Genomic DNA, 53,457 nt, shown 5'->3' with positions numbered 1-53,457 from the left:
TAGCTCGTCAGGCTCATAACCTGAAGGTCGTTGGTTCAAATCCAACCCCCGCAACCACCGATACAAAACTCCCTCCAGACCTTCCCCAACGCGCCTCGTTGTCGTTGATCGCGAAGCCGACCAGCTTGCCGATCTCTGCCACCACCTCCGCTTCCGGCTCTGCGCCAGGATGGATGGTGACGCTATCGATCAACCGCGCGATCGTCTCGGCAGCCTGAGTGCGAACACTGTCATCGCTGAGCGCCGCCGCAAGGTCTGCCACCTTCTCCTGGTACAGCTTGAGCAACATTGGATGCGGCAGGATCTCGCCTGTCACCCGCGGCGCGTACTCGGGCAGGTTCTCCAGTTCTGCCTTCTCCCGCTCGAGGTTGCCAAGCAGGCGATGCAATGCCGGACTAGCAGCGCTCAACACCATGTTATGAGCAAGCGTCTCGATTTGCACGGTGACCTCAGAAAGGCGAACAGCAGCCTTGGCTGCGCGCTCATCAGCTCCATTGGATAGCCTGGCGACCTCCTTCCTGAACTCGTGAGCGAACAGCTCCGCCAACTCAGGAGTAAGCAGGTGATGTTGTAAGACGGACAGCACCGCATGTTCCAAGGGGCCGCGCCGGATCGACACGAGGTTCTGGCAGGTGCCACGTTCGCGGGCGCCGGCGCACCGATAGTAGTCCTTCCCCGCAGAGGTGAAGTTGGACCCGCAGCAGCCGCACTTGATGCTGCCGGAAAGCAGGTGCTTGCGTCGCCGCTGTGCCACTGGCGCTGCGTCCTTCGTGGCTTCACGGCTGCGCAGCGTTATCTCGCGTCGCACCTCGTCCCACGTCGCTTCGTCGATGATCCGCAGATCTGGGACCTCGTTGCGCAACCATTCCTCTTCGGGGCGAATACGGTAGAGCCGTTCGCGACGGTCAGAATCCGCGTTCTTGCGCCACTCGCGCCGGTTCCAGACCAGCTCGCCAGTGTAGAGCGGATTGTTGAGGATGCCGGTGAGCTTTTTCGGGTCGCCACGAATTGTGGATGGGTTCCAGGCTCCTCCGCGAGGTCCGGCTATTCCTTCCTCGTTCAGGCGTTTGGCAATCTGGATCGAGGACAGGCCATTGGCAAACAGGTCAAAGATACGCCGAACCACGCCGGCTTCCGAGGGTTCGATCTCGAGCAAGCCGGTCAGCGGTTGCCCGCGCTCATCGAATCCACTGACCTTCCGGTATCCATATGCACGACCGCCTGCAAACTTGCCCGCCAACACCGCCGCGCTGAGCCCCCGATGCACTTTCTGGCGCAGCTGACTAAGGAAAAGGGATCCCAGCAGAGCCGCGACCCCGAGTTTGACATCATCGACATGCCGCTCGGACACCGTCCAGAGCTGGACCCGATCGAATTGCAGTTTTTTGCCAAGCCACGAAATGTCCTCTGGATCACGCGCAAGGCGATCCAAGGACTCGCACACAACAATGTCGATCTTGCCATCACGTATATCGTACAACATGCGGCGCAGATCCCTGCGGTCGCGACGATAGCCGGATGTCTCTGGATCGAGGTAAGTGCCGACAACCTCACCATCAAGAAATTCGACGAGCTTCCCGCAGACTGCAACCTGATCTGCGCTGGAATTGGGGTTCTGCTTGTCCGTAGAATGGCGACCGTAAACGGCGATACGTGGCTTCTGAGAGCTCATTTTCTGCTCCGGGGCGAGGGCGACCTGTCCACGCAGGATGACTCCGATCCGACGAAGCGACAATGCTCGATTGCCGCCTGCCGCGCCAGCAGACGTACCAGTTGCCGGAGGTCAGCTTCGATCGTTTGGCTTGATGGCGTGACGGTAATCTGTGCTGGCAACGCCTCGGCGACGGGCGGAGATGACGCTACGCTTCTCACTGTGCGTCGACCCAGGCGAGTATTTCAGACAGGCGCCAGCCGGCGCACCGGACGCCGAGCTTACGATTTGACGGGAAAGTACCCGCGGCCATTTTGCGATAGATTGTTGCTTTTGAAACGCCAGCCAGAGTGACGCACTCGGGCATCCGAACAATGCGGTCGATAAGGTGCATGACAGATCATCCATGACGACCACGATTGTGTGGCCGTCAGTCGATCTGTCCGATTCGCAGGCTCAAGAACGCGAGGTCACCCCCAGGGGGGTCATTTTTCGAAGCGCCAATTAACGGCCGGAGTGAACGCAGGATCATAGGCACGATGGCGCTCCTCGTCGTCGCGCTTCATTGTCGCCCGCGCCTTTGCGAGCGAACTTCTCCCGTAGCCCGTTGAGATGCCGGGTACAGTGCCGTGAGGCGCAGTTAACGGTATCGCACCGAGGCGGTGGATCACGCTCGCACATTGCCCCATGACGTGCTGATATCTTGCTCTGCCAACGGCCGCCTTGCTCGCGAAAACGGAGCTTGCCTCCTTCAATTGCATCTCCCGCCTGGTTTCGCGGTTCAGCGAATTGACGTCCCGCAGGAAGATCAGCCGATAAGCCTCGAACATCCTTTCGAAGGTCACGACATCGTCCCGCGTCAGCTTACGAGGAAACAGGGTTGTTGAAGCGGCGGCGGGGTGAACCCCATCGATCCGCTCACGGAGTTTCCGTGGCAAAGTCTTTGCCACGTCGATAAAAACAAGCACTGCGTACGCCAGCGCGGCAGGCGCATCCAGTCCGTATCGGATCGCCGCCGGCGACAGATGCGAAACACGTTTTGGACCGGAGGCGTTGCCGACAGGAGCTCGGTCGTCCCAGCTCAGATCAAGGCTTTCATCGATCTCCTGCCCAGCGACCTTGGCAGCTTGGGTGAAACGCCGGAAAACTTTTGCAGCCTTCCTTGCTGTTTCTGAGCTCACAACCGCCGCGTCGTTCAGTTCATCGGCAGTGAACCCGAATTGCAATCCAAGCTGCAGCGCGACACTCTTGAAGTCTGTTCCAGTCATGAAGCCAATGAACTTCCTCTGCTCTGCTACCTCCTCAGGGGTGCGTAGCTGAGGGTCGCGGTTCAGCAGCCGCAGTGCGATCGCTGCCATCTCCCCCATTTTCTTCGGATCACGCATGACGGCCTGGAATGACTGGGAGCCTGCGTCGAGCCCTTCAAACAGACCGCTCGTCGGACGATAAATTGACTGATGCAGTTTGGCCGAAATGATCTGAAGGTCGTGGAGCGCCCACATGCGGGTCATATCCAACAGGAGACCTTCTGCTGTTTTTCGCCCCATACCGACAAGCTGATGACTTGCAATCATGTCTGCACAGGATCCCAAATGTCCGTGTAACAGAGCGTCCACGAAACGGCCGTTCGAAGCTTGAGCACTGAACAGCTGGTCTGCCAAGCGACGGACCGATATGATGTAGGGAACTCGTCGCCGTCTTCTGGCCACTTTTTCGTCAGTTACGTAAGAGACGGCGGCGAGGATTGCGCTGATCGCTTCCTTGTCGCGCGGGGCGTGCAGCATCCGCTCAAGGCGAGTTTGTATCTGGTCGTGTCTGACAGGCTGAAAGACTGCTGGCAGCAGTACCGCATGGCACTCAAGCCAACCCGGAGGAACCGCGCAGAAATCCGAGCACAGCGCCAACTCGAAGTCGAACGTTCGATTGTACAGGCGGAGAAGGCTGATGCGGTCACCCGCGTAGCGGCCATAGCGGGCTTTAGCCAGCGACCGGTAGAACGCACCCGTAACCCCTTGGAGGCTAAGTGTATGGAGCTGGTGGCTGATCTTGGCAGCGCTGATCATCGCCTTCACGTGACAGGCAATTGCTAACGGTTTCTCACCTTTGCAAAATATCTGGCATGAACGGCAGCGCAGGCACGATTGGAGGAAAGTGGTCGGTCCGCTTAGGAACCAGCAGATACGCCAAGTTGCAATTGGTGCGCTTCATGGCCCCGAAGCGGCCAGAAGCGGAGTTAGATTAGCTTCACGATTTATCCCACGTTCTGCCATTTTGAGTATTAGTGGGATAAACGGCGGTTTTTCGCCATCGGCAGTTGCAAGCAGGCGTTCTGCTACGGGTCAGTCGAAGGGATTGCTCGTACCCTGAACCGATGTCCGCTTACCGTGGGGTGAAATGGCCTCCTTGAATATCCATTTCGAAATACCCGATCCGGAGAAGAATTGGGCATATCCATAGCTACGGAAGTGTGACTCACCTTGCACCGGGTCGAGGGCAGCCGTGGTCGGCTGCCCTCTGCTACTCCACTTACCGACTGTAAGCCTTCCATTTCTGCTCGGCTTCCCAGTGAGCCCGAGCAGCAGCGAAAAACGCTGCTTCGTTCTCCGGTACTGCCGCCATGAACTGCCGGTTCGTCATCATAAGCCGTTCGTTGGCCCTTATCGCGTCGTTGCTGGCGTGCATAAACCGGTCAAGCCGGAAACGGAGGCTTGCAGGTGCGCCTGCAGACAGCGTCTGCAGGCATTCCATGGCGCCCCGCCCAACAACATCGATGACCGGTTCCTGCTTCGCGACAGCGAGCAGGCGTTTGGCCAGTAGCTCGGTCGCACGCTCGTACCCCGGCTCTGGCTGACGGAGTACCACGTCAAGCGGGAGGCGACGTCGAAGCCGCACTTCCTGCAAGCCCGTATCCAAATGCGGCAGAGCAATCACAGGCGTACCCATGGCGGAGAGTGACGAGGCGAACGAACCCGATCCGTCCCGATTGTTCTGGACGATAACGACCTCGGCGCCGCGACGAAAACGATTGTACATCAATTCAATCAGTTCGTCCGACCCGGGCTTCAGCGGACTGGTCACGCAATAGATGATCACTCGCGAGCCATTTTCACGTGCGACGCCGATCAGTCCGCCAATGAACTGGTTGATCGAATTTGCGGCCGCCAACATGTTCGCACCTGTGTCCAGGATGACCAGGTTCTGCCCTGCGAGGTGCTCCTCGTACCAACGGCCAGGATCAGCCGGCGCGGATCCGTCGATCTTCATGGGTGACCAGTCGAGCGGCACCGCTGAATCATCACCATTGCGATTTAGAAAGCCCCGGTTCCCCGGGTCGAGATCAACCGCGATGACCTTCTTCTCGGACAAACGAGCCATGCCGTTGAGCTGCTCTGCCCAGGTTGTCTTACCCACTCCGCCAGCATTGGTGATCACGATCGTGAGGATCAACTGCTCGTCCTTGTTCAGCTTGCTCATGATGCCGACCTCCTATTCGCCGCCCGTAGGCCGACCCTGAGTGTCGCGCGCATCGAACATCGGCCCGAACATGTCCGCGCAGTCGTCCATGGAAGCGGTCGGTTCGCTAAGCGGATTTACCGGCTCCGGCTTCGGCCGCGAAGTAGTACGTGTCCGCTTCTTAGTCTGGCGCTTGGCGGTGCCCATGGGCTCAGAGGCACGCCTGAACGCGATTCTTACGGTATTCGGGTCAGGTGCCTGCCCTGCGCTGTCCCTGAGGTCGTGACCGATTTCTTCCCACGTTTTTCCAGCTGCGCGTGCCGCCTGAACCTCTGGCAGCAAGACTGCGACCTTCGCTGCAGTCGAACCCAGCCGGTGTTTGCGTTCCTTCGCAGCCGCCAGCCGTGCCCGCACGCTTTTCATGTACTCATCATCTTCAGTCATGTTGTCCCTCCGTTGATCGGCAACATGAACAGTATGAGACCCCTGTTTTTGCTCGTCTACGCAGGGTGAGACGTCCTGAGGCGTCTTGAGACAGAATGTTTTTTGGTCCTCTCGATTACAGCCATTGCGCGTGTCACCGCTCTGTTGAGCACCCGTCGGTGCTCGATGGGATGAAGCGGAATTAATCATGCATCAGGCAACTTCATCAACAGCCCCGAGGCGTTCGACAACTTGCTCGGTTGTTGCTCGAAGATGGTCAGGGAGCTTGACCGTTCCTTGCCTGCCCGAGCGCACGTTGTGCGAACGGTCGATGTCCGCTTCCCCATCTCATGTTCGCTCGCTCACCGCTTGTATTGAAGGAAGAAACGGTAAGCAGGATGGGGCCTGTAACCAGGCCCGAAAGCGCTCGGCGGGGAACCTTCTCGCGGCTGGAGGTAGCAGGTGAGTAACAAGCTCTCCGCAGACACGCGTGTCTCTGTAACGATCCACGTCACGCCGGCAGAAGGCCGACACCTAGAGATCGAGGCGGCGTGTGCAGGTCTGACCCGCAGTGGTCTGGTTCGAACTCGAGCCCTCGGCAAAGCCGAGTCTCACGCACCGAACATGGCGGCACTCGCGCAGTTGCTCCGGATCGCCCATCGGTTGGATGATGCTGAGCAACTGGACGCACCATTGCGTGCCGAGCTTGTGGCTGCTGTCCGCCAGCTCGCCGAAGTCGCCCGACTGGAGACAGGGCGGTGATCGTCAAGCTGATCAAGGTCGCACGCTCAGTCGATCAGCCAGCCAAGTTGCGCGATGATGTCTACGCGCTCACCCGCTACGTGGCAGATGCCGACCCTTGGTCGCTGGTGATGAACGACACAGATCGTGTGCGATCGCTTGCCGAGTATCTTCGGCATGCTGCGGTCGCAGGCGTCGAGCCGGGCGAAAAAGCCGGCCATCTCGGAACGCGAAATCTTCTGACCGGCAGTCTGCGGGAGCAGCAACTCGAAATGCTTGCCACGGCTTCGGCAGCGCCGCGGGTCGAATTTCCGCTCGCGCACATCATAGTAAGTTGGCGTGAGGGTGAAGTGCCGACGCCGGTGCAGATCGACGAAGCAGTCGACATTCTGCTGAAGGCCACTGGACTAAGCCGCAGTCCAGCGCTCTATGCAGAACACACTAATACTGTCTGCCGGCACGTGCACATTGCAGTCGTGCGGGTCGACAAAACCACAGGAGGTGCAACGGGTAGCGAGTGGCTCATCGAGGATATGCACCAAGCCCTCGCCATCATTGAGGATCGCCAAGGCTGGTCTTCGGAACCGAACGCACTCTACTACTCCCGCGAAGGCGCGGTGTTCGACGCCAGAGTAGCGTCGGCGATCTCGCTTGCTGACCCTGACAATCAGATGCCAGTCACCGAGGTCATGGTTCGTGATGCTGCCGGTCACCATGTCCGAACTCGCGACCGAGACGCCGTTCCGGCCGACATGCGGGCTTGCACTCCCGTTATCCTGGCCGCGGCGACGGCGAGCCGGAACTGGCTGGACTTTCACGCACGCCTGCAAGGTGCCGGTATCGCCTATGAACGAAAGGGCAGCGGCGCCCGCGTCTTCGTGGCCGACAAGTCCGCCAAAGCCTCGTTGATATCGCGTCAGCTATCGCTCGCGACATTGGAGAAGGCGTGGGGTCGGTTCATACCGGATCCCAGTCGCGAGAACTCGGGCTTTGAGACATACCGAGCCGCCCACAAACTCCAGCTGGCGCGACTGCGCGAAGGGCGCACCGCAGCTGTGACTGAAATCTGCGAGTGGGCGGACCTGACGATTGCCGGCCTGCCGCCGCAATCGTCAGCTGCACTCGGCACTCTGATCCGCCGTGAACGCGACGCCGCAATCCGTTTGCTGGAGGCTGAGTACAAAACCGTCATCAAAGCGTGCACGGACAACCGGTTCACGGCTGCGGAGGCTTGGGCCAAAGCCGGGTCTCCAGCGCACCCGCCGCTCATCACTGCGCCGGCGTTGCTGCTACCTGTGACTGCCGAGCGCAAGGCACACCAGCCGTGGACGACGCCTCTGAGGTTCGAGCCTGATGGCTGGCAGGTCCGCTATTACGACGAAGACGATCGGCATCTGTTCACCGACTGCGGCAGCATCATCATCGTGCACCGCCCACAAGCAGCTGACGCCATCGACAACGCGCTTCTCCTGGCTGCCGCGCGCTGGGATGTCGTGCGGGTTCGTGGATCGGTGGAGTTCCAGCAGCGCTGCGCCGAGCGCGCGGCGGTAATGGGGGTCTCGCTGGTGGATCAGTCCGGCCGACCGCTGACGATACGTGCGCTTGAGCCAGCCCCCGGCGTTGCTCCGATCCAACAGCCTCAGCCGCCGCTGGCTGTACCGGATCACCGCGACGATCCGGCACGCCGAGTCACGATCGACCGACTGCTTGAAGATCTCCAAAAAATGAGGAGCATCCCGATGCATCGTGGCGCAAGCGATAGTTCAGCCGGAGGAGCCGGTCGTCTCACGATCAGCGCCGAACCTGATCCGTTCGATCCGCAGCCTGTGCTTAAGCTCGCCGCGCTGCTCGACGAGGACGAACGGGTGCAGGAATTTCTGCAACGCTATCAGGACAGCATGATCAGCAACATGGAGCGGGAGCTGGTGCAGTGGCAGGTGCCGTTGCTGCGAGACGATGTCGTGAAGTTTGCCGAGGAGATCCGGGAGGGTGGAGGCAAAGCCGTCTATCTCGCCTTCGACGATCCTCAGTTTCAGGCGATGCTCGCCCGAGTGGCAAACCTGCGTCGTAAGTGGAAGCAGCGCGACGCATTGGCTGAGAAGCAGAGGAGGCAGTCGGCACGTACGCGGGACGTGGAGCTCAGTCACGGGCATGCACCGGCAAACGCCGATGCAGAAATGCCAATGGCGCTACCCGAGCGCGGCGGCATCGGGGACTGACAAAGCAGGAGAACTACAGGGATGGGGAAGGGTCTCCGACGGTCTTTATGAAAAGGCTGCGGGGGCAACAACCCAGACCAAGGATTTGAAAGTGCCCGGAAGAAGAACTTGTACCGAACCGAGCTGCGAACAGCTGTGCGAGCATGCCGCAGGGCGAGCGCGGGAGCACGATCGGTGAGCCTCGATTATGCGCCCGAGCGGGAGAAGGTCGCTGGCGATGTCGTCTGCGGGACAATTTTCGCAGAGTTCGGCAATCGCACGAACAGCGTACGCGGAGCGATCGAACGCCGCCTTACGCTTGGCGGCGGGACCATGGCAGCGCATCGGCATGAGCTGCTGTTGCCGCCTGACGCGCCAGACTTGCTGCTCGATCGCGAAAACCTCGTCAGCCACTATGAGCGATCGTTGTTGCCCAACCAGCGCGAACTGCTCGTGATTTTCACCATGCGCTTTGAACGGGACGGCTCGCTCCACGCGCAATGGGAGCTTGCCCGTAGTTTTGTCCGGCAACACATCGTCGGACGTCGCCTCGGGACCGTGCTTGTCCAGCACTGCCCCGGCTTGGCCGGATACGCGGACGGCAAGCCGCATGTGCATGCCCTGGCCATCGCCCGTGAGCTGATCGGCTCCAACTTCGCGGCTTTCACGCCGCTGTCGCGGCCGGGTGCCAAAGCGATCCTCGCGGCGGAATGGCAGGCCTGGCAAGCGGCGCATTGCTGACCCGAACAGCAGCACCTGAAGGCAGGTGCGAAATCCATTTTCCAAGGGCGGTGACAAGGGCGTGCCTGTCCCAAGTGCAGCGTCAGCTGCCGGTCGCCGGTCCCAACCGCATCGCCGCAAGCCACAGCGATGCGAGCCTCGATACAAGCAGGATCTCACATGAAAACCGTTACTCTCGACATCGAAACCATCCCCGATCTGGACGCCTGTCAGCTGGCAGGTGTCGATCCGGCAGAAGGTTTTCCGGCATGGCCACTCCACCAGATGCTCTGCGTTTCGCTACTCACCTGCGAGCGCATCGGCTGGGATGAGCATCGGTTCGAGATCGAGACTTTCAGTCGCAGTGACCATGGCGAACGGGCCATAGTCGCTGAAGTTGAGCGCCGGCTGCAAGACGCCACCATGGTACAAACCTTCAATGGTCGAGCCTTCGATCTGCCGGTTCTGCTCGCGCGTGCAGCCGTGACAGGAGAAGAGACGCCAGCCCTGCAGCGCGCCGGATCGCGGTCGAGCGCGGGTTTCCACCATGATCTCATGGACACGGTAACCAACAGCGGCGCTGCCGTGCGGCCCAAGCTGGTGGAGCTATGCGCAGGTCTGGGCATTCCCGCAAAGCTTGAACTGGGCAGTTCGAGTGTCTCCAGGTTGGCAGCCGCACGCGAGTTTGCCCGCATCGGCCGGTACTGCGAACAGGATGTGGTTTCGACCTGGCTTGCAGCGCGGCGCTGGGAGGCCAGTCATGATCCTCAATCGGCATTGGCGATGTGGAGCAAGTTGGCAACATGGATTGGCGAGCACCAGCCGCGTCTGGCGCACCTGACCGCCTATACCAAGCTCCCTGATCTGCAGGGCGGCGGCCGAGCGCTTGATCCGGTGGCTGTAGCAGCGATCAGGTTCTGAGCCGTCGGACTGATTTACCGGCCGTATACAACATCAGGCTAGTCATGATTTAAGGAGTACATATGACAGTAAACACGAAGGTACCTGTGTCTGCACTGGACACGGACAGCATTGTTAATCTCAAAGGCGATAGCATAGCTGACCCTGAGGGGGACAATGCTCTGTTTGCAGAACCCTGCGTGGTTTTTGAAACGCATGCAGGTGATTACATGACGCGATGGGATGTCAAGTACGCCATCGGCCCGTCCGACAGCTTCTACGAGGAGAACCCTCATATGCTGCGCGATGAAGGCTTGACCGTCATATTCTGGGAGAATGATCTGAATTCTCCGTTGATCTCCATATTCTTCCCGAACCCGGATCATGAGGTTACCATCTGTCCGGATCTTGAGGTTGAGCGGAATATCAGGCTCGATCTGGGGTATGTTTGACCTCTGTTACTACACGAGATGGATCACAAGTGGTCGGGTTGCTCCTGCCGGACGGATCGTTCTGGATTACCCATCGGCGGCTTCGGCCGAGGGCTGAGCGAGATTCTCAGCTTCGTGGAACAGGGTTAAACCCGGCACGCGTACTTCCGGTGATCCGTTCTGCGAGAAGTCAGCGAATGACCTGAGTGCAACGTTCGCACCATGCGGGCCCTCGCGACAGGGCTGCAAGCCACGAGACGAGGATCTGCCGTTCGGGTAGCGGCTGGAATAGGCGCCTGAACTGCTTTGGTTGAAGTCAGGTTAGCCGTACATTGAAGCAGCCATGGGTGACCCAGACGGATTTAAGCGAACGATTGCGGTTCTTGACATCGAGGCATCTGCACTCGGCTACCGCAGCTACCCGATAGAGGTAGGGCTGGCTGTTATCGAGCAGATGCAGCCGATCCGCGTCTGGTCGGCTCTGATCCGGCCAACCCAGATGTGGGTCGATGGCGGTATCTGGTCGAGCGAATCTGCCCAGATCCATGGTGTCCCATTTGAACGGCTGCTGGAGGACGGCAAAGCTGTCGAACAGGTCTGCGATTATCTGAACGCGGTGCTCGCCAACACCATTGTGGTGACCGATGCTCCTGAGCATGATCAGAGTTGGTTGGCCACGTTGTTCCGGGCTGCAGAACGCAGCCAGATGTTCGCGCTGCACGACTATGATGCTTTGGCTGGAACCCTCACCTTCGATCAGCAGCGGCAACATGTGGGCATACTGGAGCGTGATCGTGTGCCCCACCGCGCTGGTGACGATGCACTGCGATTAGCAGCCGCTTACGTTGAAGCGCTGACCGACACACGACCGGTAGTCTCACGCCTTCCATGAACTCAGGTGAGCAGTTGATAATGCCAGCTGCTGACTGAACACATTCCAAAGTCGATGCATCAGTCAGCCCGCCGGATCCCGCCCGACTGAGGCACAGGCGAAATTTCCGCTTCGATTCAGGCCAGTCGCTTTGGGACCTAGGTACCCTGGCCATCCCAGACGTGGGTCGGCGTGCAAGCGAAGCTATCGCCGGCAGGAATGATCATGACGGTGGCAGCGAGAAGGATCGACATAGGCCTGCCGCTAGGGACTGAATGACGGGCAGGTCAACGAGCTACATGCTTTTTCACCTGCAACTACACTGTCGCTTCGCCGGGCGGCTGCCGGGTTGTCGTGCTGAGCCTGCTGGTTGACAGATAAGCAGCTCATCCGCAGCCTTTCGCCATGTGCAATCTTTATCGGCTGTCCACCACCCACGCCGAGGTCGCGCGGCTGTTTCGAGGTGCAACTGTCATGCCCGGCAATGCGGTCGAGGAAGTCTACCCGGGCTACCCCGGTCTGGTCCTCGCAGGCGGCACGCTTCGCAGCATGGCTTGGGGCTTTCCGCGATCGGAGACAAGCAAGCGAACAGGCAAGCCGCTGAAGCCACGCCCGGTGAACAATACCCGGTCTGAAAATCTCGGCAGTCCGATGTGGCGTGACAGCTTCGTTGCCCGACGTTGCCTCATTCCGCTGACCGAGTTCGCCGAAGCCGAAGGCGAGAAAGGTGCGATGACCCGCACCTGGTTTGCGCTTCCCGATCAGCCGATCTTCGCCGCGGCCGGGATCTGGCGCGACACCGATGAGTGGGGTCCGGCTTACAGCATGCTGATGACCGAAGCCTGCATCCATGTCGTCGGCATCCACGACCGCATGCCGGTGATCCTGCCACCAGCAGAGTGGGACTGCTGGACCGACGACGCGACGCACGAGGCGCTGCAGCTCTGCCGACCGTACGACGGCGAAATGACGATCAGGCGTACGGCTGACCGCTGGAGCGCGCGATAGCCAAACCTTGCCGACGGTGGAGGCGAGAGGACCAAGCCACCTGACCATTCGGGAGTCCAGGTCAGCCATATGAGAGAAGGCTGCAGCTGCACAGAACGATGAAGTTGGAGGAAAAAAATGACTGACGAGAACACGCCGTCTGGCTTGAAGAAGCTTCCGGTCTACTCGCGCGCAGAGCTGATGGAGGCGTTAGGCCTCCAGGCTGATGAGATCGATCGCTTGCTGCTTCATCCGTGGGATGTGGAGTACATGCTGGCAACGCTCTCCCGCATACTCGACTATTTGCGCTCCATCTATGACCTGGATGAGAGCCGCGTTCCCGGCTACCTGAAGCGCCACCACCTGACATTTGAGAGCTCTCCGCTCGCAATCATGCTCCGGGACGAAGATGGTGCCAGACGGATTGCAGGCTTTCTGGCGAGCGAGGTCTACTCGCTGTGGTGATGCCGCAACTCGCCTGCTTCAACCCTCCTTGATGCGACAATGTCGCCGTCCTGCAGTCCACACCTTGCGCGATGTTCCGCATATGTTCTAGCTGAGTGTTCCGCCTCTTTAGGCGAGTCACCACCGCTGGAGCGAACCGATGCAGCACGACCTGCAACTGCGCGCGGCTGCGCGCGCGATCTACGAAGCCTGCTACCCCGCCGAGGATCGGACCTCCTTGAGCTTCGGAGAAGCCGAGCGTTACGGCACCATCCACTATCGGCAGGCAGTCGAAGCGGCGCAGCTAGCTCGGGCAGTGCTGGCAAGTCAGGATGAGCAGCTGGTCCTGCCCGTCCTCGTCTGAAAGACGCTCAGGTGGTTGGGCCGCCCAAGAACCTGTCCGATCTCCGCCGCATCGAGGCTCAGGTGCAAATTACCTGCACAAGCTGCAATGCAACGGAGATCTGGGAGCTGGATGCACTGATCGCCGAGGTCCACAACAATGGCGGCAACTCGGACTGGCACACGGCCAAGTATGCGGTGAAGTGTCCGCGCCGTTGCGCATCGCCAATCATCTCATTGCTGCCGATTCCCTTCGGCAAGCAGCGCGCGCGGAGCCGGGCACATCGTCAGGCGCTGATCAACTTGTCGCTTCAGATCCTGCGGACGGCAACAGATCGGTCAGCGACACAGGCGGTAGGCACTATCGAAGTCCGGCTTGCACTTCACGTTCTACGACCGTTCGTTAAAAACCGGCATCTTCTAGTGGAATTCTGGCGGGCGGCCACAATCGAACCCCGCCATCCTTGGGCGAGCTGCCACCTGCCGTATCGACGCATTATTGGTCGGCTTATCGAACGCGGCATCTCGGTTGAAAGCCAAAACCTACCTTGACGGAACTCGTCAGCCTGCCCGCGCTCGTGCGCAGATCGCCACAGCCGGAAACAAGGCTGCTGGCCGTGACAAGGCGGAGGTCGCCCAGCACTGCGGCATGAGGATCGCCAAGCAGATCGAAGTCTAAAGCGTCTGCCGTCAACCGCAGAATGGGAGAATGTTAACGTTTTGTTCTGATGTTGCTTGAGAAGGGGCTAGTAGCAGGAGGAATGAAATGACCCACACCAGGAGACCGCGCACCCTTGGCACAAATGCGGGTGCGTGGCGCCCATGTTGAGGGATAGCGACGAGCCGCGCGAGGTGATGATGAAGGTGCTTCACGGAATCCTCGGTGGCGGCGAGGTGAAGCACATCAAACCTGACCGTCGCATTCCACGGTGCTATCGTTTGGCAGAACGACCGATCGCCTTCATCGCCGGCGATAACACCATGCCACTCGATCATCATCTGCTTCCGATCCTCGCCGAGCTCGAGGAGTGCGACGTGTTGGCGAGCTATATCGACCAGCATCGGGCTGGGCATCCATTCCTGTTCGACATAGTGTTGCAGCGAGCATCGGGGACCAAGCGCTATGCGAGCTATGTCTTCTGCCTGGGATCGGCCGATCGTTTCATGCTTGTGCCTCAGGACGGCCAGGGGCCTCAGCTATGGTTCGTCCAGGGCAGAATGGAAGAGGTCGCCACGGCCAAGCGACTGAACAATGCAGCTCGGACGTTTGGTGTCATTCGCGGCCAGGTTAGCCTGTGCGAATGGATCTATGGGGGCGGTCTTCCAATCAGTGATATGGATGAGCCCGCTGGATTGAAAGACCACCCGGATCGGCTTGGCGTCATCTTCCCGATCTACGACAGCAAGGATTACATAAAGGAGCTGGCAAGCATCGATGATGCCTTGATGGTGCACCGTGACAATGATGGTCGCTTCAGTTTCGCGCTGCGGCCGCTGCATCGCTTCAAGGCTCGCAATTACGGCGCTTGGTTGATCGATTTTGCCCGGGATCTGCGAGCTGAATATACGATGGTGGTGATAGATCGGGACATCTTCATCCCGGCGATCATCGATTGTGCGAGGCGCCATGCGGCGGCTTCGCAGCGTGCGGCGATCGAAGAAGCTGTGGAGATCATCGGGGAGCACCAAAGCTGCATCCTCGATCATCTCGACAGCGACGACAAAAGCTTCAGTGCAGGACGGGCGATCATTGCGGGTCGCGAGAGGCGAACGAAGGCAGACCCGGGGGAGTCCGATAGCTTCAGTTGTGTGGATGGCTTGCCAACGCCGCGTTCGGAGCAAATCTGGAATACGTTCGTCGCCGAGTGGTGTGATCCAAGGATGGCGCAGCACGGACAGGTTGCTTGGAAGGACTGGATCCACAACCATCGTCCGGACATGCTGGCCTTAGCTATGTCGCATTGACGCGAAGCTTTGATGCTCGGAATACCTGTCGCCGCGGGCCGCGGAGGCGATCCGCGCCTGGCGCACGGCGGCGGAGATCATGCCTAGTCCTTTGCTGCGGCGCGTCGAGTGCCACGGCGACGGCTCGGTGCGGCAGGTGAGGAGGGCGCGCTGCACGCCAACTTGATCACGGTGATATACCGCCGGCTGATCTGCATGCGTTTGTGGCGGTTAGGGTGGGAAGCGGAACGGCCGCTCTTGAGTGCGAGGCAGGCTAAGCGGCCCTTCGTTCAGGATCGGTCTGTCGGCAGCTTGTGCCACTTGCCTTTATTCAGGCCAAACTCAACGGAAGCCGCAAGCCCCGAATTTGTTCAGCCTGCGCGTTCACAATCGGCACTGCGAAATCCCGTATATGCAGCTCGGTCTGCTGCTTAGTTTCTGACCCGAGCCTCGGTTGACGTGCAGTAGGCGCCCGCTCGGCGGATCCGGCGCAATAGCTCGAGAGGACTACCGCCCAGCCTGACAAGGCTTGATTGCTATCCAGCTTCCGACCATTTTTCACTTTGTCGATGGACAACATCGTTTGGAAAAGGGACGGCTTCATTGCCTCAGCGCGAGATTAAGGATCGGTATGGGTTGCTACAGCGTGGCTTGTTTCCGGAAGTGCTGCCGCCCTGCTTCACATCAATTGACCTAAAACGAGCACTCTCTGGCCTGATTAGGACACTCCAGAGCCGCTCCTTCCACTCCAAGCGCCATAGCGAATATGTCCGCTACAGCGGCACGAAGCACGATGGCAGTCGCCGGTACTACGGCACGCCCAATCCGATCTCCTATTTTTATGTGGCAGAATTTGTCGCTAAACATTGGAGCGACTTTGCCCGCCGCTTTGAAGCTTCGCCGTTTTCTGTAAGCCACCCAAGAGTCGGTACGGACAACGATGACCGCCCGATCATCATGCAGTCGCTCTCGGAATTGACGACTGTCGCTTCCAAGAAGCTGAGATACGCCGGGCACATACTTAAGACTGATGTTTCTCAATTCTATCCGAGCATCTACACACACACGATCTCTTGGTCGGCACATACTATCGATCAGGCAAAGCAAGACACCACGGACAGGTCTTCCGTCAATTACTTCAACGGCCTCGATTTGTTTGTCCGCAATTGCCAAGCAAATGAATCTAGAGGGTTGCTCGTGGGCCCAGACGCCTTTCGGCTCATCGCCGAGTTCCTCATGTCCGGGCTCGACGTCGATCTTCAAGCCGCCTTCAGGACCAACGTTATCGGTGCGGCTCGGCATGTCGACGACTACTACATTGGCGTGCGCGGCGAGGCAGAGGCATTAGCTGCACTTTCTGTGCTTCGAGACACGCTGCAGCGGTACAGCCTGCATGTGAACGATAGTAAGACCTCAGTCATGAGGGGTGTTGAACCCCTGAACGACCTTTGGGCCCAGGAGCTGCGACAGATAGGCCGGAGCATGAACGATTGGCTCGGCGCCTCGGAGATCGATGATGTTGTGCTGTTCGTAAACAAGGCATTGTCAATCGGAAAGGAAATTCGATCCGACAGCCCTGTCAAGATTGCACTCCGGACTTTGGACCAGTTAAAGATTTATAGCGGAAGTAAGTGGGAGACGCTTGAGCCTTACCTGCAGCGCATAATTTTCCATCATCCGCATGCCATCGACTATGCATCGTTGTTGGTCGCAAAGAGAGTTGCCGAAGGGCAACCGGTCGACCGAGAGGGCTGGAAGCAGGCTGCTTACGATTTGATCCGGCGTCACCTCGCTCTTAATCATCATCACGAGATAGTATGGTTGCTCTGGTTGTTGCTGACGGTCGATCTCGGCGTGTCCGAACAGCTTGCGACCGAATGTTGCCGGAACCAGAATGCGCATATCCGCGCGATGCTCGCGGCCGCATACCAGAAGGGCATGCTTGAGCGCCGGCCCGACATCCGCTTCAAGAACAAACTAGCCTCGACCGACGACGAATGGCTCCTGAATCTCGTCTCGCGATCGACTGGCCTCACCAACGCCGCTTTCGGCGGTCCCTTGGCAGAGGAGTTCGAACATCTCGCCATTAAGAAGGTCCGATTGATCGACTTCAAGGCCCACCTGAAAGCCGTCAAGGGCACCAATACCGATGCAATTAGCCTGACCCGTTATGGGTACGACGCAGAGAAAAAGCTGAGGGGCGGTTCGGCCGACCTCGTAGATGATTTGGATGACGAGGAAAACCCTGACGATCTCGACGCGCAACTTGCCGCTGCGCTTGCACGAGATGGTAGCTAAATTCCCGGACGATCGATCTACGAACCTGATGATACTCGAGCCTAAAACCTTCTCGTAAGTGGTTGTAAGTGAGTCATATGAAAACGACACTATGCTTGACCAAGCGTCCGCTATTTACTTTACTTACCTGCAAGCGATCTTTCTTCTCGCCGCATAGGCGCGCTGAAGCAACGCATGGATGATCTCGATGTGGAAGCTGTCGAGCGCTGGAAGGGGAAGCTCCTATCCACGTGTCAGCTCGGAAAGATGATCGTACCGGACGCTAGGGCTAGGCTGCTCATCCCTGAGGGCTGCCTGATCGTCAGCAGGGTAGCAGGCGTCGTAGATCGCGCGCGCAGCCGCGGGCAGTTGCAGGTCATGCTCATCGGATCGCTCGAGCAATGTTGCGCCGCCTGAGCGAAGCTTATTTGCAGGGGTTGGCGCAACTACCGAGGGTGCATTTCACTTGACGTTCAAACCCATCCATGACGGCGATTTCTGGACCACATGATGACGTCGACGCCTTCGGCGAGCGCGTAGGCCGCAGCTAGGTAGACGGCGTGCTCGTGATAGATTCTCAAGTTCTCGGCGACGGGACGGATGAATGGATCCTCGGTCAAGCGGTCGCGGACTACAGCGATATCCGAGACGTCATTCGCCTTGTCCTGGCCGATCTCCTGAGTGACTGCCAGCACATAGGTGCTGGGCAGGATACCGCCCTGCATGCGCTCGCGCGCGGTGTCGATGATTGCCAGCATCCGCTCGTCGAACAGGTCGTGCGCAAAGCGGTTGAGCGCCTCCAGCGACGGCGCTCGCTTCTCCTCGACGCACCAGCGCAGCCAATTCTCAGCGTCCACCGTGATCGAAACTAGCGGCTTGATAACGAGCGCGGCGTCCCGGGCGCCTTCGATATGGCGCAGCCAATGCGTCCAGCTCGATAACGGACCGGTCTGCACACTTGTGATCTTGGCGATCATCTCAAGGTCGGACCGGATCAATTTCGGCACGATGAGCGCAACTGCGGGAATGCCGCCCGCGTCGGCGCTGTTCGCACGCGGACGGCCTCCTATGTAAAACTCCGATGGCGTTCCCATCACCGGCGCCGGGCGGACATATCGGACGCCGTCCACGTCGAAAACCAGGTCGCGCACCTCGCCCTTGCCGCCGCTCGGCTCGGTCTGTTGCATCAGTTTGGTCATGAACCGGTTGGCGAAGTCTTGGAATTTTTGCTGGAGCAGGTCGAACTCGGGAAAGGAATGGTCGATGCGGATCGGCACATAATTGCACGACCAAAGGATCACGCTATTGAACCCGTCGCTGTGATAATAGCAGCCCGACACGATCACGCCGTCGATATTACTGGTGTCCTGGCGGATGCGGTTGGCCGCCAGCTCCTCCAGCTTCTCATGGTCGAGCGCCGTATAGCCGTTGTTGAAGATCCAGAGCACTGAACCCGTCGTCTCCGACTTTTCGTCGCGAGTTTGGACAAGCTGCCGCTTCGCCTTCGCGACCACGCCCTTGATCGGTTGCTCGATCGCGTTGCGGTATTTGCGTAGTTCGGGTTGGGGCAGCAGCGCTTCGTCGAGCACCACCACCGGGCGGCCAGGCTGAGTGTCCTTGAATAGCGCCGCCAGCTTCGCCTGGCGTTCCGGCTTGCCGAACCCTTCCTCGTCGAGGAGCTTGAGTTCGATAACGGTCCCGCCAAGGACATAGTCGGCCCCGATCTCCTCGCGACGATCCTGGTCGGGATGGGCGCGAACGCCGCCGGCAGCCTCGACGATGCCGTCGATATCGGCCTCGGTCAGGGCGCGTATCGGGAATGCCTGCATTCACCAAGCATATGGTGAAGTGCAGGCGCTGGCGAGGTGCCGTTACTTGCCCGGCGCAATTTTGGGCGAAGTAGCCTCTTTTGTTGAGCTCGGCGAACAATGCATAAGCCATTTCAGCCGCTCGGCGGGCAAATTTCACACCCTTGGAGCAAACCGTCAGCGAACCGGCAGTTGTCGACGAAAACTGGTCGTTCAGATCAGCAACCGCGAACGTCTCCTCGCGACAGAAGCTGCCCATGGGGCGCCCCGAAGCGGATCGTCAGCAAGGCGCTCCAGCTTCGGTCATTTAGGCTGACCCGCTGCAAGTCCGAAATCTGCCGTTTGCTAATACTGTCTTCTACATCTCAAGAGCTTGACCAAAGGAACGCACCTAGTCGTTGTGCGACCAGTGTACATCCTTCTCCGTTTTGCCCTCAAACCAAAGCAATCCATTGTAGCGCACGCGGATGTCTGGGTGTCGCTTCTTCTTGAGCGTCGTCGCGCGGCGTTCGCCGATCACCGTCCAAATCGGCTCGAGGTCGTTCTTCCGTGCCAGTTCTAGGAACGGATCGCGGCGGACAAGGACGTAACTGCCCCGATCGCTACCCGTGGCACTCCCCGAGACGATCGTCGGTGCTCCTTTCTCATCGAGGAGGACGCCGAGATTATTCGTATCCGCCGTGAGTCCCAAGCCACGGATCAACCAGGGTATCGGCACGTGCCGGGAGAATCCATTTGGCAGGCTTCCGTCGAGATGGCTCTCCCAGAGGAAGTCTGCGGTGGGCCGTATGACCCTATAGCTGCGGGACTTTCCGATCACGCGAGCGTCGAGTGTCGTCCACGGTTCATCGCGCCACGTGTCGCGTCGCGCCAGCTCGCCGACGTAGGGACCGTCGGTCGTCTGGCCCGGTAGCCACTCGTGGAAGTCGTATGCGTCGGCGACTGCGTCTTTGATCAGTCGTGCCTTGTCGTCGGGAGAGAGGAGGAGGGCGGCGAGGAAGTGGAAGTCGCTCTGGAGCCACGGCGCATCCAGGTGCCGGTCCTCGCGTTCGGCGTCGATGTCGTGCCCCCCATAGCGATAGAGGGTCAACCAGCCCGGCTCGCTGACGTCAGGACATGTCGCCAAGGCGAGACGGCTGCCGGGCAGGTCCGGATCCGCCACCCAGTCGCCTCTCCGCTTAACCGGCAGTGGTTCGCAGACGAGGGGCGGGACCTGCGGCAGGTCGGCCCGCGTCGTTGTCTCCTGGTCAGCAGGCATGATCGAGGGTTCGAGGTCGCGGGTGAACTCGACGTCGAGTGGATTGTCATAGACCGCGGCACCGCTGCCCCATTGCGGCTTCATCCAGAAGTTGTCGGCGAGTCGTGCCAGTAGCTCCATCATGGCGATCCGCTGATACTTCTTGCCGATCCGCTCGATGCGTCCGCCCTGTTCGCTTCTACCCGAAAGATATCGATCGCCGGGGAAGCGTTCAGCCGTCCAGCCAAACGAGAGCGCCCGATTGGCTACCCAAACCTTGCACTTCTGCGCATCGAACTCCGCGCCCTTGCCCTTTCCTGGGATAATCCACTCATGGCCTCCGCTTCCCGTCACCCAAGCGTTCGCCTCAGCCGCGTAGCGCTTGCGCTGCGCCGGCGACAGGAGAGCTAACAGCGTTGCCGTTGCGCTGACGATCCGGCGGCGATCGGCTGGAGGGACGATCACCTTGAAGGTGTTTTGGTCGAAGCTGACGCGTCTTTCTGCATAGGCGGTGCGAAGTTCGGAGAACGCACTCTCGATGTCGCTCCGGCCGGCAGAGACTTCCTTGAAGTACGCCTCCCCGCTTTCATCCGCCGTGATCGGGCGCGGCCCAGACAGGCGAGCTTCCGAAAAGCGATGAACGCGTCCTTGCAGAACGTAGCGGCCGAAGTCGGCGAGGCCGTTGTAGCAGGAACTCAGGATAGAATGCGCGCCGACTCGCTCGCCGCGTGCGTCGACGCGAGCCTTCGTGACGCTGAAGCTGGGTGTCGTCGAGCCGTAAGGCGGGCGGCAGCGCACAAGATCGATCGATGGATCACACGAGCCCGCCGTCACGGCCAGCTCTATGGTCCCGCGCGCGTAGTCCCTGGCGAGAAGGTGAACTGGGGCACCGACCTCGAAGCAGTTACTCCAGGCCACGCTCGCGAATGTGCCCAGGGTGGCGGGATCAAGCGTCCTCAGCGCTGCGCCATATAGCGCGGCGTAGAGCCGTTCCACGACGTAGGGATCGTCGCAGCCGGTGAAGCGCTCGAAGAATGGCGCAGCGAGCGCGGGGCGGGTCGCGAGGATCGAGAGGATGGCCTTCGACGCTGTGTCGCGGATGCGGGCGCTCGTGCTGGCGCAACACCAAGCGAGAGTCGCGAGCGCGAGGCTCAAGGTGGCGTCGGAAGCCTGGCTGACACCTGAGTTGAGGCTCCAGTCTGTTAGGCGGACGATTGGGTGACTTGGGTTGTCATGTGCGGCGTTGATCGCGACTGTCCAAAAGGCGTCGCGCTCGGCGATGGTCCGCGAGATCAGGTTGCGGTGGAGGAGTTCGACATTCCAAGGGTGGTCCTCGACTACCGCGAGTTCGACCAGCAGCGCGGTGATGTCCTCCTCATGTCGGCTGAGGCGGTTGAGCAGTTCGAGCGTTCGCTCCGAGAAGGCCGTCGGCGAACGCCAGCGGATGCTGTCTACGAAGGCGTCTTCGACCGGCCACTTGTCCCACCACTCGTCGAACCCGCCTGGCAGCTCATCGATCAGCTCCACGCCATATCGATCGGCGAAATGCAGGAAGAGCGCGTAGAACAGCCCGTTCCACTCGTAGACGACCCCATATTCTGCAAGGAGGAATGCGAGCTTGCCGCCGAGATCGAATAGGCCAGAGGGGGACGGCACGCCTTCGAGCAGTGCATAAGCGACGAGATGGTCGCCGAAACGCTGGAACGAGAAGCGAACCACATCGACCGGGACCGCGAGCGGATCCTTGGGATTGGTGCCCGGGTCGGGATCGTATCTCAGCAGCCCCCGAAAGCGCAGGGTCTCTAGCCAAGTCTTGCTCGCCGGAGGGGCGAACCCCGCGAACGCCCGCTCGGCGATCCGATGCGCGTCGCCGCGCGGAACGCTGTCCCGCATTGCGTTCGCCATGAATGTCGCCAGCGCCAGCATCGCCGAGCGCAGCGGTCCGACGAGCACGTCGCTACCGTCATAGCTCGTGCCGAGATGCCGGCCGGTCGATGTCAGGTAGAAGTTCAGCACCTCTCTGGTGCCGCGCATCCCGCGCGGGAATGCGGTGCGCCCTTCAGCCTCGAGCGCAAGGCATGTCGTCCGCAGGAATAGCGGATTGGAAAATTCCGGATTCAGCCACGGCGTTGCCGGGCGTACGATACCGCGCTTGTCCATGTAGACGCGTGCCGCCCGCTCGACGTCCACCGGGGTCTCGAAGCCCGTGATCTCGACCGTCGTCGCCATCTGCGCGACCGTGGGCATGATCAGGTGGTCTAAGTATTCCCGCCGACAAGACACGCACAGAGCCAGATTGGGAAAGGCCAGCACCCGACGCGCGAACCCCGGCAGCGTGCCCCTCCAGAGCGCCGCGCCGGCACCTTCGTTGAGCGCGTCGATCGCGACGAGGCCCCGTGTCCCTTCCGCCTCGGCACGGGCCGACAGCGCACCCAGCATCTTGTCGAAGGTGGACTGGCTCCATTCGAAGTGTGCAAGCGTCTGATTCTCGGGTGTGCCGTGAGTGCTGAAGTCCGTCCCGAGCATGAAGAGGGCCGGCGCGCCGCTTGCCAGCGCGCGCTCGATCTCGGAGGCGATGAGGTGTGACTTGCCAGAGCCAGCTCTCCCGTCGAGCAGGGCGAAGCGTGTCGCATCTGCCCTACACGCGCTGGACGCGGTCAGTTGCAGTACGTCGCCTACGGCGTCCTGCAGTTTTCGCAGGCCGTCGAGATGGTAGTCGAGGGAGGCTCGGTCGTTACTTTCCTCGAGCGGAATCGGTTTCGTCCCGTCGGACGGGTTGGCCTTGGCATTCTCCTTGGCCTTACGCAGGAGGTCGCTGTCGACTTGGATCGACTCGAACAGCAGCTTGCGCAGTTCGAGCGCCGTGCTTTCCCAGCCGCGGTATGCCGCCGCGTCGCGCGGGCCGGGAGGCTGCGCCATGCCGTCAACCAGTTTCGTGACCAGTGCGTCGACCGCATCCAATCGTGCGTCATCGGCGCTTTCGAGCAGGGCCGGTCTACGGCCGAGTCTTCGTGAATCGACTAGGGTTGCACGCGTGGTCGCGATGGTCTGGCCGAGGGCCGTGTTGTGCAGCAGTCCGTCGAAGACAGACCGCGTTGAAACATCGACGTGATCCTCAGGATGGTATCGTTCCTCTAGTGCATCGACCGTTCGTTGGCATTCCGCCGCAAGCCGCTCCGGCGTCAGTTCGATCTCGCCAAACCAGTAGTCTGAGAGCCCGACCGTCTCCGGTCTGGTGAGCAGTTCCTCCAAGTCGGGAGCGGTCCAAGGGACGAACTCGACTATCCGCCCGAGGGCCGCCGCATTGGAAGCCCACTTGGTTCGGTGCGCATCCCAATCGCTCCAGCCGTTCGCGGTGGGCGCCCCCGCCTTGGTTCGCCGCTTCGTAGGTCCGGTGAGGGAGCAGGCGATGGCTATGTGCATCGTCGTCATGGCCGGGTGGGTCGTGAGCGCGGTCTCGACCGAATTGTCGATCGCGGACCAATCGATGCTGGCGGAGGTGACGTAGTATTTGGCCTGGTATCCGACCTCCTCGCCATTCTTCAGCAGCCAGACGGCCTCGACCCCGCCGTCGCCTCCCGCCCCATGGATCCGTCGGAACTCGGCGCTTCCGTTAGGCGGCACGCGCCTGGCGATCTGGCAAACTAATTCCTCGAACGTCTCGCGCTGGCCGGCAACGCCGGCGATAATCCGGGTAAAATCAAGCATCCCGTGGCACCTGATGGACGTTCCCGCTAACTAGTGTCGCGATCTTCATCGGCACACTGAAGTCACTTTGTGGCGCCTTGTCGATACCCGCGATACCGACTCGACGGCTTCTTCGCAGGGAAAGCGCTTCCCCGTTGATCGCGATCCGAGCGTAAGCACGGCAATTCGCGACCAAATGCGTCGTCCGACGGTCGGCGTTTGAACGTCAGCGTCCGCCATGAGCTGCCATTCACTTATTCCGTTCATATCGCCCGCTACTCGCCGAGCAGTCTTTGTAAGACTTGCTCCATTTTTGCATCCGCGAGCAGCTCCGCTTCGGGGGTAAAGCTCGCCTGGTCGCTGAGCAAAAACACCGTATACGCCGATGTGGAAGCGAAATGCGGGCGGCATCGTCGGCTTGACCTCCGAGCGCCACTAGCGACAAATGAGACCATGTTGCTCGAAGATCATCGGCGCCGTGTCACCAGGCTTTTGCGCGGGGAACGACGTGTAACCGATCTCGATCGATTGTTCGCCGATCTTCGGTTGCTAAAACCGGGCCGCTCCAGCGTCCAGGAGATTGGGCACTTTGCTGCTCACCGCGACGAGCGGGACACTGGAATTAGTCTCAACCGCGCCAATGACATCCAAATAAGCGCGAGGCTGTGGCAGCAGCAATTCGACGGCAAAGCGCCCAGTATCTATGACCTTCGGGAGGCCGCGCGCGCCAATTTCAACATCATGCCAGAGCCGCGCATTCGCGAGAGGCTCGGCATCTCCAAGCAAACTGCTCAGCAATCTTTCAACAAGGCGATAAGGAAGTATGAGGCCCGACGTCCATTGAAGGCACGCGAACAAGAGGTTTTGAAGGTTTTCGGTCTGAGCATGATGTGGCAGTTCGCATTAGACGATCTCACGCTTTGCACCGATTTCGCCGCCCTGTTGGTCACCGAAGGAGCTTTGGTAGATTCCGATCGGACAAAATTTGAAAGCGCCTACCAGTTCATCAGCCTGTATGCCCTCTCGATCATGCAGGGCGCTCGCCTTCGAATGGCCGACGGACAGATGACGCAACTCCGGCTAGCTTCCTCCGATTTCGGAATGCTGAGGATAAAGGCTCAAATACCGGTGACCGATACGCCCAAGCCGGTCACCACGAGCGTCCCGCTTTTCGAAACATCGCTGAGCGCGGCCGACTATTGCGAAGCCGATCTGCTCGACCTGTTTAGTGATGCGGTGCCGGCGGAAATCTCGGGAGATCGGTTGGTGGCCCTTGTCTGAAAAGCTAATCGATGTGTGGGATGTCGTCACGTTTGACGACGATCTCACAGAACTTCTTCAAGAAAATAGCGACCTCGTCCGCGACTATTTGTTGACATCGCGCCGCCACTACATCGATCGGGAGCTCTCCGACCACACCCAGCCGCACGCCTTCAATCCATTCGCTGAAGACTATGGTCGGTTTGTCGAGGCGATCGGACGCGAGATGGAGGTTCGGTCCATTCGGGCCTGGCACTATTGCCGAATGACCGACAACGAAGTTGCCGCGCTTCGGCGCGATGGGATCCATCTTTCAACCCCTGACACGCTTCGCAGCCGTCTCGCCAGTCTTGTCAGCGAAGGGTTGCTGTCACCGATCGAGGCAGAGGGGCTCTTCACCGCCAGCCCCTTTCATAGCACCCAGCTGGAAGCGCGGTCGAACAAATGTTGGATGGTTTCCAATCCGGTGCCGCCTGACGATAGCGGCGTCGAACTTCTCCTTGGCCACTGGGGCGGTGAAGTCGCTTACTTCTGGCTGCGTGACCAGGACCTGATCGATCGGGTCGCGGGCGTGGGACGCGCGCGCGTGGTGGAAATTGCGGTTCCCATGGCCGCTACACGCCACAGCTATTCGGCCGGTGCGGCAGTGGTCGCGACATTCGCCCGAACCATGGGCTGCAAGCCCGATCTGAAAAACTTCGATCTTTATACGAAAGAGCCGCTTGGCCCCGACGCGGTTCGGGCGGTCCATAGTGAGGGCGACGAGCGCTTCGCGGCTCTCGGCCTGTCATTCCCCCCAGGCTCCGCCGACCCCACGGTCGGCGATTACGACGAACTTGTCGCAGAGATGGAGACTGTTCGCTGGCAGCGGCAGGTTGATCGCAACCAGACTTGATGTTTCGCTAGGTCACCATCGTACTCGGTACGTTGTCCATGTCCTCGGCCTTACCTACCAAGCCAAAAGCTCTCAGTCCGGACCGATCCATGCCCTTCGACATAACAACCGCTGCTCAGGCTCTTCTCGCAAATACAGCCGTCGTCGGCATTGCAGCCTGGATCGGCAAAGGATGGGTCGAGCGGCGGCTCCAGATGCTGAAGGCTGCGCATGCCGAGCAGCTCGAAGGGGTGAAGGGCGAACAGGCACGCGCTCTCGAAAGCGTCAAATCCGACCTCTCCAACATGGGTAGGAGTTTTCAGGCCAGCGTCGACAAGAAGATGATGGTTTTTAAGACCCATTTCGAGATCGAATTTCAGGCATATCGCGATATTTGGACGTTATGCGATCAGTCACATGACTACGCTGCTCAAGCGCTGGCCTTATTTGATCGGAAGCCAATCGATGACGAAGCCGCTGAGGAAGAGCGGACGGCTTCGGTTCGCCGTTATGACGATTGCCGTCTCGCGCTGGAAGCCGGGCGCCGTCATCGTCCGTTTGTAGACAAGGCAATCGCTGACAATGTCATCAAATTGCTTCGGATCGCCGTGGAGGTTACCGAAAGCTACAAAGACGTCTATCGCATATCGATCATTGAAAGAGCTCACCAAGATTTTGATCGGAGTTACCATATCGATGAGGCACGTGGAAAACTCAGGGACATGAGAACGTTGTCCGACACGATCGCCGATCAGATATCGGCACGAATTGCCAGGATGTATGTGGCCGACTTCGGAACAGAATGATGCGATCATGCTGCGAGGCAGCCGTTCCGGTTTCCGCTCCGGCCAAGCCACTGATCAGGCGCACCGAAAGCTTTCGTCTAATCACATGAACGGGAGGCGGCTTCCGGCGAACGAACATGCTGCGCTGGATGGCCGCTATGGGGTCCGCGTGAAAACGGCGTTAGCGACCGGTTCGCGGTCTGCCCGTTGCGGCAGCTCCCCAACCAGGGCCGGTCGTTCGCCGGTCGGGCTTTGAACGACGGCTTTTGACAGGACCCGCCATTCGCTCGCGAAGCCGTGTGGCAGCAAGGCGCCCTAACATCGGACGTTTTGCGGTCTCCTTAGCACTCCAAAAAAGCCGACATCTGTTTCCACATCCTCGATCGATAAAATTGGATGGATAGCTGCCGGTCCGCCGTCGAGCGGCAATTGGGCAACTCCGGCCGTCCGTTTAGGTTGAGCTCGACGGGAGCCACGCCCGTTTTTGGCAGTGTCTAGGCGGCGGGCACATGCGCCGCTATCCCGTGCCATGGCTTCCGAACCGCCCTTGCCGAGCATCGACAGCACGCTTCCGCCGCGATTTCACGAGATGGGGGAGTATCGCTTCCAGCGGTTCGTCACCGACCTGTTCGGATATGAGCCCGATATCGCGACGAGCACCGAATATGGCGTTCGCGGCCAAGCCGACGACGGCGTAGACGTGATTGCCCGCCGCAACGGCGGCGACGGTCAGGAAGCCGGGTCCTGCAAATGCTATGAGCGCACCTCGGCCTCGCAAATACGGGACTGGTCGGACGAATTCCTCGAGCATTGGGAGGGCCACTGGAAGGGCGAGGATATCCGCCGCTTCGTATTGGCGACCACCGCACTCAACGCGGCGAGCCGGGCCGTCCAAGACCAGGTCACACGTGAGCGCGAGCGCTTCGCTGCGCTCGGCGTAACCTATGAGATGTGGGGCCCGACGACCCTAGTCGCCAAGGTGCGGCCGTACCGCGCCGTCGCGACCACCTATCTCGGCCTCTACTGGGCCGAGCAGCTTTGCGGCCCGGTCGCCGAACCGGGCATCGCCACCGCTTCGAGTGCGGGCCTGGTCTCGGCGGCGCTGATCGCCCAGGTTGCGGCGCTTCAGGGGCGCTTCTCGGCGCAGGCGCTCGAGGCCGCCGAGCGCGCGCAGGAGGATCTGCGCGCCGGCCGCACGGATGCGGTCCGGACCCTGATCGAGGAGCAGCGCCGGCCCGACAATTGGAACCAGCTCGACGCCCGCGCGCAGGCGCGGCTGCTCCGCCTCGCCGCATCGCTCGCGCTGCATGATGACGATCTCGGCGAGGCCGAGCGTCTTGCCGGAGAAGCGGACGCGCTGGCACCCGCGGACGAGCCGCGCCTTGCCGCGCATATCGAACTCGAGCGGAGCGGCCCCGCGGCGGCGCTTGCGGTGCTCGGCGAGGTTGCCTCGGCGGATGGCATCCAGCTGCGCGTTGCGCTGCGGGTCATGTCGGGCGATCTCGCGGGCGGCCAGCAGGATCTTGATGCTCTGCGGGAGACCGCGCCCGACGATCCCGAAACCGTGCGGATGGAAGCCCTGGTCGCGCTCGCCTCGGGCGATCCAACAACGGCGCTGACCCATATGCGCCGCGTCGAGGCGCTCGCGCCCGAGCGCAACGCCGTCCGGCAGCTCGGCGCCATGGCGCGCTACGCCTGTGCGCTGTCGCCCGCGATCGGGCCCGACTGGTATCTTTCCCCCAACGCATTCGACGGGGCGTTCGTCCGCGAGGACCTGGCTTCCCAGGCGCTGCTCGAGGAAGCCTTGGCGCTGCTTGACCTGCTCGTCGCCTCCGAGCCCGACACGCTGCATCACCGCGTCTGGCGCCTGGCGGTGCTTGCTTCCTCACGCGCGCGCCGCGACCGCGCCCGTGAGGAGGCCGCCGACCTTCTGACGCGCTCGAACCATGATCCGACCGTGGTCGCCTGGTGCCTGTTCCGCGCGATCGACGTAGACCTCGCCCAAACCGAGCGCGTCCTGCTCGAGCGCTATGCTGCCGGCACCGACCAAACCACGGTGCGTGTCGTCGCCCTGCTGCTCTCCCGGCGTGAGGATGATGCCGAGGCGGTTGCGCTCCTCAGCGCCGGGCTCGACCGCCAGGAGGGTGACAGCCGCGACGAGGCCGCCGCCTGGATCGCGCGGCTGTCCGGATCGCCGGAGTCAAAGGAGGTCGATGAGCTAGGCGATGCCGCGCAGTCCGCGTTCAACGAGGCTCGTGCGGGCGGCGACTGGGCGCCGGTCGCCGAGCGCCTTGCTGCATTGCTGTCGACGACACCACCCGATCCCGGCGCGCTCGTCATCGCCGAAGGCATCGCGGCGTCGAACCGGATGAATTTGCTCGCGCCCCATGTCGACGCAATCCTCGGTTTTGGAACCGCGACGGCGGTGCGGATCGCCACGCACGCCGCCTATAGCGCCGGCGATCCTACCCGCGCGCTGGCAATCCTGGAGGAGCAGTCCCGGGCGTTCGGCGAGGCGCTCCCGCCCGACATGCGCCGTCTGCGCGCCGACGCACTGGCCGGGACCGGCGACGTCTCGGCGGCGCTGCGCGAAGCCGACGTCGTGGCAAGCTCGGGCTCGGCCGGCGACCGGCTGTTCCGTGCCGAGCTCATGTCGTCCACGGGAAATATCCGCGGCGCCATTCCCGCAGTGCGCGAGGCGCTCGAGGCGGGGATTCTGGGGGGCAACAAGGCCCTGCAATGGTCCCGTATGATGCGCGTCGAGGAGCCCGCGCTCGCGCGGCGCCTCCTCGAACGGGCGGTCGCGACCGATATCGATGATCATCTCGTCGCCGCGGCAATGCACGACGCGCTCGGGCTCCAGCTCGGAGCCGAGGCCGAAGCGCTGATGGACCGCGTTCATGCCCGGGCGATGAGCGATGCGACTGATGTCCGCATCTTCACGATTGACGATCTGCCCGGGCTGATCGCCGAGCAGAAGGCCGCCGCCGCCGAAACCGAAGCCATGTATCTCGACGGCGCGCTGCCCGTGCATCTCTCCCTCGCGCACGATCCCTCCCGGTTCGCGCTGCTCCATCTCGGCCCCAATCGCGGACCCGATGGCGCCATGCGTCCCTGGCCGCTGCGTCACGGCGCGCGGCCGGCCTTTGTCGAGTATGACACGCCCTGGTCAGCCTGGCGGCTCCACATGGACATCTCAGCGCTGCTCGTAGCTGCCCGGCTCGAGCTGCTCGACGCCGTTGACTCGCACCCCAACGGCGTTGCGATACCTGCCGATGTGCCGCTGCTGCTCCTCTCAATGGAAACCGGATGCCGCGAGCAGGCGGATGCGACCGTCGCCGAACGCATCCTCTCGGCGGGGTTCACGCCCATTGGGCTCGATGACGTGGTGGCGGTCCGGGTCATTGCCCGCGACCGCGACGGGGCGGCGGACGATGCCCCGGGCGATAACACGCTCTCGCTCGCGGCCTTGGTCGAAACGCTTGTCGCGCGCCATGCGCTAGAAGCGGACATCGCGCGCCGGATCGTCGAGGACCTGCCCGCGCACGGCGGCGCAGCCGTGCTGGCGGATGGCGAGCCGCTGATACTCGACGCCGAGTCCGTTCAGCGCCTCGCCGCCTATGATGCACTGGCGCTGGTTGCGGAGCGGTTCGCGCTCCGCTGCGACGGCGCGCTCCTCGACCAGGCGCTGTCGGCGCGCAGCGAAGCCTCTGCCTCGCGCGACGCTGCCGAGACGCTTGCCGCGCTGCGGGTCCGCGTCGCGGCCGGGCTGGAGGCAGGGTCCTGGCGCCTAATGCCGCGCGCGCAGGCGGGTGGAGACGAAGAGCGGGAGGGCGCCAACAACGAAACCCCGCTAACCCGGTGCTTGGCGGACTCGATCGCCGCCCCTGGCTCGGACGGCGCGATGGCCTGGATCGACGACCGGCTGATAACGGGTTTCCCCCGCACCGGCGCGATGCCGGTGGTCGGTGTCAGCGACGTGCTCGAGGCGCTCCGCCGCGAAGGCCGCATTACCGCGGCCCGGCAGGGCGCGGCGCTCGCCACGTTGCGCGCCGCGGGCGCTTTGTTCCTCGTTCCCACCGCCGACGAGCTGTTCGCTGCGCTGCGGCCGTCACCGACCCGGGGGCAGAGGATTGCCGAAACCCCGGCGCTCGCGACGATGCGTCACACCTTGGCGTTCACCGCGCTGCACGAGCGCCACCTCGCCGTCGGCGGGCGCGTTGCGCTGGGCCGTCCCGACGAGGTCGTGCCGATGCAGACCGCGATGCGGCTGCTTGCGAACTGCCTCAAGAAAGTCTGGCTCGACGACGGCCTAGCCTTCGATCAGCGGATCGCTTTGTCCGACTGGCTCTGGCTCAACGCACGGCGCACCCATATCGGCCGGATCCTTCCGGGCGAGGAGTCGCGCGCCGACCAGGCATTCTTCGAGGCGATCCAGATCGCCCATTGCCTCGACCAAGGCGTCGATATCGGCCTTATCAACGACAAGCGGCGCGACGCGCGGCTCGACTATCTGCGCTGGTTCTGGTTCCGCGCAGTCGACCCGCTCCTGTCCGTCGATCCTGGCTTCGAAGCCCGCCTCGCCGAGTATCTGGCGGGCTTCTACGCCGATATGGACCGGACCCAGGCCGAGAAGGATCGGAATCCGCGCGACCGCCGGATCCTCCACATGCTGCTTGCGGTTCGCGTCCAGCGGCTCCCGGAACCTCTCCAGAACCAGCTCTATCGCGACAAAAGGATGATCGCGTTCGGAAGAACGCAGGAGAAAATCACCATCGCCGGCGCGGATTTCGAGGCCGCCGCTTTCTGGCGCGCCGTCCGCCAGGCCCTCAAATACGGCAGGGCGCGGTTGCGCTTCCGGCGCAATCCGGTCGGCCGCCCGCGGCTCGTCCGTCTGCGTCGCGACGGCGACGCGGTCATCCTGACCGGCGCGATCCGCGCCCGCATCGGCCATCCGACGCTGCAGTTGGCGGCGCTCGACGGTGCGGCGCGCATCGATGTCATCGATCGGATCGTCCATGACCTGCGGCTCGCGCCGGAGCGCGCGAGCGTGGTCGCTGCGGAGGCCGCGGCGGCGCCGACCACGAGCGTCGCTGTCCATATCCTGCGCGACGCTGGCCTGGCCTCTGCCGCGAACCTCTATGCCGATGCCGCCGCCAGGCTCGGGCGGGGCGAGCGCGTGCGCCTCGACATGCTTGCCCCGGCGCCGTTCGACGCAGTGCTGGCGGCGATGGGCATCACCCACACGACACTCCCCTTTGCCGACGCGCTCGATGCGGCCCGGCGTGCCCGCGGTGCCGAGGATGTGCGTACCGGCCTTATCGAAACTGCTGGCATTCCGGTGCTTCGTCCGACGCCTGATGCTGCTTTGCTCCAAGCGGCGGTCATTCAGCGCGCGCGGACTCCGATGGCGATCGTCCATGTGGCGGCTGCGGCCCGGGCGCTTTGCCGGCCTTCGGCTGAGATGGCAGGGCTGATCGAAGCCTTCCTCGTCTCGGTCGAGCGCTACGGACGATTGTTCATGACGCTTCTGCGCTGGACGCATCGCTATTTCGTCCGCGACGTCGCCTGGCGCGCCGCGCCGCCTGCGTTCCAACTCGCGGCCATCTGGAGCCATGCCGACCGCGTGCTCGATATCGCGATCGTCGGAGGGCTTAAGCCCGATCCGCTTCGCCGCTCGATCGAAGGGTTCGAGCCGCAGCTCGCCGGTGTCGACTTTCTCGATCTCCAACCGGGTCCGCCCGATGCGGCCTGGCCGGCATGGATGACCGGAGCAGCGCTGATTCATCATGGCCTCGCGGCCGTTTTCGGCGAGAGCGATCCGCGTCCGGTGCTGGGTGATGCGCTCTACGGGCGGATCCTCGAAGCGCAATTGTCGGATGCCGCGGGGTTCGTGGCGCCCGAGCCGCGGCTGCTGCTGCGTCGGGACGATTGGCCGAACGCGATGGGCGCGTTCCTGGCGCGCTCCCCTGCGGGCCTCGAAGGCGATCCGCTCGATCGCACCAAGACCCGCGACCTCCTCATCGAGGGCGCGCTCGGCGCCATCGAGGCCGATCCCGACAATATGGGTGCGTGGCTCCAGCTCGGCGGCTTTGCTGCCGGCGGGCTCGACCCGCCGGCCTTTGCCCGACTGCTCGCTGCTGCCTCGGCCGACTCCGCACGGCTCGTGCGGATGACCGCGGCCGGCGTCCAATCGTCGCTGTGGCGGAGCATCTTGCATCCGATCGCTTGGCGCGACGTGGGTGCAGCCTCGCGTCTAGCGCAGGAGCTGGCGCTGGCCTGCCGCCATCGCGACGAGTACCGCCCCTCCGAGGAAATTCTCCCGATGCAGCCCGGGACGGCGGTCGAGGAGCTCATCGAGCTCGGAGCGGCGATCGCGGCCTGCGCCGACGGGGACCGCTCCCAGACGTTTTCCGATCTGGTCGACGGATTTGCGCGGGCCTGGCCCGTGCTCCGCGAAAGCCTGCATCAGGCGGTGGGCAATCTCACTGCGCGAACGCCGTCGGACCGAGTGCATCAGCTGTGGTCGCTTCAAAATCGCTTGGGCTCACGTTAGCCACAATCCCGGAGCTGCGACGGTTTTGATTTTCTTGGTGGGCAGCCGTTGTCCGGCACTTTGCGTTCCTTCGCGGCCCGTTCTGGCCAAAGCCTGTTCCTGAGTGAATTTCCGGTTCCAGCGAGCGGCGCAGGCATTCGGAGCGTCCGCTGGCGAGTCTTTTCGGATCCGCGAAATGCTTAAACGAATGTCCGTTTCCCACCGCCGTACGCGCAAACCTGTCAGTCCGTCATCGGCCCAACTTCTGTCGCTCTGCGCCGTCGGTCTGGCAGACGCCGGCTGTCTGCTCTTGGCCAGATCTGCCGTTCAACACGTCGGTGGCGAACGGCAGCAAAGTCCCAACCCAAGCCGTTCCGAGTGGCTGGCTGGCCGAGCGAGAGCGTCGACACGCTCAGATGAACGAAGGTCCGGTTTCGGGGAGCGGAGAAGAGGCGCTGAACGTCCGCAATGGGGTCCTCGCGATTGCGGGTAGCCGGTTCTTTGGCTGCTTACCGCCGGACTTTTGTCATCACGCGGCAACAATGGTCGGATGATGCGCAGCGCTCCTTACCACCAGGAGCGTTGCAAGCGGTGCCTGCCCGGCCAGAAATCGTTCGATGGATCGCCCACGAGGTGCTGCCGCATGAACGGGATGTGCGGCGGTGGCTGGAGCGGCGCGTGCATGTCGAGGCGGATGCGCAGGAGATCATCCAGCATGCTTACTGCCGGCTGGCGGAGCTGGATTATGTCGGCCATATCCGCAGCGGGCGGCGCTACCTCTTCGCCACGGCGCGGTCCATCATGCTGGAACGGATCCGCCGGTCGCAGATCGTCGAATTTCGCGCGATGACGGATTTGGACGAGTCATCCATCATGGATGATAGTCCATCGCCGGAAAGGATCGCAGGCGGCCGTATGCAGTTGCGGCATGTTCTGGACCTGCTGGATAGCCTGCCGGCCGCCTATCGTGACGTGCTGATGCTGCGGCGACTGGAAGGCCTGTCGCAGAAGGAGGTGGCGGCGCGGCTGGGCGTGACGGAGAATGTGGTCGAGAACAATGTGGCGCGAGGGTTGAGGATGCTGTTGCGGGCGCTGGGGGAACGGGGCGTCAGCCCGCCCGCGGACACGGGAACCTCTCCACGGAGGAACGATGTCCCGAACCGATGAGGCAACCGGGTGGGCGGCGCGCATGGACGCAGGACCGCTGGCGGAGGAAGACCGGCTGCGGCTGGACCAATGGCTCGCGGCGGACCCGCTGAACAAGGGCGCGCTGCTGCAGGCGCAGGCGATGCTGTGCCTGATCTACGAGGCGCCCGACCGGCCGGCCCCCCAGGTGGAGGAGCCGGCGGCGGAGGAGGCCGCGGAGGCTGATGACCCGCCCGGCCGGCAGCGTTGGTGGGTGGCGGGCCTGTCCGGCATGGCGGTCGCCGCGGCGGCGGTGGCCGCCGCGCTGGCGCTGCTGCTGCCCGGCACGACGGTGGGCTCCGTCCATTCCAGCCAGACTGGGGAAGTCCGGCGCATCGCGCTGGAGGATGGATCGCGCGCGATCATCAACACCGCATCCCTGATCGAAACCACCACGGACAACCGCGTGCGCGTGGTGAAGCTGTCGCAAGGGGAAGCGTGGTTCAACGTGGCGAAGGACCGCGAGCGGCCCTTCACCGTGGAGGCCGGGCCGATCCGCGTGATGGCCACCGGCACGGCCTTTGCCGTCCGCCGCGATGCGCAATCCGCAACGGTGACGGTGACGGAAGGGCGGGTGGAGATCTGGAACGAGGCGGAGCCGCACCGGCTGATCGCGGCCAATGCCGGCCAATCGACCACCATGCCCTTCGCCCCCCGTCTGTTTTCGACCGCGCGCCTGCGGTCTGCGCGCGAAAGCGCGCTGGCATGGCGCGACGGCGACATCGTGCTGGAGGAGATGCCGCTGAAGCAGGCGGTGGACGAATTCAACCGGTATAATATTCGCAAGATCGTTATTGCTTCATCACAGATTGGCGCAAAAACAATGGTTGGTTATTTCCGAGTAAATCAACCAGAACAATTTGCCGAAGCCGCCGCGCAGTTGAGCGGAGCGCATGTGGTTCACAGGGGTAACACTATCGTCATTGAACAGTAACAATTATGTAACGGAACTTTTTCTCACCTGTGAATGACGGAAAGTACGGCATCATCCATCAAGGGTTCTGAAACCTTTGAGGGGGAAAAATGTTGTTTCGGGTCGCTTCACTTCGCCTGAGTGCCTTTCTGCTGGGCACCTCCATCCTTGCCGCTGCCCAGCCCGGTGCGGCGCAGGCCGCCGCCGGCACCAGGAGCTTTTCCGTGCCCGCCGGCCCGGCCAGCGCCTCCATCCCGCAATTCGCGCGGCAGGCGGGTTTGCAGATCCTGGTGCAAGGCGACGCCGCCCGCGATGCGCGCACCCGTGCCCTGTCTGGCGCGATCGAGCCGCGGCAGGCGCTGGCCCGGCTGCTGGCGGGCAGCGGCTTGAAGGTCGCAAGCTGGCGCGGCAATATCGTGACGCTGGTGCCCGAACTCGCCGGTGGGGAAGGGCAGGACACCCGCAATGTCGGGTCGGAAGAGATCATCGTCACCGGCATCGCCGCGCCGTTCCGGTCCAAGGGCAATTCGACCACCATCGTGGAATCGGTCGTTTATGACGATGTGGAAACGTTGGCCGCCGACGGCTCCATTGCCGGCCTGCTGACGCAGCTGCCGGGCATCAGCACGGTGGAGGATGGTGAATATCCCCGCTACGTAACCATCCGCGGCATCTCACCCGATCTTAACCACACCACGATCGACGGCTTGACGCTGGCCACGGTGGGCGAAAGCGGCGCGGGCACGCGGCGGGTGAACCTGCAGCTGATGCCCAGCGACGTGTCCAAACGGGTGGACGTGTTCAAGACCTTCACCGCCGAACAGGATGCGGGCGCGATCGGCGGCGCGATCAATATCGTCACCCGCAGCGCGTTCGACCGGCGCGACCAGGCGCTGTTCGTGGACGCCTATGGCATGTACCGCACGCGCGGCGTCCAGCAGACCGGCAGCAATGCGGTCGGCGATCCGGGCGATCATTGGGGCGGCGGCGTGAAGGCGAATTACGCCACCACCTTCGGCGCCAGCGACCAGTTCGGCGTGATCGTGTCCGGCCGGTACGACAGCACGCCGCGCAATTTCGCGCAGAACTGGCAGAACACGAAGCGCTTCCTTGACCAGGATAACGAGATCATCGCCCGTCCGGAGGAGGAGCTGGGCTGGAACGGCCGGGTCGCGCCCGCCCATTTCGGCTACGGCACCTATGCCGACGTGTCGGAAACCTACGGTGGTTCGGCCAAGCTGGAATACCGGTCGCCCGACGATGCCGTGCAGGCGAGCGTGATGGGATACAATTACGTCCGCATCCAGGACCAGTCGACCAACATCAACCATATCGATTTCGTGCCGCTGGCCGAAGAGCTGACGGAGGAAGGCGGGCGCGGAGAGATCACCCAGCTGGTGGAGAATTACCGCCACAACCAGTACCGGCGCGAGAATCGCGGCATCCTGTCCAGTGCCAGCCACACCAGCGGCGCCACCCGCGTGACCGCGCGCGCCGGCCTGACGGAGGAGACCTTCCGCGACTGGGAGCCTTATGTCAGCATCCTGACCAACCCGACCGGCTATTTCCTGAACTTCAGCACGCCCGATGACGAGATCCCGATCCTGACCGGGATCGAGGACCCTTCCGTTATCATGAATGCGCCCTATCGCATGAATGCGCAGCGCGACGTGTACAGCAATGCGCAGCAGGAGGTGTTCGATGCGCGGCTGGACGTCGCGCATAATGTGGAGCGCGGGTCGCAGGGCTTCGGAGTGGTGGCGGGCGTGGAATATCGCCGGCTGGACATGAGCAAGGATGTGGAGCGGACCGATCACAGCGTGACCGGCACGATCAACGAATGGATCTATGACAGCGGCTACCGCCCGCCGACCAGCCCGCACTCCTTCGCCTGGCTGGATTACAACCGCTTCCGGCAGGAGAAGTGGGACGACTTCCCGGTAAACGAGAGCGCCAGCTTCGACAACAGCCACACATCGGACTATCGTTACCTGGAGGAGCTGGCGACCGCCTATGCCTCCGTCCACCTGAACCTGCCCGCCACCACCATCGTGGGCGGCTTGCGGTATGACCATATCGACTTCACCGGCACGACCCCGGTGATCAGCCAGGGCAGCGCCACAGGCGAGTTCAGCCGGAACGACGGGGGCTATGATTACCTGCTGCCCTCGCTCAACATCGTGCACCGGCTGGGTGACACGAATGTCCGCCTGTCCTGGTCCGAAACGCTGGGCCGGCCCACGCCGGGCAATATCGCCCAGGCGGAGAACATCAATTGCAGCGATACGGGCGACGTCGCCTGCACCATCACGCGCGGCAACCCTGACCTGAAGCCGCGCCGGTCGCGCAATCTGGATGCCACGGTGGAGCATTACTATGCCGGCGCCAACGGCATGCTGCTGCTCGGCTACTTCCACAAGCGGATCAAGGACGACATCTTCACCCTGCGGGAAGAGGCGGTGATCGACGGGGAGCTTTACGCCATTCGCCAGCCGCTGAACGCGTCGGATTCAGAGATGCAGGGGATCGAGGCGGCCTGGGTTCATCGCGGGCTGCCGGTCGGCCTGTCCGATCACCAGGTCGACCTGTCCGCCAACGCTACGCGCATGTGGGGAGAGATGAACTATGTCACCGATGCGGGCAACCGCGCGGTGGACCGGCTGATCAACCAGCCGGACTGGATCCTCAACGGATCCGTCACTTACCGCATCCCGCAGCTGGGCGCGGGCTTGCGGGTCAACGCCAATTACCGCGACGCCTTCCTCAGCTCCGTCGGGGCCAATCCGTGGCAAGACGAGGGGGCGGGCGCGCTGACCACGGTGAACCTGGCGCTGTGGCATGATGTGACGGACAATCTGCTGTTCAAATATGAGTGGAACAATGTGTTCGACAACCAGCCGCACTTCCGGCTGGGCGAGAACCTCGACTGGGTGCGCCAGCAGAACGAATATGGTTCGTCCCTGTTCTTCCACGCCATCATGAAGCTGTGATCCGCGGCGGGCCGGTCCTGCCGGCCCGCTGCCCTTGCATTGCTGCCAAGGACATTTTTCCCATGAACGATTTTAATCGCCGCCGGCTGCTCGCCGGCCTGCTGGCCGCCGGCGGTGGCGCGCTGGCCACCCCGCATGTCTTCGCCCAGGATGCGGCGCAGCGCCGCAACCTGCTGGAGACGATGACCTTCGCCGTACCGTCCTTCCAGCTGGGCGTCGCATCCGGCGATCCGTCCGCCGATGGCTTCGTGATCTGGACCCGGCTGGCGCCCGAGCCGCTGCAGCCCGGTGGCGGCATGGTGATGGCGCCGGTGGAGGTCCGTTGGGAGGTGGCGGAGGATGCCGCTTTCCGCACGATCGCCGCCAGCGGCACCGCGGTCGCGCACCCCGAACTGGCGCATAGCGTGCATGTCGAGCTGGCGGGCCTTCGCCCCGACCGGCCATATTGGTACCGCTTCCGCTGCGGCGGGGAGCGCAGCCTTGCAGGCCGGGCGCAGACCCTGCCGCAAGCGGGCGCGCGCAAGGACCGGCTGCGCTTCGCCGCCGCCGGGTGCCAGCATTACGAGGAAGGGCACTATACCGCCTGGCGCCGCATCGCGGAGGAGCCGGTCGACTTCGTCTACCATTATGGCGACTATATCTATGAAGGGCGCGACACCGGCTCCGCTACCCGGCTGATGAATGGCCGGCCCTTCACTCCGATGCGCCAGCATGTGGGGCAGGAGATCTATTCGCTGGACGATTACCGGCGGCGTTATGCGCTCTACAAGGGCGATCCGGACCTGCAGGCCGCCCATGCCGCGGCGCCCTGGTTCGTCAGTTTCGACGATCACGAGGTGGACAATAACTGGGCCGCCGGGCTGGACCAGGACGGCAGCCCGCCGGAAGTGTTCGCCTTCCGCCGCGCTGCCGCGATGCAGGCATGGTACGAACATATGCCGGTGCGCCGATCCTCCATGCCGGTGGGCGGATCGGTGCAGATGTTCCGCCGGGCCACCTTTGGCGACCTGATGGACATGCATGTGCTGGACACGCGGCAATATCGCAGCCCGCTGGGCAATGGCGGCCGCAACGGCCCGATGAATGACGACTTCCTCTCTCCCCAGCGCACCATGCTGGGCGACCGGCAGGAGGAATGGCTGTTCACCGGTCTGGCGCAGGGCACCGCCCGCTGGCAGCTGATCGCGCAGCAGGTGATGCTGATGCAGCTGGCGGTGCAGCCCGCCGGCGGCGGGGAGATGACCTATTCGGCGGATCAATGGTCCGGCTACCTGCATGGGCGGGAGCGGCTGCTGAACCATATCGCCGATCGCGGCCTCACCAATGTCATGACCGTATCGGGTGACGCGCACCGCCATTTCGCGGGCGACGTGCTGCGCAACGGCGGGGAAGGGCCGCCGGTCACGGCTGAGTTCCTGGCCACCTCCATCACCTCCGGATCGGACGGGGTGGGGCTGGACGATCCCTATCACCGCTCCGTCGCCGGGAATGAGTGCCTGAAGGCGATCATCGACCGGCGCGGATACGTGCTGTGCGATGTGGGGCGCGACACCTTCCGCGGCGAGCTGAAGGTGCTGGACCAGGTGATGCGGCCCGATGGGGAGCTGTCCACCTTCGCCACCTTGGTGGCCGAACACGGGCGGCCCGGCCTGCAGCGCGGCTGACCTCCAGCAATCACGATCAATCAGCCGGGAAGTGAGCCCCGGCGAGCAGGAATACGAACATGAAACATTTGATGATGGCCTCCGCACTCGCACTGGGTGCGGGGCTGGCGACGCAGGCGGCCGCGCAGGATCAGGCGGCTGCGCCGACCGGCACCGCCGGCACGCAGGCGGCCACCGCACCTGGGGAGAATGTAATCACCGTCAGCGGCACGCGCTATGGCTTCCAGCCGATTGACGTGAAGCGCGACAGCCCGGTGATCGTCGATTCCGTGACCTATGACGATCTGGAGGCGCCCACCGGCGACAGCTCCGTCGCGGCCATGGTGCTGCAGGTGCCGGGCGTCAGCTATGAAGGCGATGGGGACGAGCCGCGCTATATCACCATTCGCGGCCTGTCGGCAGACCTCAACGCCACCACGATCGATGGCCTGACCCTGGCCACTTTGGGCGAGAATGGCGGCGGCACGCGGCGGGTCAACCTGCAGTTGGCCCCGGCGGGCATCTCGCAGCGGGTGGACGTGTACAAGGCCTTCACCGCGGAACAGGATGCGGCGGCGATCGGCGGCCTGGTCAATATCGTCACCCGCTCCGCCTTCGACACGCCGACGCCCTATTACCTGCTGGACGCTTACGGCATCTACTCGACCTTCAAGGGGCCGGCGGGCGAGAACTCCGCCGAGTCCGATGGCGGGCGCTTCGGCTTCGGCGCGAAGGCGGCCATGGCCGACCGGTTCGGCGGGGACGACCAGTTCGGCTTCGTCTTCACCGGCCGGTATCAGGAGCGGGCGCGCAATTCGAACAAGAACTGGACCGACCGCCGCACCTTCTTCGACGAGGCCGGCAAGGTCATCGCCGGGCCTGACACCGCGCTGGGCTGGGACGGCAAGGACGGCACCACCAAGTTCGCCTTCGGTGATTATTCCAACACCATCACCAATATCGGCGGATCGCTGAAGCTGGAATGGCAGGCGGCGCCCAATGTGGCGACATACATGATGGGCTACATCTATAATCGCCGCGAAGCCTCCACCATGAATTCCAGCGACATGATCGGGCGGACCACCGGCCTGACGGATCGAACGGAGAGGACGGGCACCGTGCCGGTGGATTACGTCCAGTCGGTCGTGCGCTCCAACCAGTGGGACCGTACCGCCATGGGGCTGATCTACGGCTTCGACTGGGAGGTGAGCGACGTCAGCCAGCTGTCCATCCGCGCCGGCTACACGCGCGAAACCTACCAGGATGACGAGCACTGGGCGCGGGTCCGCACCCGTCCCGGCAATGTGCTGTCCTATGGCTACAGCATGGAGGAGCTGCCGCAGCTCACCGGCGTGACCGGCGATCCCTTCGCCAACAATTATCAGCTCAACGGATCGAACATCAACTACAACGAGGCTTGGGAGGACGTGCTGGACCTGCGCGCCGACTATTCCTGGAATGTCGATCCCTTCGCGGAGGGGTTCGGCTTCGTCGCCGGCGTGCGTTACACCCGGCTCGATCTGGAGAAGGATGTGGACAGCATCCGGCAGCGCACCGGCGGCGATGCCAATGGCTACATGTACGATCCGGGCTACTCCTATCACGGCAGCAATGGCCTGGTCGTGCCCTGGATCAATCACGACCAGTATTGGGCCAACATCCCGGCGGAGGACGTCGCCGCCTCGGCCCATTACAGCCGCATTGCCGATTACGGGTATGAGGAGGAGGTCGCCAATGCCTACCTGTCGCTGCATTACCGCCTGCCGACGACGCACATCATCGCCGGCCTGCGCTATGACGATGTGACCTTCACCGGCAGCGCTCCGCTGACGGTGGATGGGCAGCTGACGGACCGGCTCGCCACGCCGACCGGCGGTTATGACAATTGGCTGCCATCGCTGAACATCACGCAGGATCTGGCCCGCGGGCTGAAGCTGCGCGGATCGGTCAGCCGCACCATCGGCCGGCCCACGCCCGGCAATATCGTACAGGCGGAGGCGGAGACCTGTGGGGAAGCGGTGACCGGCTGCGTCATCACCCGCGGCAACCCCGACCTGAAGCCCCGCCGGGCCGACAATTACGACCTGGCGCTGGAATATTACTTCCCCGACAATGAGGCACTCGTTGCGCTCACCGGCTTCCACAAGAAGATCAGGGACGACATCTTCACCCTGACCACGGAGTATGAGGAGGACGGCCTCCTCAACCAGATACGCCAGCCGCTGAATGCGGAGGCTTCGAAGGTTTCGGGGCTGGAATTCGCCTTGGTCGATCAGTCCTTCGGTTTTGCGCCCGATCTCGGCGCCTCACTGAATGTCAGCCGGCAATGGGGCAGCATGACCTATGCCAGCGATACCGTTTCGCGCGAGATCGACCGCGTGCTGCAGCAGCCCGACTGGATGGCCAACCTGGCGCTGACCTGGCGCATTCCGCAGGTCGATGGCGCGGTGCGGGTCACGGCCAACTACCAGGACGATTTCCTGACCAGCGTGGCCAATCAGGCCTGGGACGACTTCTACGTGAAGGGGCGCACGTCCGTGGACCTCTCCGCCTGGCACAAGGTCGGCCGGGACCTAACCTTCAAGTACGAGGTCGACAATGTGCTGGGCGCGCCACCGGAATGGTACCACACGCGCAATGTGAACGGCACCCTGTCGCAGCGTGACCATTACGGGCGGGGGTTCTACCTCCACATCGTCTACACGCCGGCGCGCTGACCTGCCGCCATCCTGCCGTCAGCGAGCAGGTGCCTCGCTGGCGGCAAAGACGGATCGCCGACCTGCGGCCTTGATGAACGGATGGCCGGTTTGGTGTCCTCACAGCCGAGAGCCATCGCGCAGCTTTCGCCCTCATTCCGCCGTTAAGCTGCCTCGCCACAGCCGCTGAAGCAGCCGCTGGCTCGTTGTGAACCGCGAGGAATTGGGATAAGGACTGAGCTGCCGGCCGTTGCTAACCTGCCAACTGCTGATCGCCGCCGCGAGCGCGCCATTGTGTCCTGCCAAGACTAATATGCGTGACGCCCCAGGCGCGGTTGAAGTTCCGTTTCGACAGCAGGTGTTGTTGAACAGAATACTGGCCCTTCTGAGTGGGCAGTAGCACTCGCATTGGATAGGCTCAGGCAGCAGTGCGCGCGAACTTGCCGGGCGGATATCCAATGCGCTTACGAAATGCAGTGCTGAAGGCGCTGGCCGACTCATAGCCTATGTCTTCCGCGATCCGATCGAGCGTCTTGTTGCCGCGGACCAGCGCGTCCTTGGCGATCGCCATGCGCCAGCGCACCAGATACTCGATCGGCGCACATCCCAACACTTCACCGAACCGGGCCGAGAAAGCAGAGCGCGACATGCCCGCGATGCTCGCGAGTCCTGCCACCGTCCAGCTGGCGCGGACATCGGCATGGATCGCCTGTAGCGCGCGGGCGATCGCCGGGTCCTGCATCCCGCTCAGCAGACCCGCCGGGATAGCCTCGTTGCCGAGGCTGCGCCAGCGAAGCGCCTCGATCAGCAAGGCCTCCAGCATGCGCTGAATGAGCAGCTCTTTGCCGGGATAGTCGGTGGCGCATTCCTCGGCCAGCAGATCGGTTAGACGTCCGAACCGCGTCGAGCGGCCCTCGGAGGCTGGGATATGAATACGCTTGGGCAGAAGCGACAGCATGAGGGGAGCATTCACCCGCTCGAAGGCAAAACTCCCGCCCAATGCCATGAAGTCGGGCGTGCCATCGGGATCGCCATGCCGGACGGCTTCGCTACGCGGCGTGACAGGCGTGCCGGGAATGTGGGGTTCGCTCGCCAGCGAGAAGGCGGGCGTGGTCGGCAGCAAGAGAAAATCCCCCTCAGCAAGACGCAGCGGCTCCCTGCCATCGAAGGTCAGCCACGCCTCGCCCGAGAGGACGATCGTAAAGCCAGGCGCGTCATGCGCGTCATAATGAACGGCCCAACGACCCTTCCCGGAGATCGGCTTCGACACGGCGGCGCTGGGGCGCAACAAGGCGACCATATCGCTGAGTGGATCCATATTCTCGGACGATCCATAAATATATCTGGTTTCTTGATTATAGGTCGTATGAGCCGGCCCGTCTATCTCCTGAGCACGAACTCACGGAGACTGACATGACCAAGACCATCCTCATCACCGGAACCTCGTCAGGCTATGGCAAGGCGATCGCCGAACATTTCCTTGCACAGGGCTGGAACGTGATCGCTACGATGCGGCGGCCCGAGGCGGTCGCCTTTGCTGGTGATACGAGCCGCTTGCGGGTTCTGCCGCTTGACGTCACTGACGAAGCCAGCATTGCGGCGCTGCTTGAGACCGCTGGTCCGATCGATGTGCTGGTGAACAATGCTGGCATCGGCGCGGTCGGAGCCTTCGAGGTGACGCCAATGTCGCTGGTACGCCAGCTGATCGAGACCAACACGATCGGGGTGATGGCGATGTGCCAAGCGATCATTCCGCAGATGCGTGCACGTCGATCGGGCATCATCGTCAATGTGACATCAAGCGTCACGCTCGGCGCTTTCCCGCTGGCTGCCGCCTATACTGCGAGCAAACAGGCGATCCAGGGCTTCACGGGCTCGCTTGGCCATGAGCTGGCCTACTTCGATGTCGCGGTGAAGCTGGTCGAGCCCGGCTACGCGCCGACCACCAAGTTCGGCGCGAACGCCATCGTTCCGTTCGATCAGCTGCTCCCGGACGAGTATGCCGATTTCGCCAGGCCGATCATGGAAGGCTTTGCCGCGCCAGCGCTGACCACCCGGGAGAGCGATGTGGCCGAAGGCGTCTGGAACGCCGTGCATGATGCAAACGGTCGGCTCCGGTTCCCCGCGGGACCTGATGCTGTAGCGCTCGCGGAAGCGCACTGACGGCTGCCCCATCCCGCGTCTCTGGACGGCCCAGGACTAACATTCTCGTGCCAGTCCTGAGGGTGGCTCGCCGCCGCCGTCATGGTCATCTGATCTGTCACTATCCTGTTTTGTCGGGGGTGCGGGAAGGGCTAGGGCCTAAATATAAGATGCCGGGCACCGCGACTATGCAACCGAACTCAAGCTCGCTGCGTCCGTTCTCAGGATCGATCGAGCCCTATGGTGAACGACTGAAGTTGGATTGGTTGTCGATTGCCAGCTTTCCCTTTCGATCATTGCAGACCTGACAGTCGCCTCTCGGCCCAGTTCGAGCCGAAGAGTAGCACCTTAATGAATGGCCGCTTCCGGGAAGCGGTTCAGCAGCGCTGGGCATTCTTTATGGGGTCGCCTCACGGACAATGCTACCTAGCAAGGACCCGCTCATGTCAGACCTTCAGCGCGGGATTTCTGCCCTTAGTTCACCCGGTGGACGTGCATCCTCTGATCGGTCTGACCGCCACATTCATCGGTTTGATCTCGGCTGGCGATGCTACGCGAGACCAGGTCGGCCAGCCTCCACGCTGCGCTGATGAAGCACGCTAAGGGTCGCACGCGGGTCAGCCTTGTCGCTAATCGTCATGCAGCGCGCGTCGAGGCGGTCGGCCGTCATGTCGAAGCTCATGTAGCCGCGATGTTCGGAATCAAAGAAGGTGATCTGCGGATTGTTCGGCATAGCGCGGCGGTAGAAATCCTGCGGCGGTCCGTTTGAGGTGATTGAGCTGACCACGAATTCGGCTGCGACGGGTGCCTCGCCGTGCGTGTTCAGGCCGTCTACCGCGAACCGATTTGCATCAAAGCCGCGATACAGGTTGTTGCACCAGAACGAGTGGTAGTCGCCCGCCAGTGTCACCGGATTGGCGATGCCGCTCGACACCATCGTGTCCAACAACCGGCGGCGTGCCGCGCCGAAGCCGTTCCAGGTGTCTGTCCAGATCACTGGGCCTTCGGGCGTGTCGAACACCATCGGGGCGACCAGCAGGTTCTGCACCATCAGGTTCCAGCGCGCGCTGCTGCGCTGCCAGCCATCATACAGCCAGCGTTCCTGCTCGAATCCAAGGAAGGTGCGCGCCGGATCCTCCAGGTCGGGGCAGTCGGGCGCGGTCATGTGGCCCCGCGCGCTGTCCAGACCGGCGGTGCAGGCGGGGGCGGAGCGGTACTGGCGTCCGTCCAGCAGGTCGAACTGCGCCAGCTTGCCCCACTGCATCCGGCGGAAGATGGTCGTGCGCGCCCCCTGCCAGGTGCGCGACAGCCGCAGCGGCATGTTCTCCACGAAGGCGCGATAGGCACTGGCGCGGCGCCAGGCGAAGGCCGCGGGCGGCAGGCGCTCTTCTTCCTGCGACCAGATGCCCGAATAGTCATTCATGGTTTCGTGATCGTCCCAGATCGCCAGTGCCGGCGCCGCCGCGTGCAGAGCCTGCAGGTCCGGGTCGGCATGGTGCAGGGCATAGCGGCGGCGGTAATTGGCCAGGCTGTCCGCCACCGGCAGATCGCCATAGGACCTCACGCGCCCCTCGCCTGCGGGTCGGCCCGCGCCTTCGTAGATGTAGTCGCCCAGGAACAGGGTGAAGCGGCTCTCCTCCTCCGCCGCCATGTGGCGGTAGGCGGAGAACCAGCCTTGTTCGTAATGCGAGCAGGTGGCGGCGGTGAAGCGCACCGCCCGCACCTGCGCGTGGGGCAGGGGCGTGGTCCAGGCGCGGCCCACGGCGCTGTTCACGCCAAGCGCGTTGAAGCGGTACCAATAGGGACGGTCGGGCCTGAGCCCGGCCAGTTCCACATGCACCGCACCGCCCATCACGTGGCGCGACATCGCCTCCCCCGCCTGCACGATCCGGCGGAAACTGTCATCCTCCGCCACTTCCCACCGGACGGGCAAGTTGTCGGGCGCGCCGCCCAGCCCGTCAGGAGCGGCGATGTCGGGCGCGATGCGCGTCCAGATCACGAAGCCGTCCGGCCTCGGATCGCCGCTGGCGACCCCTTGCGTGAAGGGATCGCTGGCGGCGAGTGCACGCCCGCCGGTCAGCAGGGCCGGTACGCCGATGGCGGCGCCCAGCAGGAACGAACGACGGCCGGTGGGGGCGTGCAGCAGGGTCATGGTGATCGCCTCAGTAGCTGTAGTTCAGGCGGACGCCGAAGGTGCGCACCGGATTGGTGGACACCGTGCGGGCCGAGATGAAGCGGTTACGCGTTTCCTGCACCCGCTCGTCGAACAGGTTGCGCACCCACAGGGTTACCGCGAACGCCTCGCCCGGCGGGGTCAGCGACAGGTTGGCATTGGCCAGCCAGTAGGCGGGAATGGTGGAGGCATCGGACTCGCTCCACCGGTCGGACCGGTAGTTCCAGTTCACCTCCGGCGTCACCGTCCAGTCGGCCACGGGCACGGCCCAGGCGACCGACCCCTTGTAGTCGATCTTGGGCAGGTTGAGGCGGCGGCCGTTGTAATCTTCGTACTGGATGTTCGTGTACTGCCCCGTCGCCGGGTCCATCGTGGCGGAGACGGCGGCCATGTATTCGTCGAACTCGCCCATCTTGTAGGCGAAGTTCTGCACGATGGTCAGGCCGTCCACCGGCGCGGCGGTCAGCTCCACCTCCGCGCCATACAGATGCGCGCGGGGCGCATTGGTGATCCGCCCGACCCGCGATGCGCCGGTATAGATCACGCCCTGCAGCTGGTAGTCCCGATAATCGTAGTAGAACCCGGTCAGGTTCAGCTGCACGCGGTTGTCGAGCAGGTTGGACTTCAGTCCCGCCTCGTAAGCGACCAGCGTTTCGGGATCATAGGGATCGTTCTGCGACGGGATGCCGGTGTTGTAGGTGGTGAACCCGCCCGACTTCACCCCGCGCGAGATGCTGGCATAAAGATGCGCCACCGGGCTGAACTGCCAGTCCAGCGCCGCGCGCCCGGACCATTCGTCCATGTCGAGGTCCCGGTCGGACGTGGCGCGCAACTGGTAGGCGGGGAAGATCACCTCCGTCCGGAACCCGTTCAGGCTGCGCCGCTCATGTTCAAACCGGAGTCCGCCCGAGAAGGTGAGCGTCGAGGCGATGTCGTACTCGATATTCCCGAACCCGGCGGTAGTCGACACTTCCTGGTTGTAGCTGGTCGAGAAGATGTTCCGGAGCGAGGCGGCCTGCGTGAAGTCGGACAGGAAGCCGCCATCCACCGTCTCGAACGACTGATACGCACCGAACAGCCAGCGGAACGGGCGGTCCTGCCGGCTGGCGAAACGGATCTCGCCGCTTTCCACATCGATGTCGTTGAAGAAATAGGTGCCCGCCTCGTTGGAGGAGGTCGCGTCCCAATCGTTGAATTCGCGCCGGGTGAAGTCCCGGTGGGCGACGATCGCGGTCAGCGTGCCCCAATCGAGGTCGCTGTTCACGCGCAGCTGCGCGCCCCAGCCTTCATTGTTGCGGAACGGCTTGGCATCGCTGTCCACGCCCAGCAGGCCGGCGAAGGTGTCGGAGATGCCCCATCCGGTCGCCCGGTGATCGGTGTCCGCCGGATAGAACCGGCCGCTGGCATCGGTGAAGTCGTTCAACAGTTGCAGGCCGCGCCCGTCCGACTTGTCGCGACTGTAATCGCCCTGCAAGTCCACGGTCGTGATGGCGCTGGGCTCCCAGCGGAGCTTGGCCCGTACGGAGTTGCGGTCCCGGTCGCCCAGTTCCTCCCCGGTGTCGCGGTCGCGCTGCCAGGCGCCGCCCTGCTGGCTGGAGATGGCGATGCGCGCGCTCAGGGTGTCGCCCAGCGGCCCGGAGATGTAGCCCTCGCCATCGAACTGGTTGAAGCGGCCATAGGACAGGCTGGCCCCGACGCGCAGGTCGCCGGTGGGAGCGCCGGTGATGACGCTGATCGCGCCGCCGGTGGTGTTGCGGCCATAGAGCGTGCCCTGCGGCCCGCGCAGCACCTCGATCCGCTCGATATCGAACAGCGCGCCCTGCGTCATCACGCCATAGGGCAGGGCGACCTCGTCCACATAGACGCCGACCGTGTTGGTGTTGTTGGCGGCGTAGTCGGTGCCGCCGACGCCACGCAGGCGGAACTGCGGCTGGCCACCGCCGAATTGCGCATCGACCTCCAGGTTGGGAACACTGTTCTCCAGGTCGCTGACGGTCTGGATGTTGCGCCGTTCCAGCTCCTCGCCGCCGATCACCGTCAGCGCGATGGGCACGTCCTGCGCGCTCTGCTCCCGCCGCTGCGCCGTGACGGTGATGACTTCCAGCCCGTCGGTGTTCGGGCGCGTGGCTGCCGCATCGGTGCTGGTCTGCGCGGCGGCAGGCACGGCTGCCAGTACGAGAGCTACTACAGAGCAGCCTAATAGTTGGTTATTCATTATGCTGAAACTTACCCCTTTGGTTCGCAGGGGCGCTTACGTCCGGTCCTTTACAGCTGCGTGACGGACAGGGCACCGGACTGAAAGCGAGCAGTCGATAACCAGTCCCGCTCAGCGGGGCATAGCCCTTACCTCACATGAACCAGCGTCCGACCTTGGGGAGCGGAAAGGAAGCTATGAAAGTCCACAATTGGGTATCCGCAGCCGCGCCATGAGTACCGACCTCCAAAGGTTCGGCATCTCCAGGCTATATAGATCCAAATGGCCGTCATCGATCGCTGCTGTTTCGGCGACGACATTACCGCCGCCGTAAAGGCGACCGTTCCCCACGGCGATCTGATAGGTTTTGACCCGTGTGCCGTTGCCTTTCTCCACGATCCGCGCGCGGAAGCGCTTGGCGCTAGATAGAATACGCAGCGCCGCAACAGCATAGCCAAGCCGGCCAAACCGCTTCTTCATCTCTGGATCGAGCTTCTGAGCAAGGTCGCTGCTGAGACCGATGCTCGCGACATTGAAGAACGCGTGGCCATTCCGCACTGGTTTGGGATCACGGGCGATCGCCTAGTGCTGCTTGGCACGAAGCTGCCTATGAACCGATAGCAATCAGGTTAGGTGGTGCTCCTTATGTGCGCCTAGGGCTCTGAGCTTTTGATCTCCGATATCTCCTTGTTCGAAAGTCCTGAGCTTTCTTCACGTAGGTATGTCAGGAGTTCGTCTACTTCTTGCGGCCCAAACTTCAGATCGATATCGTCCATATGAATGGAAATTAGCTTCTGTTCGTCAGACGACATACTCGCAACGATATCGACGCATTCTTCCAGCTTTCCTTGCCCGACCTTGACCGATGTTGCGTTGTCAGAGCCTCCGGCAGCGTAGATCGTCGCGGGTTCGCTTAAAGGATAGGTCGTCATCGCTGTTCCTTGTTCGTCATCGTTGCCACCAGAACGTACCAGGGCGCATCTCGGGCACTCGGCGCTGAGCCGGGCAGGTTTGTCCCAGAAGCTTCTGCTCGGACCAGGCCATCGATGCTGCCGGAAGGTTCAAACGCCGCTTCCATCGATCGCCAGCCAGCCCGAATGCGCTCCTCAAGCCTGTGTTCGCCGGCATGAACAAGCGGCAGATAAGGAAAGCGAGGAGGGGGCCTGTATCTCTGCACATGGGTCTTCAGGTCTATGAGACAGGGACGCCGCCGGTAACAGCGACGACGTTGCCCGTCATGTAGCTGCCCTCAGCCGACCCAAGCAGCACATAAGCAGGGGCCAGTTCGCCAGGCTGCCCGGCACGTCCCATCGGTGTATCCTGGCCAAGGGTCTCCAGTTCTTCAGGCGACTTCGCAATCGGCTGAATGGGCGTCCAGATCGGGCCCGGCGCAACCGCGTTCACGCGAATGCCATCACTGGCGAGAAGGTTCGACAATCCAACCGTCAGGCTCGATATCGCACCCTTGGTGGCCGCGTAGACGATCATGCTCTTGCCTGCGATCTTGGCCTGCTCGCTGGTCGTGTTGATGATGGCCGAGCCTGGTTTCATGTGCGGCGCAGCAGCCTTGGCGAGGCGGATCATGGCAAAGACGTTGGCGGCGAAGGCCCCCTGCATCTCGTCATCATCAATGCTGTCCAGCCCCTCGTTCATGGTCTGGGCGGCAGCATTGTTGACGAGGATGTCCACGCCGCCAAGCTCTGCGACGGTACGTTCGACAATGGCCGCGCAATGGTCCCGGTCACGAATGTCGCCAGGTAATAGCAGGCAGCGCTGTCCTGCCTTGTCGACCCAGTCGCGTGTCTCTTCAGCATCGGCCTGCTCCTCGGCAAGGTAGGAGATAGCTAGGCTGGCACCCTCACGCGCGTAGGCGATCGCCACGGCGCGACCGATGCCAGAGTCCCCGCCGGTAATCAGCGCCACCTTGCCTACAAGCAGTCCCTTGCCGACATAGCTCTCCTCACCATGATCAGGCTTGGTTCTCATCTCGGTCGTCAGTCCCGGACGCGGCTGCTGCGGTTCGTCAGGGAAACTCGTAGGCTGGCTGGTGCGCGGATCCTCGGCCATGTCTTCTCCTATAGATGCTTCGGATCGCAAACGGCTCACAGGAGGTTGCGTGCCTGCGCACGCGCCGTGGGCGAACACCGAGCCTTTTTAGAACCGTCAGGAGACTCGGGCGCCGGAAGGGGCAGGGTGAGCATCGGCGCGCCACCGTCAGTGCAACGCCGCGCGACGAGGGACTTGATCGACAAACTGAATCACAGGATCGCCAGTGATTCATAAACCTTGTTGGCGCTGGCAAGACCGATTGCGGATATGCTCGCCATGGCTGATGACGGCGACTTTCGGGAGCGGTGGTGGGCGGTTGATCCCAGGCACAACATCGCCCGCAACTACGAACTTGCGATGACCACCGATCTGTTTGGCTGGACGATCGTCGAGCGGCGATGGGGACGGATTGGTACAAAGGGGCAGAGCTGCCGCACTAGGGCTCAGACTCATTCACATCCAGAAGGCGAGCGCGGTGGCGAGAGCGACGCCTGAGAGGAAGTTGGCGGCGAGTTTGTCGTAGCGGGTTGCGATGCGGCGGAAATCTTTGAGCCGGCAGAAGGCGTTCTCGATGAGGTGTCGGCCGCGGTAGCGCTGCTGGTCGTAGCAAATGGCGCGCTTGCGGTTTCGCCGGCCTGGGATCACGGGCACGGCGCCTGCCTCACGCAGTGATCGGCGCAGCCGGTCGGCATCGTAGGCCTTGTCGCCGAGCAGGTAGCGCATGCGGCCGGCACGTTCGAGCAACGCCGGTGCGGCCTTCACGTCGCTGACATTGCCGGCCGTTAGCATCAGCGCATAAGGGCGGCCGATAACGTCGGTGAGCGCGTGGACCTTGGTCGTCCACCCACCGCGCGAGCGGCCGATCGCCTGGATTGAACGCCCCCTTTTCCTCCAAACGCGGCGCGCTGCGCCTTGATGTAGGTGCTGTCGATGGCGGTGCTTTTCGTCACCGCACCGGCCTCCACCAACGCGTCCAGCAGCTTGAGCCAGAAGCCCCGGCGCGACCAGCGGTTGAACCGATTGTAGACCGTCGTCGATGGTCCGTACTCGACTGGGCAGTCGCACCAGCGGCAGCCCACCTTCAGCACGTGCAGGATGCCCGAGATCACCCGCCGGTCATCCACCCTGCGAGCGCCAGGCTGGTTCGTTGGCAGATGCGGCTCGATCGCTGCCCAAGCCTCATCCGGCAACCAGTATAACGCCATGCCATGCCTCCCACGATCCACCTACCAGGTGAATCAGGAAAGCTGCCACACATCAAGCCGCTGATTGGGTTTGGACCCTAGCTTTGCGGACCGCAAAGATGCACTCCGCCTAGTCAGCGCCGTACGCCATCGCCGCGCCTCGGCCCACAAGCGCTTGGGTGTTCCATATACGCCGGTACCGACCTAGGCTCTCAGCGGTTCAGCAACAGAGTGGCAGGCACGTTCACGAACTGCAGAAAGTCGCGACCAGTCGTCAGAATGCGAACGGGGCAGAGCTAAGCTAGCCTACGGCGTCTACGCCATTCATTTCAAACGACAATCTATCCGCGACGATAATGAGGGTTATGTTAAATCATGCCATGCTGTTGCGCTAAATGCACGACGCGGTGCGTTCTGTGCGTTTGAGCCTGTAGCCGCCCCGGCGCATACCGGCAGTGCCTTTCAGGCATCCTCTCCCAAACTTTTCAAGCCCGGCCGGCAACGGTCGGGTTTTTCTTTGTTGCCTCTAATGCAGAAACGATGGGGAATGTACAAGGTTGATCGGTGGTCGTTAACCATGACGCTCCGATCGCCTGGTGGTTCGCCCGTATTGGGTCGCAGCCAGCTGTCGCGCATACAGAACGGGCCTTGTCAGGCAGTCTCTCCCTAACCTCAAAAACCCGGCCAGCGATGGCCGGGTTTTCTGTTCGCGCCAGCGAG

The 53,457-nt window shown here is 62.5% G+C and carries 37 protein-coding genes and 1 pseudogene; 24 read left to right on the top strand and 14 right to left on the bottom strand.

Going from position 1 to position 53,457, the window contains the following annotated elements; genetic code table 11:
* Positions 1-13: 13 nt before the first annotated feature.
* The 5 genes from D5S08_RS14985 to D5S08_RS16555 form a co-directional block, all read right to left on the bottom strand.
* Positions 14-1,672, bottom strand: coding sequence for a recombinase family protein (locus D5S08_RS14985; RefSeq protein WP_126665601.1), 1,659 nt, complete (start codon positions 1,670-1,672; stop codon positions 14-16).
* 196 nt (positions 1,673-1,868) lie between these two features.
* Positions 1,869-2,045, bottom strand: coding sequence for a helix-turn-helix transcriptional regulator (locus D5S08_RS14980; RefSeq protein ID WP_121120005.1), 177 nt, complete (start codon positions 2,043-2,045; stop codon positions 1,869-1,871).
* Positions 2,046-2,136: 91 nt separating this feature from the next.
* On the bottom strand, positions 2,137-3,723 hold the full coding sequence (locus D5S08_RS14975) for a hypothetical protein (RefSeq protein ID WP_126665600.1): 1,587 nt from the start codon (positions 3,721-3,723) through the stop codon (positions 2,137-2,139).
* Positions 3,724-4,177: 454 nt separating this feature from the next.
* Positions 4,178-5,125, bottom strand: a complete 948-nt coding sequence (locus D5S08_RS14970) for a P-loop NTPase family protein (protein ID WP_121120001.1) — start codon at positions 5,123-5,125, stop codon at positions 4,178-4,180.
* A 12-nt stretch (positions 5,126-5,137) separates the two neighbouring features.
* Complete coding sequence (locus D5S08_RS16555; protein WP_126665599.1) at positions 5,138-5,548, bottom strand: hypothetical protein; 411 nt, start codon at positions 5,546-5,548, stop codon at positions 5,138-5,140.
* 441 nt (positions 5,549-5,989) lie between these two features.
* Between D5S08_RS16555 and D5S08_RS16550 the strand changes: the two genes are divergently transcribed.
* From D5S08_RS16550 to D5S08_RS16775, 13 genes are all read left to right on the top strand, one after another.
* Positions 5,990-6,289 carry a plasmid mobilization protein gene (locus D5S08_RS16550; protein ID WP_126665598.1) on the top strand — a complete coding sequence of 100 codons (300 nt, stop codon included), beginning with the start codon at positions 5,990-5,992 and terminating at the stop codon, positions 6,287-6,289.
* Positions 6,286-8,487, top strand: coding sequence for a relaxase/mobilization nuclease domain-containing protein (locus tag D5S08_RS14965; protein ID WP_121119999.1), 2,202 nt, complete (start codon positions 6,286-6,288; stop codon positions 8,485-8,487). The genes D5S08_RS16550 and D5S08_RS14965 overlap by 4 nt, the downstream gene beginning before the upstream one ends.
* 174 nt (positions 8,488-8,661) lie before the next feature.
* Positions 8,662-9,207: a hypothetical protein gene (locus tag D5S08_RS14960; protein ID WP_121119997.1), complete on the top strand. Its 546-nt coding sequence runs from the start codon at positions 8,662-8,664 to the stop codon at positions 9,205-9,207.
* Positions 9,208-9,366: 159 nt separating this feature from the next.
* Entirely contained in the window at positions 9,367-10,107 is a 741-nt protein-coding gene (locus D5S08_RS14955) for a ribonuclease H-like domain-containing protein (RefSeq protein WP_162302003.1), read from the top strand.
* Positions 10,108-10,169: 62 nt separating this feature from the next.
* Positions 10,170-10,538 carry a hypothetical protein gene (locus D5S08_RS16545; protein ID WP_126665597.1) on the top strand — a complete coding sequence of 123 codons (369 nt, stop codon included), beginning with the start codon at positions 10,170-10,172 and terminating at the stop codon, positions 10,536-10,538.
* Between the two features lie 322 nt (positions 10,539-10,860).
* A complete protein-coding gene (locus D5S08_RS14945) occupies positions 10,861-11,409 on the top strand; it encodes a 3'-5' exonuclease family protein (protein WP_121119991.1) in 549 nt (182 codons plus the stop codon).
* A gap of 384 nt (positions 11,410-11,793) precedes the next feature.
* Positions 11,794-12,396, top strand: a complete 603-nt coding sequence (locus D5S08_RS14940) for an SOS response-associated peptidase (protein ID WP_121119989.1) — start codon at positions 11,794-11,796, stop codon at positions 12,394-12,396.
* A gap of 117 nt (positions 12,397-12,513) precedes the next feature.
* Positions 12,514-12,840 (top strand): hypothetical protein, encoded by a 327-nt coding sequence (locus tag D5S08_RS14935; RefSeq protein WP_121119987.1) that lies wholly within the window; start codon positions 12,514-12,516, stop codon positions 12,838-12,840.
* Between the two features lie 139 nt (positions 12,841-12,979).
* Entirely contained in the window at positions 12,980-13,183 is a 204-nt protein-coding gene (locus tag D5S08_RS14930) for a hypothetical protein (protein ID WP_121119985.1), read from the top strand.
* A gap of 11 nt (positions 13,184-13,194) precedes the next feature.
* Positions 13,195-13,713 (top strand): hypothetical protein, encoded by a 519-nt coding sequence (locus D5S08_RS16540; protein ID WP_126665596.1) that lies wholly within the window; start codon positions 13,195-13,197, stop codon positions 13,711-13,713.
* Between the two features lie 261 nt (positions 13,714-13,974).
* Positions 13,975-15,126: a hypothetical protein gene (locus D5S08_RS14925; RefSeq protein ID WP_126665595.1), complete on the top strand. Its 1,152-nt coding sequence runs from the start codon at positions 13,975-13,977 to the stop codon at positions 15,124-15,126.
* Between the two features lie 582 nt (positions 15,127-15,708).
* A complete protein-coding gene (locus D5S08_RS14915; protein WP_126665594.1) occupies positions 15,709-17,403 on the top strand; it encodes an RNA-directed DNA polymerase in 1,695 nt (564 codons plus the stop codon).
* 174 nt (positions 17,404-17,577) lie between these two features.
* The gene (locus D5S08_RS16775; RefSeq protein WP_155522986.1) at positions 17,578-17,799 is read left to right on the top strand and encodes a hypothetical protein; all 222 of its coding nucleotides are present in this window, start codon (positions 17,578-17,580) and stop codon (positions 17,797-17,799) included.
* A gap of 56 nt (positions 17,800-17,855) precedes the next feature.
* Here the strand turns inward: D5S08_RS16775 and D5S08_RS14910 are convergent, their stop codons facing one another.
* Both D5S08_RS14910 and D5S08_RS14905 read right to left on the bottom strand, forming a co-directional pair.
* Positions 17,856-19,211 carry a hypothetical protein gene (locus tag D5S08_RS14910; protein ID WP_121119979.1) on the bottom strand — a complete coding sequence of 452 codons (1,356 nt, stop codon included), beginning with the start codon at positions 19,209-19,211 and terminating at the stop codon, positions 17,856-17,858.
* Between the two features lie 370 nt (positions 19,212-19,581).
* Positions 19,582-24,135 (bottom strand): NACHT domain-containing protein, encoded by a 4,554-nt coding sequence (locus tag D5S08_RS14905; RefSeq protein WP_121119977.1) that lies wholly within the window; start codon positions 24,133-24,135, stop codon positions 19,582-19,584.
* Positions 24,136-24,567: 432 nt separating this feature from the next.
* Here D5S08_RS14905 and D5S08_RS14900 point away from each other — a divergent pair, with 432 nt between their 5' ends.
* The 9 genes from D5S08_RS14900 (at position 24,568) to D5S08_RS14860 (ending at position 43,016) form a co-directional block, all read left to right on the top strand.
* The gene (locus D5S08_RS14900) at positions 24,568-25,395 is read left to right on the top strand and encodes a hypothetical protein (RefSeq protein WP_121119975.1); all 828 of its coding nucleotides are present in this window, start codon (positions 24,568-24,570) and stop codon (positions 25,393-25,395) included.
* Positions 25,388-26,269: a hypothetical protein gene (locus D5S08_RS14895; protein WP_121119973.1), complete on the top strand. Its 882-nt coding sequence runs from the start codon at positions 25,388-25,390 to the stop codon at positions 26,267-26,269. Before D5S08_RS14900 ends, D5S08_RS14895 begins: the two co-directional genes overlap by 8 nt.
* Before the next feature lie 89 nt (positions 26,270-26,358).
* The gene (locus D5S08_RS14890; RefSeq protein ID WP_121119971.1) at positions 26,359-27,054 is read left to right on the top strand and encodes a hypothetical protein; all 696 of its coding nucleotides are present in this window, start codon (positions 26,359-26,361) and stop codon (positions 27,052-27,054) included.
* A 508-nt stretch (positions 27,055-27,562) separates the two neighbouring features.
* Positions 27,563-33,589 carry a hypothetical protein gene (locus D5S08_RS14885; protein WP_121119969.1) on the top strand — a complete coding sequence of 2,009 codons (6,027 nt, stop codon included), beginning with the start codon at positions 27,563-27,565 and terminating at the stop codon, positions 33,587-33,589.
* 570 nt (positions 33,590-34,159) lie between these two features.
* The gene (locus tag D5S08_RS14880; RefSeq protein ID WP_162302001.1) at positions 34,160-34,735 is read left to right on the top strand and encodes an RNA polymerase sigma factor; all 576 of its coding nucleotides are present in this window, start codon (positions 34,160-34,162) and stop codon (positions 34,733-34,735) included.
* The gene (locus D5S08_RS14875; RefSeq protein ID WP_121119965.1) at positions 34,719-35,687 is read left to right on the top strand and encodes a FecR family protein; all 969 of its coding nucleotides are present in this window, start codon (positions 34,719-34,721) and stop codon (positions 35,685-35,687) included. The genes D5S08_RS14880 and D5S08_RS14875 overlap by 17 nt, the downstream gene beginning before the upstream one ends.
* Before the next feature lie 89 nt (positions 35,688-35,776).
* Positions 35,777-38,656 carry a TonB-dependent receptor gene (locus D5S08_RS14870; RefSeq protein WP_121119963.1) on the top strand — a complete coding sequence of 960 codons (2,880 nt, stop codon included), beginning with the start codon at positions 35,777-35,779 and terminating at the stop codon, positions 38,654-38,656.
* Positions 38,657-38,718: 62 nt separating this feature from the next.
* Positions 38,719-40,320, top strand: coding sequence for an alkaline phosphatase D family protein (locus D5S08_RS14865; RefSeq protein WP_121119961.1), 1,602 nt, complete (start codon positions 38,719-38,721; stop codon positions 40,318-40,320).
* A 59-nt stretch (positions 40,321-40,379) separates the two neighbouring features.
* Positions 40,380-43,016: a TonB-dependent receptor gene (locus tag D5S08_RS14860; protein WP_121119959.1), complete on the top strand. Its 2,637-nt coding sequence runs from the start codon at positions 40,380-40,382 to the stop codon at positions 43,014-43,016.
* Positions 43,017-43,413: 397 nt separating this feature from the next.
* Here D5S08_RS14860 and D5S08_RS14855 read toward each other — a convergent pair whose 3' ends face one another.
* Entirely contained in the window at positions 43,414-44,313 is a 900-nt protein-coding gene (locus D5S08_RS14855) for an AraC family transcriptional regulator (RefSeq protein ID WP_121119957.1), read from the bottom strand.
* 95 nt (positions 44,314-44,408) lie between these two features.
* Between D5S08_RS14855 and D5S08_RS14850 the strand changes: the two genes are divergently transcribed.
* Complete coding sequence (locus D5S08_RS14850; protein ID WP_121119955.1) at positions 44,409-45,158, top strand: SDR family oxidoreductase; 750 nt, start codon at positions 44,409-44,411, stop codon at positions 45,156-45,158.
* Between the two features lie 529 nt (positions 45,159-45,687).
* Here the strand turns inward: D5S08_RS14850 and D5S08_RS14845 are convergent.
* The 5 genes from D5S08_RS14845 to D5S08_RS14825 form a co-directional block, all read right to left on the bottom strand.
* Entirely contained in the window at positions 45,688-47,289 is a 1,602-nt protein-coding gene (locus tag D5S08_RS14845; RefSeq protein WP_121119953.1) for an alkaline phosphatase D family protein, read from the bottom strand.
* Positions 47,290-47,299: 10 nt separating this feature from the next.
* On the bottom strand, positions 47,300-49,474 hold the full coding sequence (locus D5S08_RS14840; RefSeq protein ID WP_241557453.1) for a TonB-dependent receptor: 2,175 nt from the start codon (positions 49,472-49,474) through the stop codon (positions 47,300-47,302).
* A gap of 225 nt (positions 49,475-49,699) precedes the next feature.
* Complete coding sequence (locus D5S08_RS14835) at positions 49,700-50,062, bottom strand: hypothetical protein (RefSeq protein WP_206610361.1); 363 nt, start codon at positions 50,060-50,062, stop codon at positions 49,700-49,702.
* 95 nt (positions 50,063-50,157) lie between these two features.
* Positions 50,158-50,436 carry a hypothetical protein gene (locus tag D5S08_RS14830; protein WP_121119949.1) on the bottom strand — a complete coding sequence of 93 codons (279 nt, stop codon included), beginning with the start codon at positions 50,434-50,436 and terminating at the stop codon, positions 50,158-50,160.
* 259 nt (positions 50,437-50,695) lie between these two features.
* Positions 50,696-51,571 (bottom strand): SDR family oxidoreductase, encoded by an 876-nt coding sequence (locus D5S08_RS14825; protein WP_121119947.1) that lies wholly within the window; start codon positions 51,569-51,571, stop codon positions 50,696-50,698.
* 249 nt (positions 51,572-51,820) lie between these two features.
* Here D5S08_RS14825 and D5S08_RS17380 point away from each other — a divergent pair, with 249 nt between their 5' ends.
* On the top strand, positions 51,821-52,048 hold the full coding sequence (locus D5S08_RS17380) for a WGR domain-containing protein (protein WP_121119945.1): 228 nt from the start codon (positions 51,821-51,823) through the stop codon (positions 52,046-52,048).
* Here D5S08_RS17380 and D5S08_RS14815 read toward each other — a convergent pair.
* Positions 52,007-52,758: pseudogene (locus tag D5S08_RS14815) on the bottom strand (IS5 family transposase). The gene D5S08_RS17380 and the pseudogene D5S08_RS14815 overlap by 42 nt on opposite strands.
* Positions 52,759-53,457 lie beyond the last annotated feature (699 nt).

Origin of the sequence: Croceibacterium ferulae, from assembly GCF_003660445.1 — a bacterium.
GTDB lineage: Bacteria > Pseudomonadota > Alphaproteobacteria > Sphingomonadales > Sphingomonadaceae > Croceibacterium > Croceibacterium ferulae.
Note: the sequence above shows the minus strand (reverse complement) of the source record. Positions and strands in the feature narration are given on the sequence as shown.

What these genes read in the sequence shown, in the direction of transcription:
- D5S08_RS14940 (WP_121119989.1), top strand. Translation starts at nt 11,794, where the DNA reads ATGTGCAATCTTTATCGGCTGTCCACCACCCACGCCGAGGTCGCGCGG.
- D5S08_RS14860 (WP_121119959.1), top strand. Translation starts at nt 40,380, where the DNA reads ATGAAACATTTGATGATGGCCTCCGCACTCGCACTGGGTGCGGGGCTG.
- D5S08_RS14830 (WP_121119949.1), bottom strand. Translation starts at nt 50,436, where the DNA reads ATGACGACCTATCCTTTAAGCGAACCCGCGACGATCTACGCTGCCGGA.
- D5S08_RS14985 (WP_126665601.1), bottom strand. Translation starts at nt 1,672, where the DNA reads ATGAGCTCTCAGAAGCCACGTATCGCCGTTTACGGTCGCCATTCTACG.
- D5S08_RS16545 (WP_126665597.1), top strand. Translation starts at nt 10,170, where the DNA reads ATGACAGTAAACACGAAGGTACCTGTGTCTGCACTGGACACGGACAGC.
- D5S08_RS14900 (WP_121119975.1), top strand. Translation starts at nt 24,568, where the DNA reads ATGTTGCTCGAAGATCATCGGCGCCGTGTCACCAGGCTTTTGCGCGGG.
- D5S08_RS14890 (WP_121119971.1), top strand. Translation starts at nt 26,359, where the DNA reads ATGCCCTTCGACATAACAACCGCTGCTCAGGCTCTTCTCGCAAATACA.
- D5S08_RS16555 (WP_126665599.1), bottom strand. Translation starts at nt 5,548, where the DNA reads ATGACTGAAGATGATGAGTACATGAAAAGCGTGCGGGCACGGCTGGCG.
- D5S08_RS17380 (WP_121119945.1), top strand. Translation starts at nt 51,821, where the DNA reads ATGCTCGCCATGGCTGATGACGGCGACTTTCGGGAGCGGTGGTGGGCG.
- D5S08_RS14905 (WP_121119977.1), bottom strand. Translation starts at nt 24,135, where the DNA reads ATGCTTGATTTTACCCGGATTATCGCCGGCGTTGCCGGCCAGCGCGAG.
- D5S08_RS14875 (WP_121119965.1), top strand. Translation starts at nt 34,719, where the DNA reads ATGTCCCGAACCGATGAGGCAACCGGGTGGGCGGCGCGCATGGACGCA.
- D5S08_RS16775 (WP_155522986.1), top strand. Translation starts at nt 17,578, where the DNA reads ATGGATGATCTCGATGTGGAAGCTGTCGAGCGCTGGAAGGGGAAGCTC.
- D5S08_RS14910 (WP_121119979.1), bottom strand. Translation starts at nt 19,211, where the DNA reads ATGCAGGCATTCCCGATACGCGCCCTGACCGAGGCCGATATCGACGGC.
- D5S08_RS14955 (WP_162302003.1), top strand. Translation starts at nt 9,367, where the DNA reads ATGAAAACCGTTACTCTCGACATCGAAACCATCCCCGATCTGGACGCC.
- D5S08_RS14935 (WP_121119987.1), top strand. Translation starts at nt 12,514, where the DNA reads ATGACTGACGAGAACACGCCGTCTGGCTTGAAGAAGCTTCCGGTCTAC.
- D5S08_RS14850 (WP_121119955.1), top strand. Translation starts at nt 44,409, where the DNA reads ATGACCAAGACCATCCTCATCACCGGAACCTCGTCAGGCTATGGCAAG.
- D5S08_RS14870 (WP_121119963.1), top strand. Translation starts at nt 35,777, where the DNA reads ATGTTGTTTCGGGTCGCTTCACTTCGCCTGAGTGCCTTTCTGCTGGGC.
- D5S08_RS14930 (WP_121119985.1), top strand. Translation starts at nt 12,980, where the DNA reads ATGCAGCACGACCTGCAACTGCGCGCGGCTGCGCGCGCGATCTACGAA.
- D5S08_RS14855 (WP_121119957.1), bottom strand. Translation starts at nt 44,313, where the DNA reads ATGGATCCACTCAGCGATATGGTCGCCTTGTTGCGCCCCAGCGCCGCC.
- D5S08_RS14945 (WP_121119991.1), top strand. Translation starts at nt 10,861, where the DNA reads ATGGGTGACCCAGACGGATTTAAGCGAACGATTGCGGTTCTTGACATC.
- D5S08_RS14885 (WP_121119969.1), top strand. Translation starts at nt 27,563, where the DNA reads ATGGCTTCCGAACCGCCCTTGCCGAGCATCGACAGCACGCTTCCGCCG.
- D5S08_RS14970 (WP_121120001.1), bottom strand. Translation starts at nt 5,125, where the DNA reads ATGAGCAAGCTGAACAAGGACGAGCAGTTGATCCTCACGATCGTGATC.
- D5S08_RS14845 (WP_121119953.1), bottom strand. Translation starts at nt 47,289, where the DNA reads ATGACCCTGCTGCACGCCCCCACCGGCCGTCGTTCGTTCCTGCTGGGC.
- D5S08_RS14825 (WP_121119947.1), bottom strand. Translation starts at nt 51,571, where the DNA reads ATGGCCGAGGATCCGCGCACCAGCCAGCCTACGAGTTTCCCTGACGAA.
- D5S08_RS14865 (WP_121119961.1), top strand. Translation starts at nt 38,719, where the DNA reads ATGAACGATTTTAATCGCCGCCGGCTGCTCGCCGGCCTGCTGGCCGCC.
- D5S08_RS14980 (WP_121120005.1), bottom strand. Translation starts at nt 2,045, where the DNA reads ATGCACCTTATCGACCGCATTGTTCGGATGCCCGAGTGCGTCACTCTG.